The sequence below is a fragment of the Phenylobacterium sp. GW821-FHT12F10 genome (assembly GCF_058806695.1).
On record NZ_JBXAPY010000001.1, the window covers coordinates 383584 to 438569 of the forward strand.

General features: G+C 69.6%; 51 protein-coding genes and 1 tRNA gene (2 of these 52 only partly in view). 24 read left to right on the plus strand and 28 right to left on the minus strand.

Annotation, left to right across the window (positions count from 1 at the left end; all coding sequences use genetic code 11):
• Window positions 1–534, plus strand: partial view of an NAD(P)H-dependent oxidoreductase gene (locus AC1RN5_RS01940; RefSeq protein ID WP_493039592.1) — the 3' portion only. The gene continues 45 nt to the left of window position 1, outside the view; the window shows 534 of its 579 coding nt (coding positions 46–579); its start codon lies beyond the left edge, outside the window; the stop codon is at window positions 532–534.
• Here the strand turns inward: AC1RN5_RS01940 and AC1RN5_RS01945 are convergent.
• The 5 genes from AC1RN5_RS01945 to hemA form a co-directional block, all read right to left on the minus strand.
• Window positions 531–1040 (minus strand): pyridoxamine 5'-phosphate oxidase family protein, encoded by a 510-nt coding sequence (locus AC1RN5_RS01945; protein WP_493039593.1) that lies wholly within the window; start codon window positions 1038–1040, stop codon window positions 531–533. The genes AC1RN5_RS01940 and AC1RN5_RS01945 overlap by 4 nt on opposite strands.
• 85 nt (window positions 1041–1125) lie before the next feature.
• Window positions 1126–1512: a response regulator transcription factor gene (locus tag AC1RN5_RS01950; RefSeq protein WP_493039594.1), complete on the minus strand. Its 387-nt coding sequence runs from the start codon at window positions 1510–1512 to the stop codon at window positions 1126–1128.
• Between the two features lie 78 nt (window positions 1513–1590).
• A complete protein-coding gene (fixJ, locus tag AC1RN5_RS01955; protein ID WP_493039595.1) occupies window positions 1591–2196 on the minus strand; it encodes a response regulator FixJ in 606 nt (201 codons plus the stop codon).
• Window positions 2186–3679 carry a sensor histidine kinase gene (locus AC1RN5_RS01960; RefSeq protein WP_493039596.1) on the minus strand — a complete coding sequence of 498 codons (1494 nt, stop codon included), beginning with the start codon at window positions 3677–3679 and terminating at the stop codon, window positions 2186–2188. Before AC1RN5_RS01960 ends, fixJ begins: the two co-directional genes overlap by 11 nt.
• Window positions 3680–3740: 61 nt before the next feature.
• On the minus strand, window positions 3741–4970 hold the full coding sequence (gene hemA, locus AC1RN5_RS01965) for a 5-aminolevulinate synthase (protein WP_493039597.1): 1230 nt from the start codon (window positions 4968–4970) through the stop codon (window positions 3741–3743).
• 173 nt (window positions 4971–5143) lie between these two features.
• Here hemA and AC1RN5_RS01970 point away from each other — a divergent pair, with 173 nt between their 5' ends.
• Entirely contained in the window at window positions 5144–5521 is a 378-nt protein-coding gene (locus tag AC1RN5_RS01970) for a Rap1a/Tai family immunity protein (protein ID WP_493039598.1), read from the plus strand.
• A 307-nt stretch (window positions 5522–5828) separates the two neighbouring features.
• Here the strand turns inward: AC1RN5_RS01970 and AC1RN5_RS01975 are convergent, their stop codons facing one another.
• The gene (locus AC1RN5_RS01975) at window positions 5829–6653 is read right to left on the minus strand and encodes a universal stress protein (protein WP_493039599.1); all 825 of its coding nucleotides are present in this window, start codon (window positions 6651–6653) and stop codon (window positions 5829–5831) included.
• Between the two features lie 26 nt (window positions 6654–6679).
• Window positions 6680–7348, minus strand: a complete 669-nt coding sequence (locus tag AC1RN5_RS01980; protein ID WP_493039600.1) for a helix-turn-helix domain-containing protein — start codon at window positions 7346–7348, stop codon at window positions 6680–6682.
• A 179-nt stretch (window positions 7349–7527) separates the two neighbouring features.
• On the opposite strand from AC1RN5_RS01980, the gene AC1RN5_RS01985 reads away from it, so the two are divergent.
• The 4 genes from AC1RN5_RS01985 (at window position 7528) to AC1RN5_RS02000 (ending at window position 11918) form a co-directional block, all read left to right on the plus strand.
• The gene (locus AC1RN5_RS01985; protein ID WP_493039601.1) at window positions 7528–9069 is read left to right on the plus strand and encodes a thymidine phosphorylase family protein; all 1542 of its coding nucleotides are present in this window, start codon (window positions 7528–7530) and stop codon (window positions 9067–9069) included.
• Entirely contained in the window at window positions 9066–9950 is an 885-nt protein-coding gene (locus tag AC1RN5_RS01990; RefSeq protein ID WP_493039602.1) for a ribose-phosphate diphosphokinase, read from the plus strand. Before AC1RN5_RS01985 ends, AC1RN5_RS01990 begins: the two co-directional genes overlap by 4 nt.
• On the plus strand, window positions 9947–11542 hold the full coding sequence (locus AC1RN5_RS01995; protein ID WP_493039603.1) for an MBL fold metallo-hydrolase: 1596 nt from the start codon (window positions 9947–9949) through the stop codon (window positions 11540–11542). Before AC1RN5_RS01990 ends, AC1RN5_RS01995 begins: the two co-directional genes overlap by 4 nt.
• 64 nt (window positions 11543–11606) lie before the next feature.
• Window positions 11607–11918, plus strand: a complete 312-nt coding sequence (locus AC1RN5_RS02000) for a hypothetical protein (protein WP_493039604.1) — start codon at window positions 11607–11609, stop codon at window positions 11916–11918.
• 3 nt (window positions 11919–11921) lie between these two features.
• Here AC1RN5_RS02000 and AC1RN5_RS02005 read toward each other — a convergent pair whose 3' ends face one another.
• Window positions 11922–12146 carry a hypothetical protein gene (locus tag AC1RN5_RS02005; RefSeq protein ID WP_493039605.1) on the minus strand — a complete coding sequence of 75 codons (225 nt, stop codon included), beginning with the start codon at window positions 12144–12146 and terminating at the stop codon, window positions 11922–11924.
• Window positions 12147–12301: 155 nt separating this feature from the next.
• Here AC1RN5_RS02005 and AC1RN5_RS02010 point away from each other — a divergent pair, with 155 nt between their 5' ends.
• The 3 genes from AC1RN5_RS02010 to AC1RN5_RS02020 all read left to right on the plus strand — a co-directional run bounded on the left by AC1RN5_RS02010 (window position 12302) and on the right by AC1RN5_RS02020 (window position 14976).
• Window positions 12302–13147, plus strand: coding sequence for a universal stress protein (locus AC1RN5_RS02010; protein ID WP_493039606.1), 846 nt, complete (start codon window positions 12302–12304; stop codon window positions 13145–13147).
• Window positions 13148–13236: 89 nt separating this feature from the next.
• Window positions 13237–14073, plus strand: a complete 837-nt coding sequence (locus AC1RN5_RS02015) for a universal stress protein (protein WP_493039607.1) — start codon at window positions 13237–13239, stop codon at window positions 14071–14073.
• A gap of 183 nt (window positions 14074–14256) precedes the next feature.
• Window positions 14257–14976: a FadR/GntR family transcriptional regulator gene (locus AC1RN5_RS02020; protein ID WP_493039608.1), complete on the plus strand. Its 720-nt coding sequence runs from the start codon at window positions 14257–14259 to the stop codon at window positions 14974–14976.
• On the opposite strand, the gene AC1RN5_RS02025 is transcribed toward AC1RN5_RS02020, so the two are convergent.
• From AC1RN5_RS02025 to AC1RN5_RS02040, 4 genes are read right to left on the minus strand one after another with little or no spacing between them, the layout of a single operon-like run.
• Window positions 14973–15314: an ArsR/SmtB family transcription factor gene (locus AC1RN5_RS02025; protein WP_493039609.1), complete on the minus strand. Its 342-nt coding sequence runs from the start codon at window positions 15312–15314 to the stop codon at window positions 14973–14975. The two genes, AC1RN5_RS02020 and AC1RN5_RS02025, sit on opposite strands and share 4 nt — an antisense overlap.
• 30 nt (window positions 15315–15344) lie before the next feature.
• Window positions 15345–18548: an efflux RND transporter permease subunit gene (locus AC1RN5_RS02030; RefSeq protein ID WP_493039610.1), complete on the minus strand. Its 3204-nt coding sequence runs from the start codon at window positions 18546–18548 to the stop codon at window positions 15345–15347.
• Entirely contained in the window at window positions 18545–19576 is a 1032-nt protein-coding gene (locus tag AC1RN5_RS02035) for an efflux RND transporter periplasmic adaptor subunit (RefSeq protein WP_493039611.1), read from the minus strand. Before AC1RN5_RS02035 ends, AC1RN5_RS02030 begins: the two co-directional genes overlap by 4 nt.
• A gap of 24 nt (window positions 19577–19600) precedes the next feature.
• Complete coding sequence (locus AC1RN5_RS02040; protein ID WP_493039612.1) at window positions 19601–19963, minus strand: rhodanese-like domain-containing protein; 363 nt, start codon at window positions 19961–19963, stop codon at window positions 19601–19603.
• A 188-nt stretch (window positions 19964–20151) separates the two neighbouring features.
• Here AC1RN5_RS02040 and AC1RN5_RS02045 point away from each other — a divergent pair, with 188 nt between their 5' ends.
• The 5 genes from AC1RN5_RS02045 (at window position 20152) to AC1RN5_RS02065 (ending at window position 26304) form a co-directional block, all read left to right on the plus strand.
• A complete protein-coding gene (locus AC1RN5_RS02045) occupies window positions 20152–21432 on the plus strand; it encodes an NAD(P)/FAD-dependent oxidoreductase (RefSeq protein ID WP_493039613.1) in 1281 nt (426 codons plus the stop codon).
• A 44-nt stretch (window positions 21433–21476) separates the two neighbouring features.
• Window positions 21477–21680 (plus strand): YgaP family membrane protein, encoded by a 204-nt coding sequence (locus AC1RN5_RS02050; RefSeq protein WP_215338539.1) that lies wholly within the window; start codon window positions 21477–21479, stop codon window positions 21678–21680.
• Window positions 21681–21818: 138 nt separating this feature from the next.
• Window positions 21819–22796 carry a dihydrodipicolinate synthase family protein gene (locus AC1RN5_RS02055; protein ID WP_493039614.1) on the plus strand — a complete coding sequence of 326 codons (978 nt, stop codon included), beginning with the start codon at window positions 21819–21821 and terminating at the stop codon, window positions 22794–22796.
• 21 nt (window positions 22797–22817) lie between these two features.
• Window positions 22818–24860 carry an outer membrane protein assembly factor BamB family protein gene (locus AC1RN5_RS02060; protein ID WP_493039615.1) on the plus strand — a complete coding sequence of 681 codons (2043 nt, stop codon included), beginning with the start codon at window positions 22818–22820 and terminating at the stop codon, window positions 24858–24860.
• A gap of 4 nt (window positions 24861–24864) precedes the next feature.
• Complete coding sequence (locus AC1RN5_RS02065) at window positions 24865–26304, plus strand: c-type cytochrome (protein ID WP_493039616.1); 1440 nt, start codon at window positions 24865–24867, stop codon at window positions 26302–26304.
• Here the strand turns inward: AC1RN5_RS02065 and AC1RN5_RS02070 are convergent.
• Window positions 26301–26894, minus strand: a complete 594-nt coding sequence (locus tag AC1RN5_RS02070) for a TetR/AcrR family transcriptional regulator (protein WP_493039617.1) — start codon at window positions 26892–26894, stop codon at window positions 26301–26303. The genes AC1RN5_RS02065 and AC1RN5_RS02070 overlap by 4 nt on opposite strands.
• A gap of 74 nt (window positions 26895–26968) precedes the next feature.
• Between AC1RN5_RS02070 and AC1RN5_RS02075 the strand changes: the two genes are divergently transcribed.
• The gene (locus tag AC1RN5_RS02075; protein ID WP_493039618.1) at window positions 26969–28165 is read left to right on the plus strand and encodes a serine hydrolase domain-containing protein; all 1197 of its coding nucleotides are present in this window, start codon (window positions 26969–26971) and stop codon (window positions 28163–28165) included.
• Window positions 28166–28227: 62 nt separating this feature from the next.
• Here AC1RN5_RS02075 and AC1RN5_RS02080 read toward each other — a convergent pair whose 3' ends face one another.
• Window positions 28228–29820, minus strand: coding sequence for an isocitrate lyase (locus AC1RN5_RS02080; RefSeq protein ID WP_493039619.1), 1593 nt, complete (start codon window positions 29818–29820; stop codon window positions 28228–28230).
• Between the two features lie 144 nt (window positions 29821–29964).
• Here AC1RN5_RS02080 and AC1RN5_RS02085 point away from each other — a divergent pair, with 144 nt between their 5' ends.
• Window positions 29965–31383, plus strand: a complete 1419-nt coding sequence (locus tag AC1RN5_RS02085) for a helix-turn-helix domain-containing protein (protein WP_421932842.1) — start codon at window positions 29965–29967, stop codon at window positions 31381–31383.
• Window positions 31384–31512: 129 nt separating this feature from the next.
• A complete protein-coding gene (locus AC1RN5_RS02090; protein WP_493039620.1) occupies window positions 31513–33663 on the plus strand; it encodes a malate synthase G in 2151 nt (716 codons plus the stop codon).
• On the opposite strand, the gene AC1RN5_RS02095 is transcribed toward AC1RN5_RS02090, so the two are convergent.
• Window positions 33660–34073, minus strand: coding sequence for an SRPBCC family protein (locus tag AC1RN5_RS02095; protein WP_493039621.1), 414 nt, complete (start codon window positions 34071–34073; stop codon window positions 33660–33662). The two genes, AC1RN5_RS02090 and AC1RN5_RS02095, sit on opposite strands and share 4 nt — an antisense overlap.
• A gap of 121 nt (window positions 34074–34194) precedes the next feature.
• On the opposite strand from AC1RN5_RS02095, the gene AC1RN5_RS02100 reads away from it, so the two are divergent.
• The gene (locus tag AC1RN5_RS02100; protein ID WP_493039622.1) at window positions 34195–35433 is read left to right on the plus strand and encodes an NAD(P)-binding domain-containing protein; all 1239 of its coding nucleotides are present in this window, start codon (window positions 34195–34197) and stop codon (window positions 35431–35433) included.
• A 12-nt stretch (window positions 35434–35445) separates the two neighbouring features.
• Here AC1RN5_RS02100 and AC1RN5_RS02105 read toward each other — a convergent pair whose 3' ends face one another.
• From AC1RN5_RS02105 to AC1RN5_RS02115, 3 genes are read right to left on the minus strand one after another with little or no spacing between them, the layout of a single operon-like run.
• Window positions 35446–37023 carry an AMP-binding protein gene (locus AC1RN5_RS02105; RefSeq protein ID WP_493039623.1) on the minus strand — a complete coding sequence of 526 codons (1578 nt, stop codon included), beginning with the start codon at window positions 37021–37023 and terminating at the stop codon, window positions 35446–35448.
• 22 nt (window positions 37024–37045) lie between these two features.
• Complete coding sequence (locus AC1RN5_RS02110; protein ID WP_493039624.1) at window positions 37046–37894, minus strand: hypothetical protein; 849 nt, start codon at window positions 37892–37894, stop codon at window positions 37046–37048.
• A gap of 26 nt (window positions 37895–37920) precedes the next feature.
• A complete protein-coding gene (locus AC1RN5_RS02115; RefSeq protein ID WP_493039625.1) occupies window positions 37921–39027 on the minus strand; it encodes an amidohydrolase family protein in 1107 nt (368 codons plus the stop codon).
• 218 nt (window positions 39028–39245) lie between these two features.
• On the opposite strand from AC1RN5_RS02115, the gene AC1RN5_RS02120 reads away from it, so the two are divergent.
• The gene (locus AC1RN5_RS02120) at window positions 39246–39863 is read left to right on the plus strand and encodes a TetR/AcrR family transcriptional regulator (protein WP_493041464.1); all 618 of its coding nucleotides are present in this window, start codon (window positions 39246–39248) and stop codon (window positions 39861–39863) included.
• On the opposite strand, the gene AC1RN5_RS02125 is transcribed toward AC1RN5_RS02120, so the two are convergent.
• Window positions 39813–40700, minus strand: coding sequence for a TetR/AcrR family transcriptional regulator (locus AC1RN5_RS02125; protein ID WP_493039626.1), 888 nt, complete (start codon window positions 40698–40700; stop codon window positions 39813–39815). The two genes, AC1RN5_RS02120 and AC1RN5_RS02125, sit on opposite strands and share 51 nt — an antisense overlap.
• Window positions 40701–40848: 148 nt before the next feature.
• On the opposite strand from AC1RN5_RS02125, the gene AC1RN5_RS02130 reads away from it, so the two are divergent.
• Window positions 40849–42039: an acyl-CoA dehydrogenase family protein gene (locus AC1RN5_RS02130; RefSeq protein ID WP_493039627.1), complete on the plus strand. Its 1191-nt coding sequence runs from the start codon at window positions 40849–40851 to the stop codon at window positions 42037–42039.
• 36 nt (window positions 42040–42075) lie between these two features.
• On the opposite strand, the gene AC1RN5_RS02135 is transcribed toward AC1RN5_RS02130, so the two are convergent.
• Window positions 42076–44061 carry a calcium-binding protein gene (locus AC1RN5_RS02135; RefSeq protein WP_493039628.1) on the minus strand — a complete coding sequence of 662 codons (1986 nt, stop codon included), beginning with the start codon at window positions 44059–44061 and terminating at the stop codon, window positions 42076–42078.
• 432 nt (window positions 44062–44493) lie between these two features.
• A tRNA-Arg gene (locus AC1RN5_RS02140) sits at window positions 44494–44570 on the minus strand.
• Window positions 44571–44623: 53 nt separating this feature from the next.
• Here AC1RN5_RS02140 and AC1RN5_RS02145 point away from each other — a divergent pair.
• Entirely contained in the window at window positions 44624–45925 is a 1302-nt protein-coding gene (locus AC1RN5_RS02145; protein WP_493039629.1) for a dicarboxylate/amino acid:cation symporter, read from the plus strand.
• 14 nt (window positions 45926–45939) lie between these two features.
• Here the strand turns inward: AC1RN5_RS02145 and AC1RN5_RS02150 are convergent, their stop codons facing one another.
• The 3 genes from AC1RN5_RS02150 to AC1RN5_RS02160 form a co-directional block, all read right to left on the minus strand.
• Window positions 45940–46881, minus strand: coding sequence for a hypothetical protein (locus AC1RN5_RS02150; protein WP_493039630.1), 942 nt, complete (start codon window positions 46879–46881; stop codon window positions 45940–45942).
• A 251-nt stretch (window positions 46882–47132) separates the two neighbouring features.
• Window positions 47133–47747: a glutathione S-transferase family protein gene (locus AC1RN5_RS02155; RefSeq protein ID WP_493039631.1), complete on the minus strand. Its 615-nt coding sequence runs from the start codon at window positions 47745–47747 to the stop codon at window positions 47133–47135.
• Window positions 47748–47818: 71 nt separating this feature from the next.
• Entirely contained in the window at window positions 47819–48661 is an 843-nt protein-coding gene (locus AC1RN5_RS02160; RefSeq protein WP_493039632.1) for an alpha/beta hydrolase family protein, read from the minus strand.
• A gap of 69 nt (window positions 48662–48730) precedes the next feature.
• On the opposite strand from AC1RN5_RS02160, the gene AC1RN5_RS02165 reads away from it, so the two are divergent.
• Both AC1RN5_RS02165 and AC1RN5_RS02170 read left to right on the plus strand, forming a co-directional pair.
• The gene (locus tag AC1RN5_RS02165; RefSeq protein WP_493039633.1) at window positions 48731–49561 is read left to right on the plus strand and encodes an enoyl-CoA hydratase-related protein; all 831 of its coding nucleotides are present in this window, start codon (window positions 48731–48733) and stop codon (window positions 49559–49561) included.
• Complete coding sequence (locus AC1RN5_RS02170; protein WP_493039634.1) at window positions 49558–49941, plus strand: nuclear transport factor 2 family protein; 384 nt, start codon at window positions 49558–49560, stop codon at window positions 49939–49941. Before AC1RN5_RS02165 ends, AC1RN5_RS02170 begins: the two co-directional genes overlap by 4 nt.
• 59 nt (window positions 49942–50000) lie before the next feature.
• Here the strand turns inward: AC1RN5_RS02170 and AC1RN5_RS02175 are convergent, their stop codons facing one another.
• From AC1RN5_RS02175 to mepK, 4 genes are all read right to left on the minus strand, one after another.
• On the minus strand, window positions 50001–50510 hold the full coding sequence (locus AC1RN5_RS02175; RefSeq protein ID WP_493039635.1) for a CarD family transcriptional regulator: 510 nt from the start codon (window positions 50508–50510) through the stop codon (window positions 50001–50003).
• A 281-nt stretch (window positions 50511–50791) separates the two neighbouring features.
• A complete protein-coding gene (fdxA, locus tag AC1RN5_RS02180; protein WP_421932827.1) occupies window positions 50792–51133 on the minus strand; it encodes a ferredoxin FdxA in 342 nt (113 codons plus the stop codon).
• A 95-nt stretch (window positions 51134–51228) separates the two neighbouring features.
• Complete coding sequence (locus AC1RN5_RS02185; protein ID WP_493039636.1) at window positions 51229–53589, minus strand: penicillin acylase family protein; 2361 nt, start codon at window positions 53587–53589, stop codon at window positions 51229–51231.
• Between the two features lie 77 nt (window positions 53590–53666).
• The gene (mepK, locus tag AC1RN5_RS02190; protein WP_421932825.1) at window positions 53667–54230 is read right to left on the minus strand and encodes a peptidoglycan L,D-endopeptidase MepK; all 564 of its coding nucleotides are present in this window, start codon (window positions 54228–54230) and stop codon (window positions 53667–53669) included.
• Window positions 54231–54405: 175 nt separating this feature from the next.
• On the opposite strand from mepK, the gene AC1RN5_RS02195 reads away from it, so the two are divergent.
• Window positions 54406–54986, plus strand: partial view of a hypothetical protein gene (locus tag AC1RN5_RS02195; protein WP_493039637.1) — the 5' portion only. The gene runs 115 nt beyond the window's last position; 581 of the gene's 696 nt are visible here — the first part of the coding sequence; it begins with the start codon at window positions 54406–54408; its stop codon lies off the right edge, out of view.

The window sequence follows — 54986 nt, forward strand, 5'->3', positions numbered from 1 at the left end:
GGCACGCGGTTCGCCGCGGCCTTGGCCGACGCCTATGTCCGGGGCGCCAGCGAGGCCGGCCACATGATCCGCCGAATCGACGTGGGCGCCCTCGACTTCCCGATGATCCATTCGAAACAGGACTTCGAGGACAGCCCGCCGCCGGCGGTGATCGCCAGCGCCCAGACGGCCATCGCCTGGGCCGACCATGTGGTGATCATCTTTCCGCTGTGGCTGGGGGGTGCGCCGGCCCTGCTGAAGGCCTTCCTGGAACAGGTGTTCCGCTACGGCTTCGCCCTGCGCAAGGACGGCGGCGGCATGGGCGGCCTGCTGAAGGGACGCTCGGCCCGGATGATCGTCACCATGGGCATGCCGGCCCCCATCTTCCGCTGGGTGTTCGACGCCGCCGGCCTGCGGGCCCTGGAGCGCGGCATCCTCTGGATCTCCGGGGTCAGCCCGATCCGGCACTCGATCCTGGGCGGTGTCGAGGGCAAGCCCGCCCGTCGGGAAGCCTGGCTTCGCACCATCGGCCGTCTCGGCGCGGCCGCGGCCTAGAGCCTCTCCACGCGCCAGTCCTCGACGATCCGCACCAGGTCCCGGCGGCCGGGCGGGACGGCGTAGTCGGTCAGGGCCACGATCTCCGGATCGGCCTGCAGCACCGCGACGGCCGCCGACAGGGGGTGGGGCGAAAACGCCTTCGCCTCGGCGCGCGCCCAGATGAGCTTGTTGATCTGCTCGATCCGGTGGGGCTCGGTCACCTCATGGACCCGGGCCGACATCGACAGGCCCCGGGCGCCCGGCGAACCGCCGCCGATCGCCAGGGACACCCGCGGGTCGCGGACGATGTTGGCGAACTTCTGGCTGTCGCGCGCCACCACGAAGCAGAGGGCGCGGCCCTCCCGCAGATAGTTGACCAGGGTCGCCTGGGGCCAGCCGTCGCTGCGGTTGGTGGCCACGCTCATCAGGTGGTTCTCGTCCAGCACCTCGACGATCCGCCGCTGCAGCTCGGCCTCCGGCGGGGCGGCGGAATCGGGGGTCGGGACGTCACCTTTCGGGCGCACGGCGAAATCTCCCTTGCAGTCGAGTTCATCTGGCGCGGGGTCGGGGCCGGGCGCCTTGATGGGAGTCAACTCGGCCGTGGGGGAGTTAGTTCAGGTTCGCCGCCTGCCGCTTCAGCGCCGCGTCGATCTCCGAGAGCAGGGCGTCCCCCAGCAGCGGCTTCTCGACGATCACCGCTCCCAGGGCCGCGGCGGTGTCGCGGACGCTTTGGCGGGGATGACTGGTGATCAGCAGGGCCGGCATGTCGATGGCGCGCGAGCGGAGTTCGGCCAGGCAATCGAGGCCGGTGAGGCCCCCCATGTTCTGGTCGAGCACCAGGCAGGCCGGGGCCCCCGGGAGGGTGCAGTTGAGAAGATCCTCGCCGCTGCCCAGGGCGGTCACCACGAAGCCGTCCAGCTCCAGGGTGAAGGTCAGGGCGGTGCGCAGGGCGATGTCGTCGTCCACGAGAATGATGTTGGGCGGGGGGTTCGACACGCAGTCCGGTCTCCACTCTAAGCTGGAGACCCTAGGGGCAGTCGGGACGTGCGTATTTGATGCAGCGCAATCCAGGGCTTAGGCGAACCCGGCCAGCAGGGCCATGCGGATCAGCTCCGACAGGCTGGCGGCGCCGGTCTTGGTCATGACATTGGCGCGATAGACCTCGACGGTGCGGGGGCTGATCCCCAGCTCGAAGGCGATGACCTTGTTGGCCTTGCCCTCGACGACGCCGCGCAGGACCTCGGTCTCCCGGGGCGACAGCTGGGCCAGCAGTTCGCGGAACGGCTCGGCGAGCACGGCGCCGCCCCCCGGGGCGCTCTCCGACAGGGCCACCTTGATGGCGTTCAGCAGGGCCTCGTCGTTGAAGGGCTTTTCGAGGAAGTCGGTGACGCCGGCTTTCATGGCCTCCACCGCCAGGGGCACGTCGCCGTGGCCGGTGATCATCACGATCGGCAGGTTCACCTGCATCGCCTTGAGCTGGCGGGTCATCTCCAGCCCGTTGATCCCCGGCATCCGCACGTCGCTGACGATGCAGCCGGCCGACAGGCCCGCGGCGCTCTCCAGGAACTGCTCGGCCGAGTCGTAGGTGCGGGTGTCGAACCCCGCGCTCTCCAGCAGGAAGCTCAGGGAATCGCGGATCGCCTCGTCGTCGTCGATGATGTGGACGCAATCAGCCGGCAACAGAAAGCTCCTCCTCGGGAACCGCGCGCAGGGTGAAGGAAAACACCGTACCGCCCTTCGGGCCTGGCTCGGCCCAGATGCGGCCGCCGTGAGCTTCGATGATCGTGCGCGAAATGGAAAGTCCGACGCCCATACCCTGACTCTTGCTGGTCACGAAGGGCTGGAACAGCCGCTGGATGATCTGCGGGTCGATGCCCGGGCCGGTGTCGGCGACGGTGATGGTGACCATGTCGTCGGGCCCCGGAATGGAGGCCACGGTCAGTTCACGCACGGGGCTGTCGTGCATGGCCTCGATGGCGTTGCGCAGCAGGTTCAGCAGCACCTGCTGCACCTGCACCTTGTCGGCCAGCACCATCCGGGGCTCGGGAGCCAGGTCGAAGCGCAGGCGCACCCCGTATTCCTTGGCGCCGATCATCGCCAGGGCGCCGGCCTCCTCGATCAGCTGGGGGAGAGGTTCGATGCGGCGCTCGGTCTCGCCCTTGGAGACGAAGTCGCGCAGCCGCCGGATGATCTCCCCGGCCCGCAGGGCCTGCTCGCCGGCCTGGACGAGGGCGTTGCGCACCTTGGCGGTGTCCGGGGCCGGTTGATCCATGATGCGGATCGACCCCTTCACATAGTTGGCGATCGCCGAGAGCGGTTGGTTCAGTTCGTGGGCCAGGGCCGAGGCCATCTCCCCGAGCGCCGTCAGCCGCGAGACGTGGACCAGCTCGGCCTGGAGATCCTGCAGGCGGCGCTCGGTGGCCTGGGTCTCGGAGAGGTCGCGGACGAAGCCGGTGAAATAGCGTTCGGCCTGGGACTGCATCTCCCCCACCGCCAGCTCCATGGGGAAGGTCGAGCCATCCTTGCGCTCGCCCACCACCACTCGGCCGATGCCGATGATCCGCCGCTCGCCGGTGCGGCGATAGCGGTCGAGATAGCTGTCATGGGCGTCCCGATAGGGCTGGGGCATCAGCATGCTGACATTGCGGCCGATGACCTCGGCGGCCTTCCAGCCGAACAGCCGCTCGGCCGTGGCGCTGAAGGACTGCATCACCCCCTGCTCGTCGATCACCACCATGGCGTCGGGCACGGTGGCCAGGATGGACTGCAGGTGGTCTTCGCGCTGGGCCAGGTGAAGCACCGCGTCGGCGGCGCGGCGCGACTGTCGCTGCAGGCGGAAACCGCCATAGGCGATGGCCGGCGCCAGGGCCACGAACAGCACGGCCTCGGCCAGCTCGGCCGGGTCGTTGAACAGGTGTGTGTCGCTGACGGCCACGGCGCCGCCCAGGCTCAGGGCGGCGGCCAGCAGGGCCGGCCAGGGTCCCCCCACCGCGGCGGCGAACAGCACCGCCGGGGCGAAGAGCAGCAGAATCGGCCGGCCTTCGAAGACCGGGCCGAGGGCCAGGCGCGCGCCCAGGGCCAGGGCCACGCCCAGGATGGAGAGGCCATAGCCACGCCAGGCCGCGATCGTTGGGCTCAACGGCGGATGCGGAGACGGCGACATGGTGCTGGGCTAGGATCGATTGCGATCCGGCACAAGACCGAAGATTGTCGCCGCGGCCGCCTCAGGCGGCGTAGCCGCCCATCCGCCGGACGTTGCAGCTCTCCCACAGCATTTCGAGGGTCCGGGCCAGGTCGTCCATCATGGCGTCGGTGTGGGCCGGCGACGGCGTGAAGCGCAGCCGCTCGGTGCCGCGGGGCACGGTGGGGTAGTTGATGGGCTGGACATAGACCCCGTGCTCTTCGAGCAGGATGTCGGAGATCATCTTGCAGTGGTGGGGGTCGCCGACCAGCACCGGGACGATGTGGCTCTCAGACGGCATCACCGGCAGGCCGGCCTTGGCCAGCCTGGCCTTCAGGGCCGCGGCCCGCTCCTGGTGGGCCTCGCGGATCTCGTTGTGGTCCTTGAGGTAGCGGATCGAGGCCACGGCCCCGGCGGCCAGGGCCGGCGGGATCGAGGTGGTGAAGATGAAGCCGTCGGCATAGGAGCGGATGGCGTCGACGATCACCGCGTCGGCGGCGATATAGCCCCCCATCACCCCGAAGCCCTTGGCCAGGGTGCCCTCGATGATGTCGATCTGGTCCATGACCCCGTCGCGCTCGGCCACGCCGGCCCCGCGGGGGCCATACATGCCCACCGCATGGACCTCGTCCAGATAGGTCATGGCGTTGTACTTCTTGGCCAGCGCCACCATCGCCTTCATGTCGGTGATGTCGCCGTCCATGGAATAGACGCTCTCAAAGGCGATCAGCTTGGGCGCGTCGGCGGGCTCGCGGGCCAGCAGCTCCTCCAGGTGGGCCAGGTCGTTGTGGCGGAACACCCGGCGCTGCTCGCGCTTGCCGGCCCGGATGCCGGAGATCATCGAGTTGTGGTTCAGCTCGTCGGAGAACATCACCAGACCCGGCAGGATCTTGTACAGCGTCGACAGCGAGGCCTCGTTGGAGACGTAGCCCGAGGTGAACAGCAGGGCCGCCTCCTTGCCGTGCAGGTCGGCCAGCTCGGCCTCCAGCTCGACATGGTAATGGGTGGTGCCCGAGATGTTGCGGGTGCCGCCCGACCCGGCCCCGGCCTCGTCGATGGCCTGGTGCATGGCGTCCAGCACCACCGGGTTCTGGCCCTGGCCCAGATAGTCGTTGGAGCACCAGACGACCACCTCCGAAGAGGTCCCGTCCTCGCGCGTCCAGGTCGCCTTCGGGAATTGACCGCGATGACGCTTCAGGTCGGCGAAGACCCGATAACGTCCCTCGGCATGAATCTGCTCGAGAGCGGTGCGAAACGCGGCCTTGTAATCCATCGACTGAAACTCACGCGGTCCGGGGCCGTCATCGCCCCTCCAGTTTCGTAAACCCGTCGCGGGGCGGCGGACCTTGATGTAGGTCAACCCCCCGCTGCGCTTGATCCAACGCAAGGCGGCGGACCCTCAATGGGCGAGGGTCGAGGCCCGGCGTCCCGCCCGGTGGAGACGATATGATCTGGCTCCTGGCCCTCTCCATCGTGACGGCTGTTCCGCCCCCGCCGCCCGGCGTGCCCGGCTACATGAACGGCGGCCAGTTCGTCGCCCTCTGCATGGCCCAGGGTCCCGACGCCGAGGTCAGCAGCGTGCTCTGCCTGGGCTATCTGGTGGGCTCGGTGGATCAGCTCCTGGCCCGCGAGGCGCGGCGCTCGCCGGACCGCCGCACCATCTGCCTGCCCGCGGGCGCCACGGCCGAACAGGTGCGCGGGGCGGTGATGACCCAGTTGGTGGCCCACCCGGAGGCTCAGGTCCACGCGGCCGCCGAATTGATCCGCCTGTCCCTGGAGGCGGAGTTCCCCTGCCCCGGGCCGGGAGAGAAGGCCAAGCCCTGACGGTGAAGCTTGATCTCCGTCAAGGCGGGCCAGGGCGGGATTTCTGATCCTGGGTTCAGCACTTCCCGGAGCACAGAGAAAGAATGGCTTTTCACCTGACCCCCTACCTCACCATGGTCGTCGTCGGCTTCGTCAGCTTCATGGTGGTTCTCGCCTACGGGCGGTTCGCCACCCGCTCGGAGGACCGCAAGACCCGCGACTGATCCCGCCTCATCCGCCCACACGAACGCCCGCCTCCAGAACCTGGACGGTGGGCGTTCTCGTGAGGGGGGCGAGCCCGGCCGGAAGGGCCATGGCCGCGAAGGATCTAGTGGCTGAAGAGGACGAAGCGCTCGGGGCGGCGCAGGAAGTCGCGGGTCACGCCCCCCAGCACCCATTCCTGCAACCGGCTGTGGCCATAGGCGCCCGAGACGATGAGGTCGGCGCCGATGGCCTCGGCCTCGATGTTCAGTTCGACCCCGGCGCGGGCGGCCGCAGCGACCTTGACCCGCGGACGGGCGGTGACGCCATGGCTCTGCAGGTGGCGGGCCACCTCCAGGGTGCGCTGCTCGGCGTCGTAGACGCCTTCCGCATCGCAGACCTCCATCACCACCACCTCCTCGGCGCGCTTGAGGAAGGGCAGGGCGTCGGCGGTGGCGCGGCGGGCCTCGCGGCTATCCTTCCAGGCCACAAGGACGCGCTCGGCGCGAAGGTCCACGGCGCCGGGCGGGGCCACCAGGACGGGGCGGCCGCTCTGCAGGATGAGTTCGGCGGCGTCGGCGGTGCGCAGGGGGGCGGTATCGTCCGGAGGCGCGCAGCCGGCCACGATCAGATCGGCGCGGCGCGCGGTGCGCGACAGCGCCGGGGCGGGGGCCTCGCTGAGCGCCAGCCATTCGTGGCGTCCGGCGCCGGCGTGGCTGCGGAACAGGGCCTCGGCCGCGGCCAGATCCTTGTCCACCTGCTCGCGGGCCAGGGCCACCCACTCGGCGGCGACCATGCCATAGGGATCGCTCAATCCCATCCAGTCCACCATTTCAACCCCCACCCCGAGGAGGGTGGCGTCGAACTTGCGGGCGACCTGGGCGGCGAGGGTCAGGCGTTCGGCGGCCTCCGGGTTGGATTCGGCGTGAACCAGGACGGTGGTGTAGGTCATCGCATCGTCCCTCACGCCGGGAAGTGTCAGGCGGCCATGCGGGCCAGGGCTCCGCGGTTGTTGACGCGGAAGCGGCGGGCGCCGGTGAACTCCACCACCAGGGCGCTCTGCAACTGGGTCAGCATACGCGAGACGGTCTCGATGGTCAGGCCCAGATAGTCGGCCATGTCCTGGCGTCCCATGGGCAGGGTGACGGCTTCGGCGCTGCGGCGGTCGGCCAGCTCCATCAGGAAGCTCGCGACCTTTTCCGAGGCGGTCTTACGGCCCAGCAGCAGCAGGTGATCCTGGGTGCGGCTCAGTTCGCGATTGGTTTCGGCCCAGACCAGGCGCTGGAAGGCGTCCTCGCCGACCGCCGAGCGCAGGGCCGAGGCCTTCAGCACCAGGACCACGCAGTCGCTCAGCGCCTCGGCGGAGAACCGGTGCTGGCCATTGGTCTCAACCCCGAAGGTTTCGTCGGCGTAGTAGAAGCCGCCGATCTGACGCCGACCGTCGCTCATCAGGCGCGAGGTGCGCACCGCGCCGCTGACGACGCGGTAGATGAAGTCGGCTTCCTCATCCTGGCCGTAGATCTCCTCGTCCTTGGCGAAGGTCATCCGGACGCCCATCCGCGCCATGATATCGTTGGCGGCGGTGTTGGCCGGCGCGGCGAAGGCGTTGGCGACTTGGACTTCGTTGAGCAGATGGGCCTGGGTCATCAGCAAGTTCCCTCGTTTGATGCGCTATGGTTACGCTCCAGGACGGGCGCGGGAAATTCGGGGCGTCCCCCTAAGTAGTCTTACGGAGGCGGCCCCGGCCCGTAGGGCCGACCGCGGGCCGGGCGCCGGGGTTTGATCTCGATCAGGGCGGCGTCCTGGCGATACCGCAGGTTCCGACGATGACTTCGAACCCCGCACCACCGACAGGAACCGTCTCGCAGGAAGGCTGGGCGCGCCTGATCGCAAGGCCGATCCCGCTGGACACCTACCGGGAAAACGTCGCGGTCATCGCGCGCGACTGTCACGCCCTGCGGCCCCAGCGGCTGGTGGGCATGCGCAAGGTGGAGGTGCGCGCCGGCGGGCGCAGCCTGCTGGCCTCGCCCATGGTCTGCGACGATCCCAGCGTCGTGGGGGCCGGCGAGGTGGGCCTGCCCGAGCCCCTGTTCCACCGACTCGGCGTGCCCGCCGGCGCCAGCGTCGAGATCGCCCCGGCGCGGCCCGCCCGCAGCCTCGATCACGTCCGCGCCAAGGTGGCCGGCGAAACCCTGAACCAGCTCCAGTTCGACGCCATCGCCCGCGACCTGGCCGATCATCGCTGGTCGGACATGGAGGTGGCCGCCTTCCTGATCGCCTGCGCCAGTTTCATGACCGCCGAGGAGACCCTGGCCCTGACCCGCTCCATGGTGTCGGTGGGCCGCAAGCTGACCTGGGATCACGGCCTGGTGGTGGACAAGCACTGCATCGGCGGCATCCCCGGCAACCGCACATCCCTGATCGTCGCCCCCATCGTCGCGGCCCACGGCCTGCGCATGCCCAAGACCTCCTCGCGGGCCATCACCTCGCCGGCCGGCACCGCCGACACCATGGAGGTCCTGGCCCGGGTGGACCTGGACGAGGCCGAGATGCGCCACGTGGTGGACACCTGCGGCGCCTGCATCGTCTGGGGCGGACGGGTCAATCTGTCGCCGGCCGACGACGTGCTGATCTCGGTGGAGCGGCCCCTGTCCATCGACACAGCCGAGCAGATGGTGGCCTCCATCCTGTCCAAGAAGATCGCCGCCGGCTCCAGCCACCTGGTCCTGGACGTGCCGGTCGGCCCCTCGGCCAAGATCCGCGACGCCGGGTCCGCCCTGCGCCTCAAGAAGCTGTTCGAGTTCGTCGCCAGCCGCCTGGGCCTCAGCCTCGACGTCATCCTCAGCGACGGCCACCAGCCGGTGGGCCGCGGCGTCGGCCCGGTGCTGGAGGTCCGCGACGTCCTGGAGGTGCTGGAGAACCGCAAGGACGCGCCGCTCGATCTGCGCGAGAAGGCCATCCGCCTGGCCGGCCGGGTGCTGGAGGCCGATCCCGCCCTGCCGATCGGCGCCGGCGAGCACCGGGCCCGCGAGCTGCTGGAGAGCGGCGCGGCGCGGCGCAAGCTCGACGACATGATCGCGGCCCAAGGCCCCTCGCCGATCAAGGCCCAGCTGGGGACCCTGGTCCATGAGGTCGCCGCGCCCCGGGACGGCCGGGTGGACGCCATCGACTGCCTGCGCATCGCCACCATCGCGCGCCTGGCCGGGGCGCCCAACGATCCCGGCGCGGGCCTGGATCTGCTGTTCAAGGTCGGCGACACCGTGCGGGCCGGCGAGCCCCTGTTCCGCATTCACGGCTCGGAGCCCAGCGACTTCCATTTCGCCGTCGAGGCCGGCGGCGAGGACTGCGGCGTGACGGTGTCGGCATGATCAGCGGCGTCCACGCCTTCGCCGACGAACGGGCCGCGGCCTCACGCCTGGCCGAGACCCTCGGCGCGCCCCTGCACATCGCGGGCCTGTACGTCTTTCCCGATGGGGAGAGCCTGCCCGAGGTCGGGCCGGCGGCAGGCGATGTCGCCATCTATCGCTCCCTCAACCGGCCCGACGCCAAGCTCATGCCCCTGCTGCTGGCCGCCGACGCCCTGCGTCGGCGCGGCGCCGGACGGGTGGTCCTGGTGGCCCCCTATCTCTGCTACATGCGCCAGGACGAGGTGTTCCGGCCCGGCCAGCCCCTGAGCCGCGACGTGGCCGGCCGGCTGCTGGGGGAGGCCTTCGACGCCATCGTCACCGTCGAGCCGCACCTGCACCGGACCACGGACCTGGAGGCCGCCTTCAACGGCGCCGAGGTGGTGGCCCTGTCGGCCGCCGAGCCCCTCGCCGCCGCCCTGCCGCCGCCGCCGCCGGGCGCCCTGGTGATCGGCCCCGACATCGAGTCCGAGGCCTGGGCGGCCGCCCTGGCCCGCCACCTCGGAACCGCCCACGCCACCTTCCTCAAGACCCGCCGCGGCGACCGGGAGGTCGAGCTGACCTTCGCGGATCCGGCGCGGGTGGCCGGCCGGCACATCGTGCTGATCGACGACGTCTGTTCGACGGGGGGCACCCTGGTGGCCGCGATCCGTCAGCTCCAGGCCTTCAAGGCCGCGGAGATCGACGTGGTGGTGACCCACGCCCTGTTCGACGCCGACGCGGAGCTGCGCTTGCGCAAGGCCGGCGCGCGCCGGATCTTCTCCAGCGATTCGTGCCCCCATCCGACCAACGCCGCCTCGCTGGCGCCGTTGCTGGCCCAAGCCCTGAAAGACCTCCGCCGATGACCGTCCAGCTTACCTTCCACGGCGCGGCCGGTTGCGTCACCGGCTTCTGCGCGCGCCTGAAGACGGACAAGGCCACGGTGTTGATCGACTGCGGCATGTTCCAGGGCCCCAAGACCCTCAAGGCCCTGAACTACGATCCCTTTCCCTTCGACGTGAAGGAGATCGACGCGGTCCTCCTGACCCACGCCCACATCGACCATTCGGGCCTGCTGCCCAAGCTGATGAAGGCCGGCTTCAAGGGGCCGATCCACGCCACGGCCGCCACCCGGGACCTCTGCGAGATCATGCTGGCCGACGCCGGGGGCATCCAGGAGAGCGAGGTCGAGCAGCTCAATCGCCGCAACCAGCGGCGGGGCCGCCCCCTCGTCGAACCCATCTACCGCGCCGTCGACGCGGCGCGGACCATGAAGCTGTTCGAGAAGGTCAAGCTGGGGGAGCCGGTCGCCGCCGCCCCGGGGATCAGCGCCCTGTACTGGGAGGCCGGCCACATCCTGGGCGCCACCTCCATCGAGGTCACCGTCGACACCGAGGAAGGCCCGGTCCGCATCCTGTTCTCCGGAGACTTCGGCCCGGGCGGCCGGGACTTCATTCCCGACCCCCAGGGGCCGGCGGGCGTCGATCACCTGGTGATCGAGTCCACCTATGGCGACCGGCCGCGGGAACCGGTCGATCCGGCCCTGCGCCGCCGGCGGTTGGCCGAGGAGCTGAACGCCGCCCACGAGGCCGGCGGACCGCTGTTGATCCCGGCCTTCGCCGTGGAGCGCTCCCAGGAGCTGCTGGCCGACATCCTGACCCTGATCGACACCGGGGAGGTGCCGGAGACCGACGTCTTCCTGGACTCGCCCCTGGCCATCAAGGCCTCGAAGATCTTCGTCGAACGCGGCTGGAACAGGGACACCGGCTGGAACCCCTTCAAGGATGTCCGCGCCTCGGGCCGGCTGAAGTTCCTGGACAAGCCGTGGGACAGCGACAGCCTGGAGCGGCTGTCGGGCTGGCACATCATCATGGCGGGCAGCGGCATGTGCGACGCCGGAAGGATCCGCAAGCACCTGAAGCGCTGGCTGTGGGACCGCGGGGCCACCGTGCTGTTGTCTGGATTCCAGGCCGCGGGCACCTTGGGCCGCCTGCTGTCGGAGGGCGCCAAGCGGGTCAAGATTCAGGGCGATGATGTCCGGGTGGCGGCCCGCATCCGCATCCTCGACGCCTATTCCGGCCACGCCGACGCCACCACCCTGGCCTCCTGGGCCAAGGCCCGCCAGCCGGTGGGGGGCAAGGTCTTCCTCGTGCACGGCGAGCCGCAGGCCCTGGAAGGCCTGCGCGAGCGCCTGGTGGAGGCGAGCTTCGATCCGGAGTCGCTGACCATCCCGGCCTTGGACGATTCCTACGCCATCAGCCGGACCACCGGGGCCCTGGAACCCGGCGGCTCCCCCCGCCTGCCGCCCGAGGCGGCGGCCACCCTCGACTGGCACAACGCCCGCGCCCAACTGCTCATCGAACTGGACGAGCGGCTGGAGCGCGCCCGTTCCGACGCCGCGCGCGAGGCGATCCTGGCCGAGGTGTCCAAGGCCCTGGAAGCGCGCGCTCCGGCTTGACCAGGGTCAAGGCGGCCGCGACCCGGAGGGGGTGGACTGCGGGCCTCATCCGAAAGGAAGTCCGATGCCCAAGCCCCTCGCCAAGAAACTGTCCAGCACCCTCGACGACGCCCTCGACGACGTCATGCATGAGTTGAAACGCGCCTCCGAGAGCCTGGAGGAAGGCGCAGAGGATCAATTTTCCAAGGCCTCGGCCGCGCTGACCAAGGCCGCTCAGGCCCTCGCCGGCGAGGTGCGCGAGCGCTCCGCCAAGGTCTCCAAGACCGTCACCGCCGAGGCCAAGGAGCATCCGGTGGCCGCCGCCACCGCCCTGGCCGTCGCCGCCGCGGCCCTGGTGGGTCTGGTGGTGGCCGCGCGGCGGACCAAGGCCGGCTAGGCCTCAATCGTGGATGGGGAAGGGCGTCGCCTTGGCGACCACCTTCTCCAGACCGGGATGGGCGGCCCCGTCCTCGGAGTCGGCCTCCTCCACCTCCTCGTCGGTCTCCACCACCTTGGGGGCCGGCAGGAAGGTGCGCATCAGGGCGGTGAAGGCGGCGGCGAAGAAGCCCAGGCCGTCGCGGACCGGATGCGGCAGCTTCGCGGGCTCTTGGGACTTATCGGACATCTTCATCTCCACGGCGTGGCATCCTGGACTTTGAGCATGCGCTCGCCTTGATGGGGATCAAGCGCCTTGGGCGCGGCTGCACGCGACCTTGAGCGACATCAAAGCGAGTCGGCCTACAATCTGTGATCAAGGCGTCTTATCTGATGGAGCGTTCCATGGCCTTCGCCGACATCCTGCTGCACATCGACTCCTATCCCGACCCCACCCCGCTGGAGACCGTCGATGAGGCTCTGACGCTCGCCGCGCGGCTTGGGGGCAAGGTCACGGCCCTCGCCGTCCAGGTGGCGATCCCGGTGAAGTCCAATCTGCTGGCCGAGCAGCTGGTGGGCCTCACCGCCCTGGCCGCCGAAGAGGAGGCCAAGAGCCTGGAGGCCTGCCGGACCCGGACGGCGCACTTCTCCAAGGCCGCGGCCCAGGCCGGCCTGGCGTCCGACGCCATCATCGAACGGGTCCACATCCACGAACTGGCCGAGCATGTCGCCCGGCGGGCTCGGACGCGGGACGTCTGCATCGTCCCGGTGGCGACCCGCTTCGATGGCCAGGGGGAGGTGGCGCAGCGCGTGATCTTCAGCTCCGGCCGTCCGGCCCTCGTGTTCAAGTCGGGAACCGTCGGCAAGGGCGATGAGCTCGGGACCGTCGTTGTGGCCTGGGACGGCGGCCGTTTCGCCGCCCGCGCCATGGCCGACGCCCTGCCGATCCTGGTCCGCGCCAAGCAGGTCCGTATCCTGACCATCGTCAATGAAAAGCCCTCCGCCACCGCCGGCCTCGCGGCCGAGGCCGTCCGGCATCTGGCGACCCACGGCGTCAAGGCCGTGGTGGACGAGGTCGACGCCAAGGGCCACGCCATCGGCCCGGTTCTTGACCGCTATATCGAGGACAGGGCGCCTGATCTCTTCGTCATGGGCGCCTATGGCCATTCGCGGCTGCGGGAGCTGATCCTCGGCGGCGCCACCGAGCGGATGCTGCAGGACCCCTCGGTTCCGGTCTTCCTCTCGCATTAGGCGCCGGCCGCGCGCTCGGCTCAATTGACCCCTGTCAAAGCGGAGCCTTAAGCTAGGGGCCACAACTTGCGGTCATTGGAGGATCCACCATGACCTACCGCGACATTCTCGTGCAGATCGATGAAACCCCGGCCTCGGCGGCCCGCGCCATCACCGCCGCGGGCCTCGCGGCGAAGTTCCAGGCGCAGCTGACCGGCGTGTTCCTGAAGAGCGAGTTTCTGCAGAACTACATGACGGCCGACGCCATGGCCTACATGTCGCCGTCGGACATCGATCGGCTGCTCAAGGAGCACGCCGCGGCGACCCTCAAGGCCTCCGAGGACGCCCGCGAGCGCTTCGAGCGCGCCGCCTCCGAGGCCGGCGTGGTCTCCGACTGGCAGGTGATCGACGGCGACTATGACGGCGCCCTGGTGGCCTATGCCCGGCGCTTCGACCTGACGGTCATGCCCCCCGTCGCCACGGCCGCGCTCGGCACCAATAGGGTCTCGGCCGCCGATCTCGGCCTGGCCAGCGGCGGCCCGGTGCTGGTGGTCGGCGAAGGCGGCGGCTCGCCCCATGTGGGCAAGAAGATTCTGGTGGCCTGGAAAGGCACGCGGGAGTCGGCCCGCGCCCTGCGCGACGCCCTGCCGCTGCTGATGACCGCGGACGAGGTGCATGTGCTGGTGGTCTCGCCCCATGGCGAGGGCGGCCCCGACGGAGCCCTGCAGCGCCACCTGGAACGTCATGGTCTGCAGGCCAAGCTGATCGTCGATCCCAGCGAGGACGTCTCCGCCGCCGAGGTCCTTCGTCGGCAGGTCAAGGCCCTGAAGGCCGACCTGGTGGTGATGGGCCTCTATGGCCGTCCGCGCATGCAGGAACTGGTGCTGGGCGGGGTGTCTCATGACCTGCTGCGCGATCCCCCCGCGGCCCTGCTGATCTCTCACTAGGGTGGCGGCGCGCGCGCGCTGGCCCGCCCCGCGCGCCGCGGGCGTGCGGTCGCGGCGCTTGACCCTCGGTCGCAAGCTGGACATGCTTTTCCCCGCCGCAACCAAGCAGCGGTCCCGGAGGAGGTGTCCAATCTCGCACGCTGACACGGTCGCGCGCGATGCGCCGGCGGATGCGGCCCGCCGATGAGGACGAGCCACGGCCGCAGCTTCACCCACGATATCGTTCAGCGCCTGGGTCAGGAAATCGTCTGCGGCGTCTATGGCGCCCAGAACCCCTTTCCCATCGAGGCGGAGCTCTGCCGACGCCTGGGGGTGAGCCGCAGCGTGCTGCGCGAGGCGGTCAAGATGCTGACCACCAAGGGCCTGCTCAATGCTCGCCCGCGCCAGGGCACCTGGGTGGAGCCCGAGAGCAACTGGAACCTGCTCGATCCCGACGTGCTGCGCTGGTTCCTGGAGCGCAAGTTCTCCCCGACCCTCCTGCTGGAGTTCACCCAGGTGCGGCTGGCCATCGAGCCCATGGCCGCCTCCATGGCCGCGCGCCTGGCGGGGCCCGAGGCCAAGGCCAGCATCATCGCGGCCCTCGACCGGATGAAGGCCGCCGAGCGCGGCGAGGACGATCCGCTGGAGTCGGACATCGCCTTCCACGTCGCCATCCTGCGGGCCAGCGGCAACCGATTCCTGGCGCAGATGCGGGACCTGATCGACGTGGCCCTGCGCACCTCGATCCGCCTCACCAACCGCCGCAAGGGCGTGCGCCTGGCCAGTGTATCGGATCACCAGCGCGTTTCCGACGCGATCCTGGCCGGCGATGGGGAGGGGGCGAGCCAGGCCATGCGCGAGCTGATGCTCGAGGCCCTGACCCTGATCGAGAAGGAAGCCGCTGCGGTCGGTCCCGCCGTCTAGGCGACCGGGAGCTCGTGGCTGTAGATCTCGCACAGCAAACCCAGGACCCGCATCGCCGCGGGATCGGCCAGACGGTAGAAGATGGTCTGGGCGTCGCGGCGGGTCTCCACCAGGCCCTCGGCGCGCATCTTGGCCAGGTGCTGCGAGGTGGCCGACTGGGCCATCCGGGCGTGGGCGGCCAGGGTTCCCACCGAGGCTTCGCCCTCGATCAGGCGGCAGAGAAGCAGCAGGCGCTGCTCGTTGGCCAGCAGCTTCAGCAGCCGCGCGGCCGACTGGGCGCTGCCCTCCAGCTGGGAGAGCTCGCCGGAGGAGGGACGGGGCGCGAGGTCTGAGGTCATATGCTCAGTGTAGAATATGCGCAGGCATGATCAAGCCGCGCTCCGGACCGGGCGACCGTCGTCGCGCAGCACCACATAGATCGCCGGGATCACCAGGACGGTGAGCAGGGTCGAGGAGGCCAGACCGAACAGCAGCGAGATGGCCAGGCCCTGGAAGATCGGGTCGGTCAGGATCACCGCCGCGCCGATCATGGCCGCGGCCGCCGTCAGCACGATGGGCTTGAAGCGGATGGCGCCGGCCTCCAGCAGCACCTCGCGCAGGGGACGGCCCTCGGTCTGGCTGTGGCGGATGAAGTCCACCAGCAGGATCGAATTTCGCACGATGATGCCGGCGAGCGCGATGAAGCCGATCATCGAGGTGGCGGTGAAGGGCGCGCGGAACAGGATGTGCCCGATGACGATCCCCACCAGGGTCAGCGGGATCGGCGTCAGGATGACCAGGGGAAGGCGGAAGCTTTTGAACTGGGCCACCACCAGGACGTAGATGCCCAGAATCGCCACGCCGAAGGCCGCGCCCATGTCGCGGAAGGTGACCCAGGTGATCTCCCATTCCCCGTCCCACAGCACCGTGGGCCGGCTTTCGTCCGTGGGCTGGCCGTGCATGCGGATGTCGGGCTTGGGGACGTCCTTCCAGTCGGTCTGGCGGATGGCCTTGTCCACGGCCATCATGCCGTAGATGGGCGCCTCATAGGCTCCGGCCAGTTCGGCCATCACCATGTCGACGTCGCGGCCGTCGCGCCGGAAGATGTGGGTGGCCCCAGCCTCCTGGGTGGCGGTGGCCACCTCGTCCAGAGCCACCAGCCGGCCGGAGTCCTGCGACACGGCCACCGGCAGGGCCGAGAGCCCCTCGCCCCAGCTGCGCGCCGACTGCGGCAGGCGCACGGAGATCTCCAGGGGATCGCGGCCCTCGCCGCGATGGGCGTAGCCCACCACCTGGCCGCCCAGGGCCGCGGCGATGGAATCGTAGACGTCGCGGTCGCTGACCTTCAGGGCCTCCAGGCGATCGCGATCCGGAACCAGGCGCAGGCCCGGGCGCGGCTGGCCGTAGCTGTCGTCGATGTCGACGATGTAGGGCACCGAGTGGAAGGTCGCCTTCACCTGTTCGGCCACCGCGCGGCGGGTCTTGGCGTCGGGGCCATAGACCTCGGCCAGCAGGGTGGCCATCACCGGCGGTCCCGGCGGCGCCTCGACGACCTTGATCGCCGCCCCGGCTGGCAGGGGGATCGCGGCCAGCCTGCGGCGCAGATCGAGGGCGATGGCGTGGCTGTTGCGATGACGCTCGTCCTTGGCCGCCAGGGCCACGGAGAGGTCCCCCATCTCCGGCTTGTTGCGCTGGTAGTAGTGCCGCACCAGGCCGTTGAAGTTGAAGGGCGAGGCCGTGCCGGCATAGGCGTCGATGGCGGTGACTTCCGGCAGGGCCCGGGTGATCGCCGCGGCGTCCGCCAGGGTCCGCTCGGTGGCCTCCAGCGAGGTCCCCTCCGGCATGTCCAGCACCACCTGCAGCTCGGACTTGTTGTCGAAGGGCAGCAGCTTCACGGTCACGGTCTTGGTGGCGAACATGGCGCAGGCCACCAGGGTGGCGACCCCCACGGCGATCAGGAAGGTCCAGGCGCTGCGGCGGGTGGCGATCACCCGGCCGGCGACCTTGCGATAGACCGCCCCCAGCTTGCCTTCGCCATGGTGGCCGTGACCGGCGGCGAGCGTCCTGCGGGCGAAGCGGACCATCAGCCAGGGGGCGATGACCACGGCCACGAAGAAGGAGAAGACCATGGCCGCCGAGGCGTTGACGGGGATCGGCGCCATGTAGGGGCCCATCAGCCCCGAGACGAACAGCATGGGCAGCAGGGCCGAGACCACGGTGAGGGTGGCCACCACGGTGGGGTTTCCCACCTCGGCCACGGCCTCGACGGCGGCGTCGATGCGGCTGCGTCCGTCGGCCATCGCCCAGTGGCGGGCGATGTTCTCGATCATGACGATGGCGTCGTCGACGAGGATGCCGATGGAGAAGATCAGGGCGAACAGGCTGACCCGGTTGATGGTGTAGCCCATCAGGTTGGACGCGAAGAGGGTCAGCAGGATGGTGGTAGGGATGACCACGGCGGTCACCGCGGCCTCCCGCCAGCCGATGGCGAAGCCGATCAGGATCACGATGGAGATCGTCGCCAAGCCGAGGTGGAACAGGAGCTCGTTGGCCTTCTCGTTGGCGGTCTCGCCATAGTCGCGGGTGACGGCCACGCTCAGGCTGTCGGGCAGCAGGGTCCCCTTCAGGGCCTCGACGCGGGCGAGGACGGCGTCGGAGACGACGACGGCGTTGGCGCCCTTGCGCTTGGCGATGGCCAGGCTGACGGCCGGCGCCTCGCTCCAGCCCTGGACGGTCCGGGCGTAGCGCCAGGCGCGGGCCTGGTCCTCCCGCGGCGCCACCACCACCCGGGCCACGTCGCGGACATAGACCGTCTCGCCCTTGGCCGAGGGCAGGGCCAGCAGGCCGATCTCGGTGGCGTCGGTCAGGGTGCGGCCGGCGGTGACGTCGACGGCCTGGCCGCCATTGCGCACCTGGCCGGCGGGGAAGGCGCGGTTGGCCTGGCGGATGGTGTCCATCAACCCGCCCAGGGAGACGCCGTGCAGGGCGAGCTTGGCCGGATCGGGCTCGATCCGGATCTCCTGCGGCCGGCCGCCGACGATGAAGGTCAGGCCGACGTCGTCGACCTTGGCCACCTCGGTGCGCAGCTTGCCGGCCAGTTCGTAGAGCGCCTGGTCGGTCCATTGGCCCGCCGCGCCCGGCTTGGGGGACAGGGTCAGGACCAGGCTCGGCACGTCGTTGATGCCGCGGGTCTGGATCAGGGGCTCGGGGATGCCGGCCGGGATGCGATCGTAGTTGGCGCGGACCTTCTCGTGGATGCGGACCGCCGCGGCGTCGGGGTCCACGCCGACCTTGAAGCGGGCGGTGACCATGACCTGGTTGTCGTCGGCGAAGGTGTAGACGTGCTCCACCTCGGCCACGCTCTTGACGATGGTCTCCAGGGGCTTGCCCACCAGCTCCACGGCGTCCGGCGCGCGCAGGCCAGGCGCTGAGACCATGATGTCCACCATGGGCACGCTGATCTGCGGCTCCTCCTCGCGGGGGATGGAGGCCAGCGCCAGCAGTCCGACGGCGATGGCGGCCAGCAGGAAGAGCGGCGTCAGGGGCGAGCGGATGGTGGCCCGGGTCAGCCGTCCGGAGAGGCCGAGGTTCATCGGGCCGCCCCGGCCGGGGTCAGGACGTCGCCGGGGCGGAGCCCGGAGAGGACCTCCACCGTGTCGGCCGTGGGGCCGGCGGTGGTCTGGATCGGGGTCTCGGAGACGGCGCCGTCCGACCGCACCAGGCGGACATAGTCGACACCGAAGCGGGTGGAGACATAGGCGCGCGGCGCCACCAGGGCCTGGCGCTCGCCCACCTTGACCCGGGCGCGCACGCGCTGGCCGACCAGATCCTGGGGCAGGCCCGGCGCCGTGATGTCGGCGGTGGCCTGGCCGGCGGTGATCGAGGGATAGACCTGGGTGATCGTCCCGGCGGAGGCGATCCCGCGCAGGTCCTCGGCCGCCAGCTGGACCACGTCGCCGACCTTCAGGGCGCGGGCCTGGCCTTCCGGCAGTTCGATCCGGACGACCATCGGTCCGGCGGTGATCCGGGCCACCGACTGGCCGGCCATGACCACCGAGCCGACGGGGACATTGGCGATCAGGACCCGCCCGGCGGCGGGCGCCAGGATCGCGCCCTGGGCGCCCAGCTCGGCGCTGGCGTCGCGCTGGGCTCGGGCGGCGGCGAGGTTGGCCTCGGCGGCCTTGGCCTGGGCCTCCACCTGGTCGAGGCGGGCCTGGGCGTAGACGCCCTGGTTGAAGAGGGTGCGGGTGCGGGCGAGGTCGGCGCGGGCGCGGGCCGCCTCGGCGGCGGCGGCGGCGGTCTGGGCGTCGAAGGCGCCCGTCTGCAGCGTCAGGCGGTCATCCTTGACCCGGGCGATGAGCTGGCCCTGGCGGACGATGTCGCCCTCCTTGACCTCCAGGCTCACCAGCAGGCCCGAAATCCGGGCCCGGGCCTCGGCCATGTCGCGGGTGGTGAGGACGCCCGGCACGGGCTTGAGGTCGGCGATCAACTGGCTGCGCAGCGTCAGCCGCCCGGCCATGGGCGCGCTCTTGGCGACGGGGGGCGTCGGCTTGGTTTCGCCGCAGGCGCCCAGCAGCAGGGCCGCCCCCAGCGCTCCGATCAGATACGGCCGTGCCGCCATGGTTCGCCCTCCCGGTGTCTGTGATCAGGCGCGGTCGCGGACCGAGCCGGTGTCGCTGTCGAGGGTGACCGTCGGCAGGCCCGCGGCCTTCCAGGCCATGATGCCGCCGGCCAGGTGGGAATCGATGGCGTGGCCGGCCTTCTGGCAGCGTTCGATCGCCATGGCCGAGCGCTTGCCCGAACCGCACTGCAGGACCATCAGCTTGTCGCCGGCCGCGGGCAGGGCGCCGGGGTCGAAGGTCGAGAGCGGGAAGTTCAGCGCGCCGTGAATGCGTTCGGCGGCGAACTCCGCGGGTTCGCGCACGTCGATCAGCAGGATGGCGTGGGCGTCGAGATCGGCCTTCACCTGTTGCGGGGTGAGGTCCTTGGTCTTGGAGGCGGCGAACATGAGGAGGCTCCTAAGGGCGGCCAGTAAATTCATAGTTGCGCATATGCGGAGTGACGCATATAAAGTCAAGCCATCAGAGCGTGACCCTAGATGGGCCGCTCGCGCGCCGATCTGACGGATGTCAAAGCCCGCCGCCCCGCGAGGGGTGAGGCTCTCGTCACCAGCGGAGCCGTTGGAGGAGACTGATCGTGACCAAGCCGAGAATCGTGATCCTGGGCGCCGGACTGGGCGGCGCCATCGCAGCCTTCGAGATCAAGGACGCCGTCGGCGACCGGGCCGAGGTCAGCGTCGTCTCGCAGGGCGACGTCTTCCACTTCGTGCCGTCCAATCCTTGGGTCGCCGTCCACTGGCGCAAGCGCGACGCGATCGAGGTCAAGCTGCCGCCGGTGTTCAAGAAGCGCGGCGTCGCCTTCACCGGGGTCGGCGCCAAGAAGGTGTCGCCGGCCGACAACCGGATCGAACTCAATGACGGCGCGGTCCTGGACTACGACTATCTGGTGATCGCCACCGGGCCGGAGCTGGCCTTCGACGAGATCCCCGGCCTGGGGCCGCACGGCGGCTTCACCCAGTCGGTATGCCATGTCGACCATGCCGAGACGGCGGCCGCGGCCTTCGACCGCTTCGTCGAGGCGCCCGGGCCCATCGTCGTGGGCGCCGTGCAGGGCGCGTCCTGCTTCGGTCCGGCCTACGAGTTCGCCATGCTCCTCGACACCGAGCTCAAGCGTCGCAAGCTGCGCGACCGGGTGCCGATGACCTTCGTCACCTCCGAACCCTATATCGGCCACCTGGGCCTGGACGGGGTCGGCGACACCAAGGGCCTGCTCGAGAGCGAGATGCGCAACCGGCACATCAAGTGGGTGACCAACGCCAAGGTCACCTCGGTGGAAGCGGGCTTGATGCATGTCGAGGAGATCGCCGAGGACGGATCGGTCAAGGCGACCCACGACCTGCCCTTCGCCTTTTCGATGATGCTGCCGGCCTTCCGGGGCGTGGCCGCCGTACGCGGGATCGAGGGTCTGACCAATCCGCGCGGGTTCATCGTGGTGGACAAGCACCAGCGCAACCCGACCTTCCCCAATGTCTTCGCGCTTGGGGTCTGCGTCGCCATCCCCCCCACGGGCAAGACGCCGGTGCCGGTGGGCGTGCCCAAGACCGGCTTCATGATCGAGAGCATGGTCACGGCCATCGCCAAGAATCTCGGCCAGATCATCGACGGTCAGGCCACCACCAACGAAGCTACCTGGAACGCCTTCTGCCTGGCCGACTTCGGCGACGGGGGCGTGGCCTTCGTGGCCCAGCCGCAGATTCCCCCGCGCAACGTCAACTGGTCGGCCGAGGGCAAGTGGGTCCACCTGGCCAAGGTCGCCTTCGAAAAATACTTCCTCGGCAAGATCAAGCGCGGCGAGAGCGAGCCCTTCTACGAGAAGCTCGCCCTGGACGTGATGGGGCTGCGCAAGATCAAGGGCTGAGGCCATAGCGGCCTGGACGCCCGGGCCCAATCTGGAGTTTGAACATGAGTGTCGACCGCATGGTCTTCGTCTTCGCCGGCAGCGTGGTGCTCCTCAGCATCGCCCTGGCCCACTACGTCCATCCCTGGTGGATCGGACTGGCGATCTTCGCCGGCCTGAACATGATCCAGTCGGCCTTCACGGGGTTCTGCCCCGCCGCGATGCTGTTCAAGAAGCTGGGCGCCAAGCCAGGCGTCGCCTTCCGCTAAGCCGGTCCTCCCCGTCGATTTCCGTTGCCACGCTCCGACATTCAGCAAGACTGGGGGCGGACACGATCCCGCCCCGGCCTCGACGCCGCACGGACCGGAGATCGGAGAACAGCAACATAAGGTCCTGGGGAGGATCCGATGGACGCGACTCGGAGAGAGGCGCTGGTCGGCGCTGCGGCGACGGCTGCGATGATGGGGGCTGCGGGACGGGCGAGCGCCGCGCCGAACCTGGGAAGTCCGGTCAAGACCCTGTTCTGGACCGCCAGCGTCACCCCTTGCGACAAGAACCTCAAGTTCGATCCCGGCGCCTTCCGCGACATCCTGGCCTGGTTCAAGCACTGCGGCGCCGACGGGGTGGTCGTGCTGGGCACCAGCGGCGAGTTCCCGTCCTTCTCGGTGGCCGAGCGCCGGCAGATCGCCGAGACGGCCCTGAAGGACAAGAAGGGGCTCAACATCATCATCGGCCCCGGCACGAGCAACATCGCCGAGACCATCGAACTGGCTAAGCACGCGGAGGATCACGGGGCCGACGGCCTGCTGGTGATCCCGCCCTTCTACTATAACGATCCGGCCACGGAGGGTCTGACCCGCTACTATTCGATGCTGTTCGACAAGGTGCGGGTTCCGATCAACCTCTACCATATCCCCGGCACGTCGGAGGCGCCCATCAGCCTGGAGCTGATCAAGAGCCTGGCCCATTATCCGAACCTGGCGGGCATCAAGGATTCCAGCGGCAAGGTCGACGGCTACAAGGCCTTCGTGGAGGCCTTCCCCGACCTCAACATGCGGACCGGAACCAACAACAATCTGGAGCAGGCCTTCGACCACGGCATGGGGGCGATCCTGGCCGACGGCAACGTCTTCACCAAGCTCTGCGCCGACGTCTTCACCGCCTGGCGGGCCAAGCAGGACTACAGGCCGGCCCTGGAGAAGCTGCGCACCGTGCAGCGGGACATGCGCGGCATGGGGATCAATTCCTATGGCCCCATGAAGTACGCCCTCAGCCTGCAGATGGGCGGGCCACAGACCTATCAGCGGCCGCCGCACCTGGACGTCACGCCCGAACAGAAGGCCGCGATCAAGTCGGCCCTCGACAAGATCAAGGACATGGCCTGACCGCGGGCCGGGGAAACGACAATGACGCCGATCCGCATCGCCGGGGCCGCCCTGGCCGCCCTGCTGCTCGCCTCCACCGCCACCGCCCAGACCAAGGACGTGGAGTGGCCCACCTACACCGCCGACCTGGCGGGCAGCCGCTACCGGCCGCTGGACCAGATCAACGCCAGCAACTTCAAGGACCTGGAGGTCGCCTGGCGGTTCAAGACCGACGCCATCGGCAACCGGCCGGAGTTCAAGCTGGAGGGCACCCCGCTGATGGTGGGCGGGGTGGTCTACGCCACAGCCGGCTCCCGGCGTGGGGTGGTCGCCCTGGACGCCGCGACCGGCGAGCTGTTGTGGATGCACTCCGAACACGAGGGCGCGCGGGCCGGCGCCTCTCCCCGGCAGCTGTCGGGGCGTGGGCTCTCCTACTGGAGCCACGGCGACCAGCAGCGCATCCTCTATGTGACCACCGGCTATCGGCTGATCTCGCTGGACGCGAAGACGGGTCAGCCGGTGGCGGACTTCGGGACCGCCGGGGCCGTGGACCTGAAGCAGGACTTCGACCAGGAGATCTGGCCCGACCTGGTGAACGGCGAGGCCGGCTACCACGCCGCCCCGGTGATCGCGGGCAACACCATCATCATCGGCACCGCCTTCCGCGAGGGCTTCACCCCGGCGCGCAAGGCCAACACCAAGGGCTATGTGCGCGCCTATGACGTGCGCACCGGCAAGCGGCTGTGGACCTTCCACACCATCCCGCAGAAGGGCGAGTACGGGTACGACACCTGGCTGAACGGCTCGGCGGAGACCACGGGCAACACCGCCGTCTGGACCCAGATCACCCTCGATGAGGGCTTGAACACCGCCTATCTGGCGGTGGAGTCGCCCACCAGCGACTTCTACGGCGGCCACCGGCCGGGCAATGGCCTCTATGGCAACAGCCTGGTGGCCGTCGACCTGACGACGGGCCAACGCAAGTGGCACTTCCAGGTCATCCACCACGAGATCTGGGACTACGACAACTCCTCGGCCCCGCTGCTGATGGACATCAAGGTCAAGGGCAAGGCCATCAAGGCCGTGGCCCTGCCCAGCAAGCAGGGCTTCCTCTATGTCTTCGACCGCGTCACCGGGAAGCCGGTCTGGCCGATGCCAGAGACCAAGGTTCCCAAGGGCGACGTGCCGGGCGAGTGGTATGCGCCGACCCAGCCGATTCCGAGCAAGCCGCCGGCCTATGCCCGCAACGGCGTGGCCGAGAGCGACCTGATCGACTTCACGCCTGAACTGCGCGCCAAGGCCCTGGCGCTCGCCAAGACCTACAAGCTGGGGCCGGTCTACACGCCGCCGGTGGTGAGCCAGAAGCCGGGGCCCCTGGGCCTGCTGAGCTACTCCGCGCAGGGCGGCACCAACTGGCCGGGGGGCTCCTTCGATCCGGAGACCCACATCGCCTACATCTATGCCTGCAACGCCTGCCTGGGGGCCTATGGCCTGCAGCCGGCGCCGCAAGGGATGAGCGACCTTTCCTGGGTGGTGGGCGTCGCCGGCCAGCCGGTGGTGATGATCAAGGGGCCCGGCGACGGAGTGGGCGCCGACGCCCCGCCCCCGCCGAAGACCCCACCCTCCGCCAACGCGGGCACGGGCCGGCTGACGGTGGACGGACTGCCGCTGCTGAAGCCGCCCTATTCGACCATCAGCGCCATCAACCTCGATAGCGGCGACATCATCTGGCAGGTCCCGGCCGGCGAGACCCCGGACTTCATCCGCAACAACCCGGCGCTGAAGGGGCTGAACATCCCGCGCACCGGCCAGAGCGGCTACCAGATCGGCACCCTGGTGACCAAGTCGCTGGTGATCGCCGGCGACGGCCTGGTGACCACCACGGCCGACCATCCGCGCGGGGCGATGCTGCGGGCTTATGACAAGGCCACCGGCAAGGAGGTGGGCGCCGTCTGGATGCCGGCCCCGCAGTCGGGCTCGCCCATGACCTACAGCCTGAACGGCAAGCAGTACCTGATCGTGGCGGTGAGCGGCGGCGCCTATTCGGGCGAGTACATCGCCTACACCCTGCCGTCGGCGGACTAGGACCATGGGCAAGCACATGGCTCTGCTGGGCGCGGTGGCGGCAGGGGCGATCGCCCTGGTCGCCGCCGGCCGGCCCCTGGCCCAGGACGCGCCCCGCTCGGTCTGGGACGGGGTCTATACCGAGGCGCAAGCCGAGCGGGGCCAGACGGCCTACGCCCAGGCCTGCGGCATGTGCCACGGGGTGGGGCTGACGGGTCTGGGGGAAGCCAAGCCGCTGACCGGGCCGGAGTTCCTGTCCAACTGGAACGGCCTGACCCTGGGCGACCTGTTCGACCGCATCCGCACCACCATGCCGCTGAACAAGCCGCGGTCGCTCACCAAGGAGCAGTACGCCGACATCCTGGCCTATCTGCTGAAGTTCGACGGCTTCCCGGCGGGGCAGGGCGAACTGCCGGCCAGGACCGAGATGCTGGCCGGCCTGACCATCGACGCCTTCAAGCCCAGCGCGGCGCTGTGGGTCACCGGTGCGGCGGTAGATGCCGCGGCCACCGTCGCGGGTCCCAACGGCGCGCCCAATCCCTATGTCGCGCAGGCGGGCTTCCTGAAGATGCCGCCGGGCCGGACCATGGGCTCCTCCAGCGCCGTGGCCGTCGACAGCCGCGGCCAAATCTGGGTGGCCGAGCGGTGCGGGGCCAACAACTGCGCCGGCAGCCCCCTCGATCCGATCCTGGAGTTCGACGCCAAGGGGAGTTTCATCAAGGCCTTCGGCGGCGGCCTGCTGCTGTTCCCGCACGGCATGTTCATCGACGCCCGCGACCACATATGGCTCACCGACGGCCATTCGGACGGGACCAAGGGGGCCCAGGTCTTCGAGTTCGACACCTCGGGCAAGCTGCTGCGGACCCTGGGCAAGGCCGGGGTCTCCGCCGAGGGACCTGACAGCTTCGCAGAGCCCAACGCCGTGCTGGTCACCAGGGACGGGACCATCTTCGTCGCCGACGGCCACACCCCGAACAAGGGCGCGGCGCGCATCGTCAAGTTCGACAGGACCGGCAAGTTCCTCAAACAGTGGGGCGGCCACGGCGCGGGGCCCGGCCAGCTCGATGTGCCCCATACGCTCGCCATGGACTCGCAGGGCCGCCTCTTCGTCGGGGACCGCTGGAACAACCGCATCCAGATCTTCGATCAGGAGGGCAGGCTGCTGGCGGTCTGGGACCAGTTCAGCCGGCCAAGCGGGATGTTCATCGATCGCAAGGACGTCCTCTACGTCGCCGACTCGGAGTCCCGCACGCCGGAGGGCTACGGCCACCATCCGGGCTGGGCGCGCGGCATCCGGATCGGCAGCGCCAAGACGGGCGCCGTCACCGCCTTCATCCCCGACACCGAACCCAACCCCGACAAGGGCGCCACCAGCGGCGCCGAGGGGATCTGGGTCGATGGCCGGGGCGTGGTCTACGGCGCCCAGGTGCAGCAGAGGGCGGTGGTGCGCTACCGGCGGCCCTAGGCGGGTCTGGCGGCCAGGGCGGCGAAGGCGGAATAGAACACCTCGTCGGGGACCAGGTCCGGGGTCATGAACCGCTGGAAGAGCAGCCCCTCGGTGAGGGCGTGGATCACCACCACCAGGACCTCCGGGGGCATGGGGCTGTCGCCCGGCTTCATGACGCTGCGCAGCCACGCCGCGCCGCCGGCATAGCTCTGAGCCGTGATCGCCCGCACCTGGGCCCGGGCCTCCTCGTGGGTCAGGGTATGGGCCATGCCGCTCAGGCGGGCGGCGGCGGCGTCCTGGCGGATGGGGATGGCGGCCAGGGTCGCCTCGGCGAAGGCTCGCATCATCTCGGCGAAGGTCGCGCCGGGCCGGATCTTGGGCTTGATCGGCGCCCAGTCAGTCTGGGCGATGGCCATGAACAGGTCCTGGCGGTTCTTGAAGTTTCCGTAGATCGCCCCGCTGGTCATGCCGGCGCGTCGCGCCACCTCCTCCATGGTGACGGCGTCGAAGCCCTTCTCCCGGGCCAGCTCCCGGGCGGCCTGCATCAGGGCGGCGCGGGTGCGGGCGCGCTTGTCGCCCTTGGGCCTGCGGCGGGTCTCTTCGCTCATGGCGGGGAATCTAGGGCGTTGCCAATTAATAGGAAGTCTATTTTATAGGATTCCTATATTTTGGAGTCGGGGTCATGGACGCGATCGAGGCGGCGATGCAGGCCGTGGTGGACGCCGACGAACTGGCCGGCGTCGTCACCCTGGTCTGGCGGGACGGGGCGGCCAAGGTCGCCGCCGTGGGCTGGCGCGACCTCGAAGCCGGCCTGCCGATGCAGCGGGACTCCATCTTCCGCATCGCCTCGATGTCCAAGCCCATCGTCTCGGCCGCGGCCATGACGATGCTGGAGGAGCGGCGGTTTTCCCTGGAGGATCCGATCTCCCGGGTGGCGCCGGAGTTCCTGCGGATGCGGGTGCTGCGCGATACCGACGGGCCGCTTGAGGACACCGTCCCCGCCGACCGCCAGATCACCTTCGACGACCTGCTGACCCACCGGGCGGGCCTGACCCAGGCGGGGTTCCAGTCCGGCCCCATCGATGCGGCGCACCGCGAGGCCCTGGGGCCCGACCTCGAGAGTCCGCTGTCGCCGGACGCCTGGATCGCCGCCCTGGCGAGCCTGCCGCTGATCGGCCAGCCGGGGGCGGCCTTCACCTATGGCCGCTCCACCGACCTGCTGGGTCTGCTGCTCGCCCGCATGGAGGGCGCAAGCTTGGAGGAGGTGCTGCGCCACCGGGTGTTCGAGCCCCTGGGCATGACCGACACCGGCTTTTCCGTGCCGCCGGAGAAGCGCCATCGCAGGGCGGGATTCTACGGCTTCGACATGACCGGCAAGCTGAAGAAGCTCGCCGCGCCGCCCGGTGGCGTGGCCCTGGCCGAGCGCCCCGACGACATGGAATTCGCCTCCGGTGGGGCGGGCCTGTGGTCGACGGTGGACGACTACCTGGCCTTCGCCCGCGTGTTCGTGGACCCGTCGGTGAAGCTGCTGTCGCCGGAGACGCTCGCCCTGATGACCACCAACCGGCTGACCGACCCCCAGCGGCTGGGGGCCAGCATGTTCGGCATGCCGACCTTCGGGACCGGCTCGGGCTTCGGCCTCGGCGTCGCCGTCACCCTCGATCCCGCCACCGCCCCGGTGATGCGCGGCAAGGGCGGCGTGGGCACGGTGGGCTGGCCCGGCGCCTATGGCGGCTGGTGGCAGGCCGACCCCACCAACGGCTCGGTGGCCATCCTGCTGATGCACAACATGCTGGAACTGGAACAACTCACAGCCGGCTACGGCCTGGGCGGCTACGGCGCGATCATGGAGTTCCACGCCCTGGCGACCGCCGCATAGCAAAAACGGCCCGGAGCGTGAGCTCCGGGCCGTCCTGTGTCGTCCGTGGTTCAGGTCGCGGCTTAGGCGAACTGGCCCATGGTGTTGTGGACGCCGCCGGCCTTCAGGGCCGCTTCGCCGGCGAAGTATTCCTTGTGGTCGTCGCCGATGTCGGAGCCCGACATGTTCTGGTGCTTCACGCAGGCGATCCCTTCGCGGATCTCCTTGCGCTGGACGTTCTTCACGTAGCCCAGCATGCCCTGCGAGCCGAAGTATTCCTTGGCCAGGTTGTCCGTGGACAGGGCCGCGGTGTGGTAGGTCGGCAGGGTGATCAGGTGGTGGAAGATGCCCGCGCGCTTGGCGCCGTCCGCCTGGAAGGTGCGGATGCGTTCGTCGGCTTCGATGGCCAGTTCGGTGTTGTCGTAGTCGACGCTCATCAGCTTGTCGCGGTCATAGGCCGAGACGTCCTTACCGGCCGCCTTGTAGGCGTCATAGACCTGCTGGCGGAAGTTCAGGGTCCAGTTGAAGGACGGGCTGTTGTTGTAGACCAGCTTGGCGTTGGGGATCACCGCGCGGACGCGGTCCATCATGCCGGCGATCTGCTCGACGTGGGGCTTCTCGGTTTCGATCCACAGCAGGTCGGCGCCGTTCTGCAGCGAGGTGATCGAGTCCAGGACGCAGCGGTCTTCACCGGTGCCTTCGCGGAACTGGAACAGGTTCGACGGCAGACGCTTCGGACGCAGCAGCTTGCCGTTGCGGTTCAGGACCACGTCGCCGTTCTTCATGTCGCCCGGCGCAACCTCTTCGCAGTCGAGGAAGCTGTTGTACTGGTCGCCCAGGTCGCCCGGGGTGGTGGAGACGGCGATCTGCTTGGTCAGGCCGGCGCCGAGCGAGTCGGTGCGGGTGACGATGACGCCGTCCTCGACGCCCAGCTCGAGGAAGGCGTAGCGGCAGGCGCGGACCTTCTGCAGGAAGTCCTCGTGCGGCACGGTGACCTTGCCGTCCTGGTGACCGCACTGCTTTTCGTCGGAGACCTGGTTTTCGATCTGCAGGGCGCAGGCGCCGGCCTCGATCATCTTCTTGGCCAGCAGGTAGGTGGCTTCGGCGTTGCCGAACCCGGCGTCGATGTCGGCGATCACCGGCACGACGTGGGTCTGGTAGTTGTCGACGGCGTCGATGATGGCCTTTTCCTTGGCCTTGTCGCCGGCCGCGCGGGCGGCGTCGAGGTCGCGGAACATCATGCCCAGCTCACGGGCGTCGGCCTGGCGCAGGAAGGTGTAGAGCTCTTCGATCAGGGCCGGCACCGAGGTCTTCTCGTGCATCGACTGGTCGGGCAGGGGACCGAACTCGGAACGCAGGGCGGCGACCATCCAGCCGGACAGGTAGAGGTAGCGGCGGTCGGTGGTGCCGAAGTGCTTCTTGATGGAGATCAGCTTCTGCTGGCCGATGAAGCCGTGCCAGCAGCCCAGGGACTGGGTGTACATGGACGGGTCGGCGTCATAGGCCGCCATGTCCTTGCGCATGATGCCGGCGGTGTAGCGGGCGATTTCCAGGCCGGTCTTGAAGCGGTTCTGGACGCGCATGCGGGCCACCGACTCCGCGTCGATGGCGGCCCAGGGGCCCTTCTTGGAGTCGATGAGCTGGCTCATCTGGATGATGTGGTCTTGGTACGCCATGGGTGCCTCGGTGCGAGAGGTGAAGTTGAGCGGGCCGTACCAAGCCCCTTTGACCCTGTGGAGTCGCTCCGAGGTCTAGCTGTCAATCTTTACAGGAAATGCTTGTCATGATGTAATGTCACGACAACAGGACTTGTAATTAACGTGGCCGCTGAACGTCGCCTCTATGTGGGTCCGAGCCTGCGCCGTCTGCGCCGCGACCTGGGCCTGACCCAGGCCGACATGGCCAGCGACCTGGAGGTCTCGGCCTCCTATGTCGCCCTGCTGGAGCGCAACCACCGGCCGCTGAGCGCCGAGATGCTGCTGCGTCTGGCCCAGACCTACAAGCTGGACATGACCACCCTGGTGGGCAGCAGCGGCGCCGACGAGACCGCCCGGCTGCAGGCGGTGCTGAAGGACCCGATGTTCGCCGACATCGACCTCCCGGCCCTGGAGACCTCTGACCTGGCCGGCAACTTCCCCGGCATCACCGAGGCCCTGCTGCGGCTCTACACCACCTATCGCGAGGAGCAGCTGGCCCTGGCCGACCGCGGGGCCGAAACCCACGAGACCGGCGGGGAGGGCAGCGACGCCACCGACCCGGTCGCCGAGTCCCGCCGTTTCCTGGCCGCGCGGCGCAACAGCTTCCCCAGCCTGGACGACGCCGCTGAGCGCATCGCCCAGGCCGTCGCCGGCCACGACAACCTGGTGAGCTACCTGAAGGCCCGGCACGGCCTGCGCACCCGGCGCCTGCCCTCCAACGTCATGGTGGGCTCGATCCGCCGGCTGGACTGGCACCGCAAGGAGATCCTGCTGGACGATGGCTTGGACACCGCCAGCCAGATGTTCCAGCTGGCCCTGCAACTGGCCTATCTGGAGATGCGCGAGGAGATCGACGCGGTGCTGGAGGGCGGGACCTTCGTCACCGACAGCGGCGAGCGCCTGACCCGCCGGGCCCTGGCCAGCTATGCGGCCGCCGCGGTGATCATGCCCTATTCGGCCTTCGCCCGGGCCGTGGAGGCCCGGCGTTACGATGTCGAGGCCCTGGCCCGCCAGTTCGGCGCCAGCTTCGAGCAGACGGCGCACCGGCTCACCACCCTGCAGAAGCCGGGGCAGGAGCGGGTGCCGTTCTTCTTCATCCGGGTCGATCCGGCCGGCAACGTCTCCAAGCGCCTGGACGGGGCGGGCTTCCCCTTCGCCCGCCACGGCGGCGGCTGCCCCCTGTGGTCGGTGCACCAGGTGTTCCGCACCCCGCGCCAGATCGTCACCCAGTGGCTGGAGCTGCCCGACGGCCAGAGGTTCTTCTCCATCGCCCGCACGGTGACCGCCGGGGGCGGCGCCTTCGGCAGCGCCCGGGTGGAGCGGGCCATCGCGCTCGGCTGCGCCGCCGAGCATGCCGGGAAACTGGTCTACACCCAGGACCAGCCGGGGTTCGGGGCGGAGGCCGCCACCCCCATCGGGGTCACCTGCCGCCTGTGCCACCGCACCGAATGCACGGCCCGATCGGCGCCCCCCATCGGCCGCCAGATCCTGCCCGACGACATCCGGCGCACCAGCCTGCCCTTCGGCTTCTCCGACAGCTGAAACTTCGGGCGTCCTGAAAATTGGGGGCTTCAAAGCGGCGCGCTTCCGTGCAGTAAAGCGGCCGGTGAGTGGGGCGTGTCGCCGGTGCGGCGGGCCCCTTGACGCCCAATTTGAGAGCCCGGTACGGACATGGACATCAGCAACGCCCTTTCGGTCGACGACATCCTGCACGCCTTCGTGGAACAGGAACTGCTCATCGGAACCGGGGTAGAGGCCCCGAAATTCTGGGCGTCCCTGGAAACCATCCTGGCCGATTTCACCCCGCGCAACGCCGAGCTGCTGGCCCGTCGTGACGCCTTGCAGAACCAGATCGACGCCTGGTGGAAGGCGCGCAAGGGCAAGGATTTCAGCGTCGCCGAGGAGACCGCCTTCCTGCGCGAGATCGGCTATCTGCTGCCCGAGCCCGCCCCCTTCGAGATCAGCACCGTCAACGTCGATCCGGAGATCGCCAAGGTCGCCGGTCCGCAGCTCGTCGTGCCGGTTTCGAACGGCCGGTTTGCGCTGAACGCCGCCAACGCCCGCTGGGGCAGCCTCTATGACGCCCTCTACGGCACCGACGCCCTGGAGCCGCCGACCGGCGGCAAGGGCTATGACCCGGTGCGGGGGGCCAAGGTTGTCGCCTTCGCCCGCGGCTTGCTCGACCGCGTCGTCCCCCTGGCGAGCGGGTCGCATTCCGACGCCGCCGGCTACGCCGTGAAGGACAAGGCCCTCGTCGTCAGCCTGAAGGACGGGTCGACCACCGGCCTGAAGGACGCCGCCCAGTTCGCCGGCTGGCGTGGGACCGCCGAGGCGCCTGAAGGCGTGCTGCTGGCCCACAACAGCCTGCACCTGGAGATCCAGATCGACCGCAGCCACAACATCGGCAAGGACGACGCGGCCGGCGTCTCCGACGTGCTGGTGGAGGCCGCGCTCACCGCCATCCAGGACTGCGAGGACTCCGTCGCCGCCGTGGACGCCGAGGACAAGGCCCAGGTCTACCGCAACTGGCTGGGCCTGATGCGGGGCGACCTGTCGGCCAGCTTCGTCAAGGCCGGCCAGACCGAGACCCGCCGCCTCGACGCCGACCGCACCTACGCCTCGGCCCAGGGCGGCGAACTGACCCTGCGCGGCCGCAGCCTGATGCTGGTGCGCAATGTCGGCCACCACATGCTCACCGACATGGTCCGCCTGAACGGCCAGCCGGTGTTCGAGACCGTGGTGGACGCGCTGATCACCGTCACCGCGGCCCTGCACGACATCAAGGGCGCGCGCCGCAACAGCCCGGCCGGTTCGGTCTATGTGGTGAAGCCCAAGATGCACGGGCCCGACGAGGTGGCGCTCGCCGTGCGCCTGTTCGACCTGGTGGAGGACGCCCTGGGTCTGGCGCGCAACACCGTCAAGCTGGGCATCATGGACGAGGAGCGTCGCACCAGCGCCAACCTGGCGGCCTGCATCCACGCCGCCCGCGAGCGGATCGTGTTCATCAACACCGGCTTCCTCGACCGCACCGGCGACGAGATCCACACCGCCATGGAAGCGGGACCCGTGGTCCGCAAGGACGCCATCAAGGCCGAGCCCTGGCTGCCGGCCTATGAGAAGCGCAACGTCGAGATCGGCCTGGCCACCGGCTTCCCGGGAAAGGCGCAGATCGGCAAGGGCATGTGGGCGGCGCCCGACCAGATGGCGAACATGCTGGCGACCAAGGTCGGTCACCCCAAGGCCGGCGCCAACACGGCCTGGGTGCCGTCGCCCACGGCCGCGGTGCTGCACGCCCTGCACTATCATGAGGTGGACGTGCCGGCCCTGCAGACCACCATGGCTGCCGCCAAGTCCGTCACCGGCCTGGACGACCTGCTCACCCCGCCGCTCGCCCGCTCCAACTGGAACGCCGAGGACATCGCCCAGGAGCTGGACAACAACGCCCAGGGCATCCTGGGCTACGTGGTCCGCTGGATCGACCAGGGCGTCGGCTGCTCCAAGGTGCCCGACATCCATGATGTCGGCCTCATGGAGGACCGCGCCACCCTGCGGATCTCCAGCCAGCACATCGCCAACTGGCTGCATCACGGGGTCTGCGACGAGGCCCAGGTCCGCGAGACCTTCGCCCGCATGGCCAAGGTGGTGGACGGCCAGAACGCCGGCGACGCCCTCTACCAGCCCATGGCCGGCAATCCCGACAGCGTGGCCTATCAGGCGGCCCTGGAGCTGGTCTTCGAGGGCCGCGCCCAGCCCAACGGCTATACCGAGCACATCCTCACGCGCCGCCGCCGCGAGCGTAAGGCCCAGCTCGCTGGAGGCTAGGCCAGGCCGAGGGCGCGCTTCATGGCCTTGATGTTGCCGCGGCAGAACTTGGTGAGCGCCTCGGTGGCCTCGGCCAGCTTGTCGGGGTCCTTGGGCGTGAACTTCACCCGCAGCTCCAGGGTGGAGCTGTCGGGCCCCGTCGGCTTGACCGAGACGGTGGAGAAGTAGGCGTCCATGTCGGGACGATCGAGGGTGTAGGTGTAGTGGTGCGGGCCCTCGTCGGTGAGCAGCTCCTTCACGGTGCGGCCGCCCGGCATGGTCAGGGTCCGGACCTGGCCCTGGGGCGTCACTTCGGTGCTCTCGGCCTCCACCACGGTGGCCCACTTGCGGATGCCGGAGAAATCCCCGACCACCCGCCAGACGGCGTCGGCGCTCATCGGCAGGTCTTCGCTGGCGTTGACGTCGTGCATGGCGGGCTCCTCAAGGGTCGGGGCGCGGCCCCAGTTTGGCGCAGAGACTTTACCTCGGCCGCCGTTCCGTCAACGATCCACCCCCGCCGTCCCGCGCCGGGGAGGGTGAGACAGGCCCGACATGTCCCCGCCCGCCCCGCTTCCGCAGACCATCGACACCGTCATCATCGGCGGTGGCCAGTCGGGGCTGGCGGTGAGCTGGCATCTGGGCCGGCTGGGCCGCGAGCATGTGATCCTCGAGCGCGCCCGGGTGGCCGAGCGCTGGCGCAGCGAGCGCTGGGACAGCCTGGCCTTCCAGTTTCCCAACTGGCTGCTGCAGCTGCCGGGGTTTTCCTATGCCGGGCCGGACCCGGAGGGGTTCGCCTCCCGGGACGAGGTGGTGGCCTTCATCGAGGCCTATGCGGCGAGCTTTGACGCGCCCCTGCGGTGCGGGGTGTCGGTGGACGCCCTGGGCCGGGACGAGGCGGGCGGCTTCCGGCTGGAGACGTCGGACGGCGTGGTGTCGGCGGCCAATGTGGTGATCGCCACCGGCCCCTATCAGCGGCCGGCGATCCCGGCGGCCCTGGCCGAGGCGGTGGGTGAGGTCTTCCAACTCCACGCGGCGGCCTATCGCAATCCCGGCGCCCTGCCGCGGGGCGCGGTGCTGGTGGTGGGGGCGGGCGCCTCGGGCGCCCAGATCGCCGAGGACCTGCTGCGGGCGGGGCGGCGGGTCTATCTTGCGGTGGGAACCCATCGGCGGGCGCCGCGCCGCTATCGGGGCCGGGACTTCGCCTTCTGGGAGTTCGCCATCGGCGCCTTCGACCAGGGGATCGACCAGCGGGCGCCGGGGACGGTGCCGCCGCTGCTGACCGGTGTCGACGGCGGTCGCGACATGGACCTGCGCCAGCTCGGCCGCCAGGGCGTGACCCTGCTGGGGCGGTTGACCGGCGGGGGCGAGGGACGCCTGGCCTTCGCCGACGACCTGGCGGCCAGCCTGGCCAAGGGCGAGGCGGAGTACGCCGCCTTCCTCGCCGCCGCCGACGCCCATGCGCGGGCGGCGGGCCTGGATCTTCCCGAGGAGTCGGTGACGTTGCAGACCGACGACCTGCCCGCGCCCTTGCGGGAGCTCGACCTGGCGGAGGCCGGCGTGGGCGCGGTGATCTGGGCCACCGGCTACCGCTACGACTTCGGCTGGGTCGATCTGCCGATCTTCGCCGACCCTCGCACCCGGGCCCTGCCGGCCCACCGGCGCGGCGTCACGGCGGTCCCCGGCGCCTATCTCATCGGCCTGCCCTGGCTGTCGAAGCGCAAGTCCTCGCTGATGGCCGGCATGGGAGAGGACGCCGCCTTCGTGGCCGAGCACCTGGTGGGGCGGAGCTAGTCCGGGGACGCCTCAGATGGCTCTCGAACGGCCTTCCCAATAGGGCGCGCGCACCTTGTTGCGCTGGATCTTGCCGGCCTCGCTGCGGGGCAGGGCCTCGACGAAATCGACGGCGCGCGGGACCTTGAACTTGGCCACCACCTGGGCGGCGTAGTCGAGGATTTCGCGCTTGAGCGCCTCGCTCGGCTCGAAGCCGGGTTTGAGCTGGATGACCGCCCGCACCTCCTCGCCCCATTCCTCGTGCGGCACGCCGACGGTGCAGCTGTCCTCCACCGCCGGGTGCTTGATCAGCTCGTTGTCGATCTCCTGGGGGTAGATGTTCACCCCGCCGGCGATGATGGTCTCGGCGCTCCGCCCGGTGAGGAAGAGCCAGTCGTCCTCGTCCAGGTAGCCGACATCGCCCATGGTGAAGTAGCCGTCCTTGCGGTTGGCCTCGGTCTTGGTGTCGTCCTTGTAGTAACTGAAGCCGCCCTGGTCGCTGAGGCTCATATAGATGGCGCCCGGAACGCCGGGCGGGCACTCCTGGCCGGTCTCGTCGAGGATCTTGGCGGCGTCCTTGTGCGGTCGCCGTCCGACCGTTCCCGGACGCTTCAGCCAGTCTTCGGAGCTGACGGTGAAGCCCACGCCGCCCTCGGAGCCGGCGTAGTATTCGAACAGTTTGGGCCCGATCCATTCGATCATGGCGCGCTTCACCTCCGGCGGGCAGGGCGCCGCGCCATGGGTGATGCGCTTGAGCGAGCTGAGGTCGTACCTGGCGCGCACCTCTTCGGGCAGGGCCAGCATCCGCTGGAACATGATCGGCACGAAGTGGCCGCGGGTGACCTTCTGGTCCTGGATGGTGCGCAGCACCAGTTCGGTGTCCCACCTGTCGATCAGGACGGTGGGCACGCCGTTGTTCAGGGCCCGGCGGATGTCTCCGGCCAAGGGGGAGGCGTGATAGGCCGGGCCGGTGCAGATGTGTTTGTCCACGGCGCGGTCGTAGATCGCGTCATAACCCCCGACCGCCTGGGCGTTGGGCTTGTAGACCCCCTTCGGACGGCCCGTGGTGCCCGAGCTGTAGAGCATGGTGGAGCCGCGCACCGGATCGGTGAGATCCTCGCCCGGCAGGTCGTCGATGGCCTCATAGGCCAGGAACCCCGGCAGGTCGCCGCCGATGGAGACCTTCAGCCGGAGCTGGGGACATTGCGAGGCGGCCTCCAGGGCGCCCGGCGCACGGGTGTCGGCGAACAGCGCCCGGGCCTCGCAGTTGTCGATCACATAGGCGATCTCTTCGGGCTTCAGGTGCCAGTTCACCGGCGTCATTCGGAAGCCGCCGCGCAGGGCGGCGAAGAGGACGTCGGCGAACTCCATCCGGTTGGTGCAGAGCAGGGCGACGGCGTCGCCGGCCCGTAGCCCGTGGGCCCGCATAAGCCGCACCAGGCGGTTGGCGTTGGCGTTCAGCTCGCCGAAGGTCCGCGTGCGGCCGTCCAGCCCTTCATGGACCGCGACCCTGTCCGGCCACTCCTGAGCCCAGACGGCGGTGGCCATGCCGGCCTCGACGGCGGTCTCCACGCGGGCCTTGAGATCGTCGCTCGTGAGCGTGTCGGTCATGCCGTCTCTCCCGGGACGCTCGTTAATTCTCGGCCCAGAGGGGCGAGGAGGCCTTCATCGCGCGGATCATGAAGGTGACGCTGGCCACGTCCCTGCCGGTCTCGCGATCGGCGATATCGACGTCGTACCAGGCGTTCTCGGTGCGCGGGCTCTCGGTGATCTTGCGCATGGTTGTGCGGCCGACATAGTCACGGTCGGCCAGGAGGGGACCGGCCAGTTGCCGCACCTCCAGCGCGCCGAACAGGCCGACATAGGGCTGCTTGGACTTGGCCAGGACGAAGGGCCGGCTCATGTGCGCCAGGCGGATGACGTGGGCCGGCGACAGCACCCCCTTCTCGTCATAGATCGCCAGCCGTTCGGTGATGCGCTCGAGGGAGGCGTCATAGCTCTCCCGGCTGACCTTCATCGGGATGTCGCTGGTGGTGTCGCCCACCTTGAGGTCGGCGTAGATGCGCAAGGCCGCTGGGTCGGCCGGTGTCTGCTCGGTCATGCGGCGCAGCACCTCGGAGCCGGTGTCCGGGGCCCTGGCCGAGGCCGTGCCGACGCAGACCTGTTGGCCGGCGCGGTTGAACATCTGCAGGCGGGCCCGCTGCGCGCCCGGATGAACCACGGCCTGGACCTCCTCCTTGTCCACCGTCGCCTGGGCGAAGTGCAGGGAGATGTCGCCGGTCTCGAACCAGGCCTCGCCATAGAGCTCCAGCAGCATGGGAACGAACTGGTCCATGTGGACCGAGCCCGGGACGGTGCCGCCCTTGAAGCCCAGCTTGGAGGCGACCTCGTCGTTGTGGATCGAGCCCGGGGCGGCCTGGAAGCCGTTGTGCGGCGCCCGGAAGGGGCCGGTGATCTGATCCTGGGTGGTCGCGTCGGTCATGGACGTGTTCCTTTGCGAAGGCGGCGTCAGAGCCCGCCCATCATCTCTTCGAAATTGGCGCGATAGAAGGCGTCGCGGTCGGCCTCGCCGAGGTCGCCGAAGGTGCGCTCGAACCGGCCGATAGGGTCGTTGGTCCCCTCCGGGTGCGGGTAGTCGCTGGAGAACATGTAGAGGTCGGCGCCGCTGTCGCGGATCAGGTAGCCGGCGTCCTCGCCCGGGAAGGGCGTGAACTTCACCTGGCGGCGGATGATCTCCGACGGCTTGGCCGACAGGGCCTGCAGGTAGGGGTCGGTGCGGCCGAAGGACCGCGCGCCCATGTCCATCTGCCGCAGGAAGCCCGGCACCCAGTAGGCGCCGTATTCGATCACGCCGCCCTTGAGCTCCGGCAGGCGGTCGAAGAGGCCGTCATAGACCAGGGCCCCGAGGAACATCTCGGCCGAGTGGGGCAGGGCGACATAGTCCTTGAACCGCAGGTTCTCGCCGCCGCCGTGCAGGTCCGGCGACCTGGCCTTGCCGTTGTTGACGTATTCCTGCGGCAGGGTGCGAGATCCCGCGCCGATGTGCAGGACGAAGGGGATCTTCTTGGCGGCCAGAAGGGCCCAGAAGGGGTCGAGGTCCGGGTGGCCCGGCGACTTGTCGCCGGCCGCCGTCGACGGCACCCAGATCGCCTTGCAGCCCAGGCGGATGGCCTCCTGGGCCTCCTCGAGCGCGCGGGCCGGATTGTCCAGCGGCACATAGGCGACCCCCAGCAGGCGCGGGTCGCTGCAGAAGCTGGCCATGGCGCGGTTGGCGGCCCGCGCCCCGGCATAGAGCACGTCCTCGTCCTTGGTGGTGCGGAAGGGGCGCAGGGCGGAGGTGGGGAAGACCAGCTGGCTGGCGAAGCCCAGCTCCTCGATGGCCCGGACGCGCTCGGCGGTGTCGCAGGAGCCGTAGGCCAGGCGGCCCTTGGGGCCGGCGATCAGGCCCTCGATCACCTTCTCTTTCGGCGCCTCCACGGGCGGCCGGGTCGAGGGCGGATCGCGGCGCAACAGGCGGTCCTTCATCGCCCCCTCGGCGAAGGGCACAAGCCAGTCGGCCGGCTCCATGACGTGGCTGTCGGCGTCGTGGAACACCCGTCCCGCAGCATAGGGCATGCCGGCTCCTCCCTGTCTTCTTATGCGCCAAGCATGGCGCCGGCGATCCGGTCAGACAACCGCTTTAATGACATTCGCACTATCGTCGCGGCGCCGGGAGGCGTCCGGAACCGGGCGCCTCATCGGCCCCGGTGGCGCTAGACTGCGGTTCGACGGTCGAATCGGAACGGCGGACCCATGAGCGATCACTCGACAGTTCGGCGGACGCGCCCTTGGCCGTGACCTCGAGGCGACCGCGAAGGGGTCTTCGGCTGCCGCCGCGGGAACGTCGGGAGCTCCTGCTGGATGTCGCCGCCGAGCGGATCCTGGAGCAAGGCGTCCTGCCGATCGCCGTCGAGGAATTGGCCCAGGCGGCGAAGGTCAGCAAGGCGCTGGTCTATCGCTATTTCCCCGAGCGCCATGACCTCTACAACGCCCTGCTGGAACGCGCCCTGGATCAGGTCGCCGGGACCCTGGAGGCCGCGGCCGAGGCGCCGGACCTGGCGTCGGCGGCGGGGGACGTGGCCGAGGTCTATTATCGCCATGTGGCCCGGACGGGGCCCCTCATCCAGGTCATCCTGCGGGACCGCTTCATGGCGGGGCATGTCTCGCCCCGCGCCGCCGCCGTCCGGGCGCGGGTGGCGCGGCGCCTGGCGCGCAAGGCGCGCGACGCCTTGGGCCTGGACCTGCGGGAGGCCATCGCCTGCGTCAGCATCGGCATGACCATGCCGGAGGAATGCGGGCGCCTGGCCTTCCAGGGGGAGCTCGACCTGGAGCGCGGCGCCCTGTTGTGCCGCGAACTGGTCCTAGGCGTCCTCGACGTCGCCGGCCGGCGGAGCCTGGAAGCGGGCCGCTAGCCTGCGATTGCCCGTTTCGACGATCTCGGCCGCCAGGATCTCAGCCAGCGCCAGATCCAGACGTCCGCGCGCCAGGATGCGGCCGGTGCGGAGCACCGCGCTGGTGAGCACCGTCGTCGCCGCCCGCGCGACGTCGGCGGGGATGTGGTGACTTTCGCTGAAGCGGCTGGCGACCAGGTTGGTGTTGTCGGCCCGGATCGCGCGCTGCTCGCCGCGCAGGGCGCGCCGCACGCCCGGCGCGTTCTGCAGGGTCTGCAGCAGGACCCCCCGCTCGGCCACCTGGCGCAGATAGGTCACGGTGGAGAGGCGCAGGCGTTCGGCCGGCCGCTCGGCGGTGTTGATGCGGTGGGTTCGGGCCGCCCGGATGGCCTCCAGCTCCCGGCGAGCCAGGGCCGCCATCAGGTCATCGACGGTGGGGAAGAAGTGGTAGGCGCGCGGCGCGGTGAGCCCCGCCTCCCGGGCGACCCGCTTGATGGTCAGGGCATGCAGGCCGTCCTGCACGATGATCCGGGCGGCGACCTCCAGCAGCTGCTGGCGGCGATCCTCCGGCGACAGGCGCACGGGGGCGCGGCGCGCCATGGGTTGGCCGGGCGTGATGAGGATCTGGTGGCTCACCCCGGCCGGCGCGGGGGGCAGGTCGGGGGCGGGGGCGGCGCGGCCGGCCCGCGCCTTCGCCCAGTGGCCCCGGGTCGGATAGGGGATCGCGGTCCGGTCGCAGAGTTTCGCCAGGCCGCTGGCGCTCAGCCCCAGGTCCGCCGCCACCGACGAGAGGGGCTCGCGCCACAGACGCTGGAAGAGCTGCGGGCGGGTGAGCTCAGTGGGGGGCGAGGGGCGCATGTTTCCAGACCGGGGCCAACGGCCGCACCATAACCGCCGCGCTCGCTCTTTCATAACGCCGCGGAGACGCCGCGACACAGGCTGTTGCTGACGTTCGCACTAATTGGTAGTCCGGGGGTCCGACCCGCCGCCCGAAAGGCTCGATCCCATGCCGGCCGCCCCCTCGCCCCTCGCCTCCTTGGAGACCTTCCGCGCCGAGGCGCGGGCCTGGCTGGACGCCAACTTCCCCAGGACCCTGGCCGGAAGGCAGGCCCAGATGGAGGCGGCCGATCAGGGCGGGCAAGACCTCGCCGACTGGAAGCGGGCCCTGTGCGGCAAGGGCTGGGGCACGCCCACCTGGCCTAGCGCCTATGGCGGCGGCGGCCTGACGCCGGCGCAGGCGCGGGTGCTGCGCGAGGAGATCCGGCGGGCGGGCGCCTGGAACCCGATCGGCTGGGGCATGGGGGTCCGCATGCTGGGCCCCACCCTGCTGGAATACGGGACGGAGGCGCAGAAGCAGCAGCACATTCCGCCGATCGTTCGCGGCGAGACCCGCTGGTGCCAGGGCTATTCCGAGCCCAATGCGGGCTCCGACCTCGCCTCCCTGCAGACCCGCGCCGAGGACCGCGGCGACCACTTCCTGGTCAATGGCCAGAAGCTGTGGACCAGCGGGGCGCAGTACGCCGACTGGTGCTTCTGCCTGGTCCGCACCGACCCGACTCGCAAGCACGACGGCATATCCTTCCTGCTGATCGACATGCGCTCGCCGGGCGTGCGGGTGAATCCGATCCAGTTGATCTCCGGCCGCTCACCCTTCTGCGAGACCTTCTTCACCGACGTGGAGGTTCCCAAGGCCAACCTGGTGGGCCCCCTGAACGGCGGCTGGACGGTCGGCAAGCGCCTGCTGCAGTACGAGCGGCAGCGCAACGAGGACGCCCCGGCCCGCGCCACCGAGCAGCGCGCCATCGAGGCGGTTGCCGCCGAGCATCTGGGACGCGACGCCCGCGGGCGGATCGCCGATTCCGACTACCGCAGCCGGCTCACCCGGCATCTGATGGACCGCAAGGCCTTCAACCTGACCCTGCAGAGGTCCATCGTCGAGGCAGGCGGTGGCGGCCCGAACGCGGCCACCTCGATCCTCAAGAATGTGTCTTCGCTCCTGGTCCAGGAGCGGTCCGAACTGCTGGTGGAGGCGATGGGCCAGGGTCTCGGCTGGGAGGGCGAGGCCTCCGACCCGGCCGAACTCGCCTATGTCCGCGAGTGGCTGTCGGGCAAGGCCAACACCATCTTCGCCGGCTCCTACGAGATCCAGAACAACATCATCGCCAAGCGAATCCTCGGTCTTCCGGACCCGAAGTGAGCGGGAGGGCGGCGGCGAGGCCGCCCTCCGCCGTCATCAGGAGAAGACGAAGTCGCCGTTGCTCAGGCTCGACAGGTTTACGCCCTGCAGCGTGATCGAGTGGGCGGCGTCGAGCGCGATCACCACCGAGCTCCCCACCTGGGAGGCGTGGCTCAGCAGATCGCCGAAGCCGCCCACCAGGTTGTGGTCGATCTGGATGGTGTCGTTCTGCGCCTTGAAGTCGGTGATCGTATCGTTGCCGAAGCCGGCGCTGAAGACGAAGCGGTCCGGGCCGTTCCCACCGGTCAGCAGGTCATTGCCGGCCCCGCCGTCGAGGGTGTCGGAGCCGTTCTCGCCGGAGAGCTGGTCGATGCCCGCCCCGCCGTACAGCTTGTCGCCGCCGTTGCCGCCGCTGAGGCTGTCGGCCCCGCCGGCGCCATTGACGGTATCGTCGCCATTGCCGCCCTCGATGCGCTCATCGGCCTCCGTGCCCGACAGGACGTCGGACTTCACCGTGCCGATGACATCGGCCCCGTTGGCGACGCCGCCGACGGTCAGGCTGACCGTCGCGGTGCTGGTCGCACCCGCGGAGTCGGCCATCACATAGGTGAAGCTGTCGGAAGCGGTCTGGCCCGCGGTCAGCAGGTCCTGGCTGTCGGCGTCGGCGGTGTAGACCACCTTGCCGTCGACGATGGCGACGCTGGCCCCGCTGGCGGTGGACGAGACGGAGACCAGGGTCTTCACGTCGCCGGCGTCGACATCGGTGTCGTTGGCCAGGACATTCAGGGTCACCGACTGGTCCTCCGAAACCGAGCCGGCGTCGGCCACGGCGACCGGCCCGTCGTTCACGCCGGTGACCGTCATGGTCACCGAGGCCGTGCTCTCGGCGCCGGCGGAATCGCGGAGCGTGTAGCTGAAGGTGTCGGTGGCCGTGGCGCCGGCCTTCAGGCTTTGGAAGGCCGACCCCGTGGCGTAGCTCACGGAGCCGTCGGCGTTGGCCGTCACCGATCCCAAGGCGCCGCTGGCGTCGATCGAGACCAGGGTCTTGGTGTCGCCGGCGTCGACGTCGGTGTCGTTGGTCAGGACGTCCAGCGTCACCGCCGCCCCGTCCTCGACCGCCGCGCCGCTGTCGGCCACGGCGACGACGCCGTCATTCGCGCCGGTGACCGTCATGGTGACGGTCGTCGTGCTGGTCAGGCCCGCGCTGTCCTTCATGGTGTAGCTGAAGGTGTCGGTGGCCGTGTCGCCGGCCTTCAGCGACTGGAAGTTGGCGCCGGCGTCGTAGGTCACGGTGCCGTCGGCGTTGGCTGTCGCCGACCCGGTCGCGCCGGCGGTGTTGACCGAGACCAGGGTCTTGGCGTCGCCCACGTTGGCGTCGGTGTCGTTGGCGAGCACGTTCAAGGTCACAGCCCCGCCGTCCTCGGTCGCCGCGAAGGCGTCGGCGACCGCGACGGGCGCCACGTTGGTGGGGGCGAAGGTGGCGTCGAGCGAGATGTTGTCCAGACCGAACGCTCCCGGACCGGTGAAGTTGGCGGGGATGACCTCGACGAAGGTCAGGGTGTAGTCGCCCGCGCTGAGCGCGTTCAGGGCCGCGCGGATGTCCAGGGACACATGGGTGACGGGGCTCCAGGCCGAGTCACTGAACGGCGCCGCAAAGTGATAGAAGTTGGCCACAGTCGTCCCGCCCTGGGTGAGCAGGACGTCAAAGGTGCGGACCGCGCCGCTATAGCTGGTGGTGGACGCGTAATCGAACTTCAGGACCGCCGAGGACACCGTCTCATCGATGTGAAGGGTCTGGCTCAGGGTGAACCTGCCGGGGCTGCCGTCGAAGCCGTTGAAGGCCGTATAGCCGGTGATCGGCGTGGCGGCGCCGCCGGCGACGTTACGCATGAACCAGGCCGGCGCGCCTGAATCGGAATAGGCGATCTGAGCATTGCCGCTCCCGCCGAACGAGGCCTGATACGGACTGACTTGGTTGCTGCCCGCAGTCCAGCCCGCGAATGTGCCGGTGCTGAACCCGCCGTTGGTGATCAGTTCGCTCATAGTGAATTTGCCCCTTAGTAGATCGGCCCGCATGCGGGTCGTTACGCGAATACGTGGGGCAAGTGACTAGAGACAGCTCGTCGTTATTCAAAACGATAATCCGCGTTACCTATGATTTACGCGCCTGGCGGGAATATTAGTTAATATTACAAGGAACCGTGTCAGAAAAAGCCACCCCTGATCCGCCCGCAATCAACTCTATATTGGTGGTCACAACTCCGGATTGCCGGCTCCGACTCCTCGGGTCCCGCGGCGCCGACTGTCTGGCTCAGCCCTCGAGCCCCTTCCGCGTAACCCTTCGCGTCGCCGCGACGGGACGACCTTCGCGAGTTTCGGAGACGGGGGCGGGTGACGGATTGGTCCGCCGCAAGCCCGCTGGTTTCCAGGGCTTCAGGGACTACGGCCCCGAAGAGACGATCTGCCCTGACTGTCTGGCGGCCCGGAAGGGACTCGAACCCCTGACCTTCGCTTTAGGAAAGCGCTGCTCTATCCTGCTGAGCTACCGGGCCTGACCGGTGGGGTGATAGCGCACCGCCGCCTAGCGGCGAAAGGGGAGAAGCGCATGGGGGCTCTACGCTATTTTCGGGTGCTCTATGTGCAGGTGCTGATCGGCATCGCCCTGGGCGTCCTGGTGGGCTGGCTCTGGCCGGATGTCGGCGTGGCGCTCAAGCCCCTGGGGGACGGCTTCATCAAGCTGATCAAGATGGCCATCGCCCCGGTGATCTTCTGCACCATCGCCGCCGGCATGGCGCGGATGAGCGATCTCAAGGCCTTCGGCCGCCTGGGCGCCAAGACCCTCATCTATTTCGAGATCGTCTCCACCTTCGCCCTGGTGATCGGCCTGGTGGTGGGCAAGGTCATCCAGCCCGGCCGCGGCTTCAACGTCGACCCCGCCACCCTCGATCCCAAGATCGCCGCGGACTATCTGGAGAAGGCCCACCACACCCCCGGCCTGGCCGAGTACCTGCTCAACCTGATCCCCGACACCTTCTTCGGCGCCTTCGCCGAGGGCCAGTTGCTGCAGGTCCTGGTGATCGCCGTGATCACCGGCCTGGCCTGCACGCGGATGGGCGCCTTCGGCGACAAGGTGGCCGGCGCCCTGGAGGAGATCTCCAAGGTGTTCTTCTCGATCATCCAGGTGGTGGTGCGCCTGGCGCCCATCGGCGCCTTCGGAGCCATGGGCTTCACCATCGGCAAGTACGGCGTGGCGGCCCTGGTGAAGCTGGCGGCCCTGGTAGGGACCTTCTACCTCACCAGCCTGCTCTTCGTGCTGGTGGTGCTGGGCCTGATCGCCTGGCTCTCCGGCTTCTCGATCCTGAAGTTCCTGGCCTATATCCGCGAGGAACTGCTGATCGTGCTGGGCACCTCCTCCTCGGAATCGGTCCTGCCGCAGATGATCGACAAGATGCAGCGGCTGGGGGCGGGCAAGACCACGGCCGGGCTGGTGATCCCCACGGGCTACAGCTTCAACCTCGACGGCACCAACATCTACATGACGCTCGCCACCCTGTTCCTGGCCCAGGCCACCAACACGCACATCACGCTCACCCAGGAGCTGACCCTGTTGGGGGTGGCCATGCTGACCTCCAAGGGCGCCAGCGGCGTCACCGGGGCGGGCTTCATCACGCTCGCCGCCACCCTGGCGGTGATCCCCGACATCCCGATCGCCGCCCTGGCCCTGTTGGTGGGGGTGGACCGGTTCATGAGCGAGTGCCGGGCGCTCACCAACCTGGTGGGCAACGGCGTCGCGACCCTGGTGGTCGCCCGCTGGGACGGCGACCTCGACCGGGAGGTCCTGGCGCGGGAACTGGCGCAGGGGCCGCGCGCCATGACCATCGAACCCACCCCGGCGGCCGCCGACTAGGACGCGCCGGCCGGTTAGAACCTCGTGAGCGCGGGCTCCAGCCGTGCGCGGAGGGGCTCGCCCTGCGTCGGCAGCATGACGCCCGCGCCGATCAAGGTGGCGTGCAGGTGCCGGACATTGGCCGCGGTGCGGCCCAGGCTGGCGGCGATCCGATCTGAATCGAGCCGCGCCTCGGTGAAGATGAAGCCCCCGGGCACGGCCCGGCAGACGCCGAGCGCGATCAGGCGGTGCAGGTGCCGCCGGGCGGTCTCCCGCGGCAGGTTCAGCTCCCTGGCCAGGGAGCTGGCGGTGATCGGCTCGCGCACGCCGTCGGGAATGGAGCGGATCGGACCCACCAGTTCGGTGGCAGATTCCGCGAGGCCACGGATATTGGCCGCCTCCAGGGCGCAGGCGGTCAGGCCGAGCATCAGGTCGCCCCCCGACAGCGCCATCACGTTCTCAAGGAAGCGCAGGCAGAAGGTGTTGGTGGCCCGTCCGATGGCGCGGTGCAGCGGCTCCTCCAGGTCGCCGCCGCCCGTCCGGTCGATGGGGACAATCCCCGCACGCTGCAGCCTCAGGCAGAAGTCGCGGGCCAGGTCGGTGTTGGCGATCACGGTGGCCACCACCGGCGCCTGCAGCATCACCTCGGCGCGGATGATGACCCCATCGGGAGTCTCGTCAACATACCCCTTGGCCTTCAAGCCGTTGAGCTTGCGCCGCAGGGTCTCGCGGGGAAGGCCGAGGGCCGCGGCGGCGGCATGGGCGGTGATGGGACGCCGCAGGTTGTCCGGCGCGGGCTTGTCCAGCGTCCCCCAGTCTCGGGTCCCGTCGGGCCGCTGATCCAGATAGGCGGTGTTGGCCTGGGTGATGGTGGCGAAGATGATCGTCGTGGTGATGTCGCCGAACAGGGCGGTCGCCAGGCGGATCCAGCGCAGCACGTAGTCCGAGGAGAATTGACCCACCAGGCGTCGGTTCACGATGACCCTCCCGCCGGATCTCGCATGTTGCCCACCCGCTCCCAAGCGGCCCTTCGGCGACCAGGTCGGTGTCTTAGCCGGTTTTGGTGAACAACCTGGCGCCGTCGCGCCGCGGCCGACCGGGCGGCGTTGCGGCCCGTTAGAGCACGTCAGGCGGGGGTCGATACCGGTCCCGCCGCCCACGTGCTCCTAGGTCTCCCATCTGGACCCTTCTTGCCGTCTCAGATGAGTCCATCCGAAACGGCGAGGGCCTAGGCGGCGGCGCTGGGGCGGGCCTTGACCCGCTCCATCCAGCCCTTCACCCACTTGGCCTCGTCGGGGACCGGCTGGCCCACCGTCGCCCCGAAGGTCAGGAAGCCGTAGAGCAGAATGTCAGCAAGGGTGAAGCGGCCGCCGCAGACGAAGTCGCCCTTCATCTGGCCGTCCAGCCAGAGCAGGCGGTCCTTGGCGATGGCCTTCAGGTCGGCCGCGCCTTCCGCGCCCACCAGCTTCATGCGGCTCTCGAAGAGCCGGCGGCCCTCGGAGGCGCGGAAGCCATTGGCCATGGGCTCGCAGATGTTGAGGTCGATGCGGCGGGTCCACATGCGGGTCTCGGCCCGCTCCTCGGCATTGGTCCCGATCAGCGGCGGATTGGGCTGAATCTCCTCCAGATACTCGCAGATCGGCAGGATTTCGCAGACCTTGTGGCCGTTATCGAGTTCCAGGGCCGGGATCTGGCCGGCGGTGTTGACCTGCTCGGTATAGGGCGGCTTGCGGTTCTCGCCCCCCATCAGGTCGACGGTCTGGGTCGGGATGTTCATGCCCTTCTCGGCGATGAACATGCGCACCACGTGCGGGTTGGGTCCCATCGAGTCGTAGAGTTTCATGCGCGTCGCTCCCTTAAGTCGTTGGCGCGACCTTTTCGGGGGGAGGCCGCGGCGTCAAGCCGGACGCCACGTCAATCCAGGCTCGCCTGGATCTGCGCCCGGATGACAGGCCAGGCCTCGGAGGTGGAGTCTATCAGCTCGAAATGGCCGGCCCCGGGCATGTCGTAGATCGCCACGGTGTCCCCCAGCCCCGCCGCCCGCGCGCCATAGGCGTGGCCAAACCGCGTGGGGACGATGGGGTCGAGGTCCCCCGACACCACGGTCTGCGGGACGCCGATCGGAGCCATGGCCATGGGTGAGGTGTCGGCGAAGACGTCCTGGCCGGCGCGGTCGGCGGCGCCGGTGATGGCGTCGATGGTGGACGGGCCGCCGCAGGCGTCGGGGCCGGTCTCCCGGTAGCCGGCCAGGTCGACGATGCCGGCCAGGCTGACGACGGCGCGGATCTTCAGCGGACGCTTGCCGCGCAGCGGATTGGAGGCCGGCAGGCCGGAGCGGCCCGCCGCCCAGACCGCCAGATGCCCGCCGGCCGAGTGTCCGACGGTGACCACGCGCGCCAGGTCCAGGTGGAAGATGGGCGCCAGGCTGCGCAGGTGGTCGATGGCACGGGCGGTGTCCTGGAAGGTCCCGGGATAGCCGCCGCCGTCATGTCCGATCCGCCGGTATTCGATGTTCCAGACCGCGACGCCCGCCCCCCGCAGGTCGGCCGAGATGTCGTCCATCAGCTCCAGGCCCGGCAGGTCGGCGCGCCAGCAGCCGCCGTGGATCATCGCCACCACCGGATGGGGGCCGGGACCCCCGGGCAGCCACAGCTCGCCGAACTGCAGGGGCAGGGGGCCGTAGGAGGTCCTCGCGTCGGCCTTTTCCCGCGGCCGGGCCAGCAGGTCGCTGAAACTGATGGGCGTCCTGGTCTCCACGCTCGCTCCTTGCCCGCCGCGACGTCAGGGGGTGAGGATGCCCGAAAACACGATCCAGGGAGAGAGACCATGGCCGACGACCCCATCCTGCTCACCGACGATCCCGTCCCCCATGTCCGGCGCATCACCCTCAACCGCCCCGCCAAGCGCAACGCGCTCTCCAACGCCCTGCGCGGCGAGATCTTCCAGGCCCTGGAGGCGGGTGACCGCGATCCGGAGGTCCGCGTGATGATCCTGCGCGGCGCCGGGACCTGCTTCTCTTCGGGCTACGACCTCGCCGGGCTGGGCGAGCTGCCCTACTACACCGCCGGCGGACAGGGACAGTGGGCCCGCCACGTCGTGGAAGGCTGCTTCCGCATCTGGGACCTGGCCAAGCCGGTGATCGCCCAGGTCCACGGCTGGTGCCTGGCCGGCGGCTCGGAACTCGCGGTGGCCTGCGACCTGGTCTATGTCGCCGAGGACGCCCAGATCGGCTACCCGGCGGTACGCACCATGAGCCCGCCGGACAACCAGTACCACGCCTGGTTCATGGGCATGCGCGCGGCCATGGAGCTGATGCTCACCGGCGACTCGGTCAGCGGGCTGGAGGCCGTCCGCCTCGGCTTCGCCAACCGCGCCCATCCGGCCGACGCGCTGGAGGCCGCGACCCTGGCCATGGCCGAGCGCATCGCCAAGGTCGACCCGGAGCTGGCCCAGCTCAACAAGCGCCTGGTCCACCGGCAGATGGAGGCCATGGGCCTGCGGGCCGGTCTTCGGGCCGGGACCGACCTCCACGCGCTCGGCTGGCACACCCCGGCCAGCCGCGAGTACATGGCCCAGATGCGCCAGGGGGTGACCCAGGCCCTGACCGCGCGGGACAAGACCTTCGGCGACTATCGCACCGGCGAGGACAGCAAGTGACCCTGCCGGGGATCGAGGCCCTGGCGGCGCGCTTCTTCGACGCCATCGAGGCCGGCGACATCGTCACGGTGGGCGACTGCTACGCCGCCGACGCCGCCATCTGGCACAACACCGATGGCCTGACGATCACCCCGGCGGAGAACCTGGCGGTGCTGGAGAACTTCATCCGCCAGATTCCCGAGCGCCGCTACGCCGAGCGCCGCCTGACGGCCTATCCGGGCGGCTTTGTTCAGCAACATCGGCTGATAGCCAAGCGCCGCGACGGCCTGCCCGTGGAGCTCACCGCCTGCATCGTCTGCGCGGTGGCGGACGGGAAGATCACCCGGCTCGACGAGTATTTCGACAGCGCTCAGGTGGCGGCCTGGTCGCGGGCGGCCTGACACGAAAACGCCCGGCCGTTTCGGGCCGGGCGTCTCGAAGATCTGCGGAAATCGGCGCCTTAGGCGGCGACGGCCTTGATCAGGTTCTTGTTGAGGATGCCGATGGCGGCGTCGCGGTCGATGCGTTCGATGGCGGCGACCTCGCGGGCCATGCGGTCGAGCGCCGACTCATAGAGCTGGCGTTCGGAATAGGACTGTTCCGGCTGGTTCTCGGCGCGGTGCAGGTCGCGGACGACCTCGGCGATGGAGATCAGGTCGCCGGAATTGATCTTGGCTTCGTATTCCTGGGCGCGGCGCGACCACATGGTGCGCTTCACGCGGGCGCGGCCCTTCAGGGTGATCAGCGCCTGGCTGACGACATTGCCCTCGGCCAGCGAACGCAGGCCCGCGGTGCGGGCCTTGGCGGTCGGGACGCGCAGGGTCATTTTCTCATGGTCGAAGGTGATGACGTAGACTTCGAGCGAATAGCCGGCCACTTCCTGAGTCTCGATCCCCTGCACCTGACCCACCCCGTGGGCCGGATAGACGACGTGATCGCCAACCCCGAAATCCAGACCAGTCTTGCTCATCAGCTAAGTCCTTTCGACCTCGTCCAATCCCACCGGCGCATCCAGGTTTTCCGAGAGCTCAAAGCGAAAGAAGTCCCTCCGCGAAATCGCGCGGCGAACAACATTCATGAGAACGGAATAGACCTCTAAGACACCCTTCGCCTCTTCGAGGCGCATACGGCCGGGGACGGCTCTTCTTCAGAAACGACGTGGCAGGCGCAAAAGCCGATCCCCACGTCGATTAAGACTGTAACATAAAAATCAGCCGAAAGAAAGGCTTGCGCCCCGGGCGCAGGGGAGCCTCAGGAGCCGCGGCCGGGCTTCTCGCTGAAGTACTTCTCGAACTTCCCGGTCTCGCGCTCGAAGGCCTCGGCGTCGGCCGGAGGCTCGCCCTTCACCGTGATGTTGGGCCAGATCTTGGCGTAGTCGGTGTTGATCTTCAGCCACTTGGAGTCGGGCTCGTCCTCGGTGTCCGGCTTGATGGCGTCCACCGGGCACTCGGGTTCGCAGACGCCGCAGTCGATGCACTCGTCCGGATTGATCGCCAGGAAGTTCTCGCCCTCGTAGAAGCAGTCCACCGGACACACCTCCACGCAGTCCATGAACTTACATTTGATACAGGCGTCGGTGACGATGTAGGTCACTGGGAACTCCGGCAGATCTAGAGCGCGGGTTTTCCCGGTCACGCTCCCGATTGTCAATGCCGCCGCGCCCCAGGATATCTGTCAGGGGCGATAGGTCACGGCGCCGGCGTCAGCGAGATCACGGTTTCGGTGGCCGCCTCCACGGCGGGCCGCGAATAGAGCAGGGGCACGTAGTCGCCCTTCACCCATTTCGGGAACAGGTCGCGGTAGTGCGGGCTCTCCGGATTCCCGGACTGGCCGGGCGTGTTGATGGTCACGCTGTTGTCCCAGGCGCCGACGTCCAGGACCATGCGGAACGAGGCCCCCGCGATCACCCGGAAGTCGTCAGGCCGCCAGGTGGCGGCCATGGGCGACAGGCTGGTTCCGGCCATGGGGGTCGGCCCCGCCGCCAGGCTCGGCGCCAGCGCCGCGTCGGCCAGGGGCGTCAGGGCGTGCTCGAATCGGGCTTGGTGCAGGCGGCCCCAGGCCCAGCCCTTGGGGTCGGGGCCGAGCCGGGCGGACAGTTCGTCGGCGGCGGCCAGCAGGCTGGCCTTCAGGACCGCGTCGCGGGCGGCGGCGGGCAGGGTGGCGTCGGGGTGCTCCAGCAACGCCATGACCGCGGCCAGGTCGCCATTGCCGATGATCGCCCGGGCCTCCTTGGGGGTGGTGGCCGCGACCACGGCGCGGCCCAGGTGCTTGCCCGTCCAGACCTCGAACAGGGCCGCGGCAGGGCTGTCGACCGCCGTGCGGTGGTTCCAGCGGCGCAGCATGTCCAGGGCGCTCACGAGGCGCGGATCGTCGGCGGTCAGCGGCGTCAGCAGGGCGATCAGCCGGCGCGAGGTGATGTCGTAGGGATCAGTCTGCAGGGCCATGGCGTCGGCCACGGTCAGCTTCGGCTTGGCGGCCAGCACCTCGCTGATACGGGAGAACCGCGCGGCGTTCGACCACTCGAACCCGACCTTGCGCTCGGCGTAGGGGTAGGTCTTGGGCAGGTTCATCTGGTTGGCCGAGGCGAACCAGCCCTGTTTGGGATCGGCCTGGCTGGGCAGCTGGTCGGGCGCGAGAGAGCCCTTCCACTCATAGCGCCCGTCGCCAGGCACCGGCAGCAGACCATCCCAGTTGGGTCGGACCGGAACCATGCCGGCGGCCACCCAGCCGATGTGGCCCGAGGTGTCGGCATAGGCCTGATTCTCGGAGGGCGCCCCCCAACCGGCGAGGGCGGCCTTGAAGCCCTTCCAGTCCTGGGCCTGCATGTAGCCGGTGGAGCCGAAATAGGCCGAGGTCCCCGGCTGGCTCCACACCGTGCGGATGGCGAAGGCCTTGCCGCCCGCCGCCTTCAGCACCGGCCCGTGGCGGGTGAAGCGCAGTTCGACGGGCCGTGGCGTCGCCTCGCCCTTCACGGGGATGGCGTCCTTGACCACGGTCATCGCCTCCCAGCCGTCGCCATAGCGGTACTGGTCCGGATCGCCGGGCTTGGTCTCGTAGACGTAGAGGTCCTCCTGATCGACGGGGAAGATGGTCAGGCCGAAGGCGATCTTGTCGTTGTGGCCGATGGAGACCCCAGGCAGGGCGGGCTCCCCGGCGCCGATCACCGAGAAGCCCGGGGCGTTCAGGTGCACGATGTAGCGCAGGCCGGGCGCCCCGTGCTCGCGGTGCGGATCGTTGGCCAGGATCGGACGGCCCGTGGCGGTGCGAGAGCCCGAGACCGTCCAGTTGTTCGATCCGACTGCCTCGGGCGGGACCTCCAGGGCGGCGCGCTGGTCCGGCGGTCCTGCGAACTTCACCCCGGCGCCCGCCAGCTGGTAGTCGGCCAGGACGTCGGCGGGGATGGCGCACGGATCGAGGCCCTCGGGGATCTGGGTCGTCCATTTGGGTTCGATGAAGCGGTAGAGGCGGGCGGCGGGCAGGCCGGCCTTGCAGGCGATCTGGGCGCGGCCGACCTCGTTGGGCGCGTTGCGGGTCAGGCCATGGCTGCGGATGCGGACCACGTCCTCGGGCGACCAGCGGTCCGGCGCGCTGCCGGCGATCCTGAACTCCAGCGGCAGGGGGCGTTTGCCGGCCGTGATCTCGTCCACGAAGGCGTTGACGCCGGCCACCCAGGCGGCGGTGTTGGCCTCCGCGCCCGGCCCATAGGCCGCCCATTCCTTGGCCATGTCGCCGCGATAGAGGAACAGCCGCGCGGCGCGATCCTGGGCCACATAGGTCGGGCCGAAGTCGTTGGAGAGCAGGCCCAGCCCGCGCTTGCGCCACAGGTCGATCTGCCAGAGCCGGTCGCGGGCGACGTTGTACCCCTGCAGGAAGAAGGCGTCGCGGACGCTTCCGGCATAGATGTGGGCGATTCCCCAGGTGTCGACACGGATCTCGGCCGGGGCGGCCAGGCCCGCGACTCCGCGGGTCTCCCGGGCCGGGGCGGCCAGGGCGGTCAGGCTGGAGAGGCTGAGCAGAGCCCCGAGCAGGGGGGCGAGAATCTTGGGCATCTGCGTTTCCTCCGGGGCCGGACGGAGGAGGCTAGGGCAAGTCGGAGGCCGCGCCTATGTCGATGGGCCTGAAGGCCTCAGGCGCCGGTCCACTGGCGAACCCGCGCCACGTCCACGTGGACGAAGTTGGAGGACGGATAGAAGCCGACTCCGCCGGCCGCGACGCTGAGGGCGGCCTTCTGCAGGTTGCGCAGGTCGACGCCCTCGATGCGCACATCGGCGGCCTTGCCCAGCATGTGCTGGCTGTGGGAGGCGACCCCCGAGCTGCGGGCGTGCAGCATGGCGTTGGTCTTGGGCGAGCGGTAGCCGGAGATGATCTGGAAGGGCCGGTTGGTGTCGAGCTTGGCGTTGATGGCGTGCAGGGCGTCGAACAGGCGGGGATCCATCACGTGTTCTTCGCCGTTACGCCAGTCGCGGAGCACCCGCATCGCCTGGGCCAGGGCCTGGGGCACGTAGCGGCCGCCTTCGAAATAGACCTCGTTGAAGGTGTCGCCGGTGTGCAGATTGTGCAGAACGGCTCGGCGCACCTGGGCGCCGGGCAAGGGCGTGACGGAGGCCCAGGCGGCGGCCGGCGCGGCGGCGGCCAGGGCGGCGCCAGTTCCAAGGCGCATCAGGTCGCGCCGTCCCAGTGTGATGGTCATGTGGCGGGTCGCCCCTCTGCGTCGTCGGTCGCCAGTGCCATCGCCTTTGGGCTGGAATGAGGCAAGCCCCGCCCCTGCGACAGCCTGCCGCAACCTGCGCCGTGGGGTCCCGCCGGGCCAGGCGACAGCCCGCGCCGGCGCCGCTAAGCTCCCCCGGCGTCCAAGGGGGGAAGCCATGGAAGACCGATCACATCGCCTGTGGGCGGCGCTCACCGTCCTGACCGGCGTCGCGACCCTTGCGGTCACCTTGGCTTTCCAGATGCTGCCGCAGGTGGCCGCCGCCGGGGCCTGCTGGACGCCCGGCAAGGTGGTGGACTTCGAGCTGGCCCGGACGCTCCACCAGCTTCTCAAGGTGTTCGGCCCGCCCGCCGACGCCTGCCGGGCGCCGATCGTGACGGCCATGGACGCGGTGAACCACCTCGATGTGAGGGCCTATATCCCAGCCTACACCGCCTTCGCGATCTGCGCGGCGATGTTCCTGGGCGGGCGCTTCAAGAAGCCCCTGGTCCTGGGCGCCATCGGCGTGGCGCTGGTCGCCCTGGCCGGCGACTATCTGGAAACCGTCACCCTGCTGCAGATCACCCAGGCGGTGGACGGCTCGGCCGACCTGCTGTTCCGTTCCAGCCTCGGCGCCTGGATCAAGTTCGCAGGCCTGGCCCTGCACGCCTTCCTGCTGTCGCGGATCTGCATGGCCGGCGGGGCGCCCAGGCCGGTCCTGGCCATGCTGTTGCTGCTGCCCATGGCCGGCACGGCCTT

What these genes read in the sequence shown, in the direction of transcription:
- AC1RN5_RS01960 (WP_493039596.1), bottom strand. Translation starts at nt 3,679, where the DNA reads ATGTCGCCGTCTCCGCATCCGCCGTTGAGCCCAACGATCGCGGCCTGG.
- hemA (WP_493039597.1), bottom strand. Translation starts at nt 4,970, where the DNA reads ATGGATTACAAGGCCGCGTTTCGCACCGCTCTCGAGCAGATTCATGCC.
- AC1RN5_RS01970 (WP_493039598.1), top strand. Translation starts at nt 5,144, where the DNA reads ATGATCTGGCTCCTGGCCCTCTCCATCGTGACGGCTGTTCCGCCCCCG.
- AC1RN5_RS01975 (WP_493039599.1), bottom strand. Translation starts at nt 6,653, where the DNA reads ATGACCTACACCACCGTCCTGGTTCACGCCGAATCCAACCCGGAGGCC.
- AC1RN5_RS01980 (WP_493039600.1), bottom strand. Translation starts at nt 7,348, where the DNA reads ATGACCCAGGCCCATCTGCTCAACGAAGTCCAAGTCGCCAACGCCTTC.
- AC1RN5_RS01985 (WP_493039601.1), top strand. Translation starts at nt 7,528, where the DNA reads ATGACTTCGAACCCCGCACCACCGACAGGAACCGTCTCGCAGGAAGGC.
- AC1RN5_RS01990 (WP_493039602.1), top strand. Translation starts at nt 9,066, where the DNA reads ATGATCAGCGGCGTCCACGCCTTCGCCGACGAACGGGCCGCGGCCTCA.
- AC1RN5_RS01995 (WP_493039603.1), top strand. Translation starts at nt 9,947, where the DNA reads ATGACCGTCCAGCTTACCTTCCACGGCGCGGCCGGTTGCGTCACCGGC.
- AC1RN5_RS02000 (WP_493039604.1), top strand. Translation starts at nt 11,607, where the DNA reads ATGCCCAAGCCCCTCGCCAAGAAACTGTCCAGCACCCTCGACGACGCC.
- AC1RN5_RS02005 (WP_493039605.1), bottom strand. Translation starts at nt 12,146, where the DNA reads ATGTCCGATAAGTCCCAAGAGCCCGCGAAGCTGCCGCATCCGGTCCGC.
- AC1RN5_RS02010 (WP_493039606.1), top strand. Translation starts at nt 12,302, where the DNA reads ATGGCCTTCGCCGACATCCTGCTGCACATCGACTCCTATCCCGACCCC.
- AC1RN5_RS02015 (WP_493039607.1), top strand. Translation starts at nt 13,237, where the DNA reads ATGACCTACCGCGACATTCTCGTGCAGATCGATGAAACCCCGGCCTCG.
- AC1RN5_RS02020 (WP_493039608.1), top strand. Translation starts at nt 14,257, where the DNA reads ATGAGGACGAGCCACGGCCGCAGCTTCACCCACGATATCGTTCAGCGC.
- AC1RN5_RS02025 (WP_493039609.1), bottom strand. Translation starts at nt 15,314, where the DNA reads ATGACCTCAGACCTCGCGCCCCGTCCCTCCTCCGGCGAGCTCTCCCAG.
- AC1RN5_RS02030 (WP_493039610.1), bottom strand. Translation starts at nt 18,548, where the DNA reads ATGAACCTCGGCCTCTCCGGACGGCTGACCCGGGCCACCATCCGCTCG.
- AC1RN5_RS02035 (WP_493039611.1), bottom strand. Translation starts at nt 19,576, where the DNA reads ATGGCGGCACGGCCGTATCTGATCGGAGCGCTGGGGGCGGCCCTGCTG.
- AC1RN5_RS02040 (WP_493039612.1), bottom strand. Translation starts at nt 19,963, where the DNA reads ATGTTCGCCGCCTCCAAGACCAAGGACCTCACCCCGCAACAGGTGAAG.
- AC1RN5_RS02050 (WP_215338539.1), top strand. Translation starts at nt 21,477, where the DNA reads ATGAGTGTCGACCGCATGGTCTTCGTCTTCGCCGGCAGCGTGGTGCTC.
- AC1RN5_RS02055 (WP_493039614.1), top strand. Translation starts at nt 21,819, where the DNA reads ATGGACGCGACTCGGAGAGAGGCGCTGGTCGGCGCTGCGGCGACGGCT.
- AC1RN5_RS02060 (WP_493039615.1), top strand. Translation starts at nt 22,818, where the DNA reads ATGACGCCGATCCGCATCGCCGGGGCCGCCCTGGCCGCCCTGCTGCTC.
- AC1RN5_RS02065 (WP_493039616.1), top strand. Translation starts at nt 24,865, where the DNA reads ATGGGCAAGCACATGGCTCTGCTGGGCGCGGTGGCGGCAGGGGCGATC.
- AC1RN5_RS02070 (WP_493039617.1), bottom strand. Translation starts at nt 26,894, where the DNA reads ATGAGCGAAGAGACCCGCCGCAGGCCCAAGGGCGACAAGCGCGCCCGC.
- AC1RN5_RS02075 (WP_493039618.1), top strand. Translation starts at nt 26,969, where the DNA reads ATGGACGCGATCGAGGCGGCGATGCAGGCCGTGGTGGACGCCGACGAA.
- AC1RN5_RS02080 (WP_493039619.1), bottom strand. Translation starts at nt 29,820, where the DNA reads ATGGCGTACCAAGACCACATCATCCAGATGAGCCAGCTCATCGACTCC.
- AC1RN5_RS02090 (WP_493039620.1), top strand. Translation starts at nt 31,513, where the DNA reads ATGGACATCAGCAACGCCCTTTCGGTCGACGACATCCTGCACGCCTTC.
- AC1RN5_RS02095 (WP_493039621.1), bottom strand. Translation starts at nt 34,073, where the DNA reads ATGCACGACGTCAACGCCAGCGAAGACCTGCCGATGAGCGCCGACGCC.
- AC1RN5_RS02100 (WP_493039622.1), top strand. Translation starts at nt 34,195, where the DNA reads ATGTCCCCGCCCGCCCCGCTTCCGCAGACCATCGACACCGTCATCATC.
- AC1RN5_RS02105 (WP_493039623.1), bottom strand. Translation starts at nt 37,023, where the DNA reads ATGACCGACACGCTCACGAGCGACGATCTCAAGGCCCGCGTGGAGACC.
- AC1RN5_RS02110 (WP_493039624.1), bottom strand. Translation starts at nt 37,894, where the DNA reads ATGACCGACGCGACCACCCAGGATCAGATCACCGGCCCCTTCCGGGCG.
- AC1RN5_RS02115 (WP_493039625.1), bottom strand. Translation starts at nt 39,027, where the DNA reads ATGCCCTATGCTGCGGGACGGGTGTTCCACGACGCCGACAGCCACGTC.
- AC1RN5_RS02125 (WP_493039626.1), bottom strand. Translation starts at nt 40,700, where the DNA reads ATGCGCCCCTCGCCCCCCACTGAGCTCACCCGCCCGCAGCTCTTCCAG.
- AC1RN5_RS02130 (WP_493039627.1), top strand. Translation starts at nt 40,849, where the DNA reads ATGCCGGCCGCCCCCTCGCCCCTCGCCTCCTTGGAGACCTTCCGCGCC.
- AC1RN5_RS02135 (WP_493039628.1), bottom strand. Translation starts at nt 44,061, where the DNA reads ATGAGCGAACTGATCACCAACGGCGGGTTCAGCACCGGCACATTCGCG.
- AC1RN5_RS02145 (WP_493039629.1), top strand. Translation starts at nt 44,624, where the DNA reads ATGGGGGCTCTACGCTATTTTCGGGTGCTCTATGTGCAGGTGCTGATC.
- AC1RN5_RS02155 (WP_493039631.1), bottom strand. Translation starts at nt 47,747, where the DNA reads ATGAAACTCTACGACTCGATGGGACCCAACCCGCACGTGGTGCGCATG.
- AC1RN5_RS02165 (WP_493039633.1), top strand. Translation starts at nt 48,731, where the DNA reads ATGGCCGACGACCCCATCCTGCTCACCGACGATCCCGTCCCCCATGTC.
- AC1RN5_RS02175 (WP_493039635.1), bottom strand. Translation starts at nt 50,510, where the DNA reads ATGAGCAAGACTGGTCTGGATTTCGGGGTTGGCGATCACGTCGTCTAT.
- AC1RN5_RS02185 (WP_493039636.1), bottom strand. Translation starts at nt 53,589, where the DNA reads ATGCCCAAGATTCTCGCCCCCCTGCTCGGGGCTCTGCTCAGCCTCTCC.
- mepK (WP_421932825.1), bottom strand. Translation starts at nt 54,230, where the DNA reads ATGACCATCACACTGGGACGGCGCGACCTGATGCGCCTTGGAACTGGC.